Below are 56606 nucleotides of genomic sequence, written 5' to 3' on the forward strand. Positions count from 1 at the left end.
TACAGTTATCCAAATTATCTCCACTTATCAAATTTGTCAGAGGCACCAAAACTCAGGTTTTACCTTCGTTGGCTTCCTGTTGTTCTCGCGCAATCAGCTTGCGATTGGCTTTTTCCTCGATCCCTGACAAGCCCTCGCGGCGTGCCAGTTCATTCAGCACATCCTGCGGCGTCAAGTCGAACTGCGCCAGCAAGATCATCGAATGAAACCAGAGATCGGCGCATTCGTACAACACATGCGACTTGTCGCCGTCCACCCGCGCATCTTTGGCTGCCATCACGGTTTCCGTGGCTTCTTCGCCGATTTTTTTCAAAATCGCATCGTCGCCCTTGGAAAACAGGCGTGCGATATACGATTTTTCCGGATCCCCGCCATTCGCCAGCTTACGCGATTCAATGACCTCGGCCAGCCGCCGTAAGGTTTCACTCATGATGCAGACTCATTGTTCATTTATAAATCGTCTCAGGATTTTTCAGGACCGGCTCGACCGCACTCCAGGTGCCATCTTTCTCCGAACCTTCAAACTTTTGAAAGAAGCAGGAGTGGCGACCGGTGTGACAAGCGATACCATCCGCTTGCTCCACTTTCAGCAACACTACATCTTCGTCGCAATCGAGGCGGATTTCATGCACCTTTTGCACGTGACCCGACTCTTCTCCTTTATGCCACAGCTTCTTGCGCGAACGGCTCCAGTACACCGCCTCGCCAAGGGCCACGGTTTTTGCGAGTGCGTCGCGATTCATCCAGGCGAACATCAGCACGTCGCCAGAACCGACTTCCTGGGCGATGACCGGCACCAGGCCGTGCTCATCCCATCTCACCTTGTTTAACCAGGTCACGCTCATGCCAGCCTCATCGGAATCTGTTGTGCGGCCATGAAGCGCTTCGCCTCTTGCACCGTATGCTGCCCATAATGGAAAATGCTGGCCGCCAAAACTGCATCGGCACGACCGATCTTGATACCGTCTGCCAGATCCTGCAAACCACCAACGCCGCCGGACGCAATCACCGGGATCGTCACCGCATTCGAGACATTGCTGGTCAGCGCCAGATCGAAGCCGACCTTGGTGCCATCGCGATCCATGCTGGTCAGCAGGATTTCACCGGCGCCCAGTTGTTCCATTTTTTGCGCCCATTCGATCGCGTCCAGTCCGGTTGCCTTGCGGCCGCCGTGGGTAAATACTTCCCACTTGCCGGGTGCGGTCTGTTTCGCGTCGATTGCCACCACGATGCATTGCGAGCCGTACTTGCTGGCGGCATCCGCCACCAACTGCGGGTTGGTCACTGCCGACGTATTGATGCTGACCTTATCGGCACCGGCATTGAGCAAGCGGCGCACATCGGAAACCACGCGCACACCGCCGCCGACCGTCAACGGAATGAATACCTGCGAGGCCACTGCTTCGATGATGTCGAGAATCAGATCGCGATTGTCGGACGAGGCGGTAATGTCGAGAAAGGTAATCTCGTCCGCGCCCTGCTCATCATAGCGACGGGCAATTTCGACCGGGTCGCCGGCATCGCGCAGCTCAGTAAAGTTAACGCCCTTGACGACCCGCCCATTGGTCACATCGAGACAGGGGATGATGCGTTTAGCGAGAGTCATGGCTGCTCAGCGTCAGGCTGCTCCAACAAATTTTCTTCGATGTCGACGAACCCGGTCAGCTCATCGGCACGCTCCTGCGCACTGCGCAAATCGAGTGTGCCTTCATAGATCGAACGACCGCAGATGACCCCTTCGATGCCTTCGTCCTGCACTTCGCACAAGGCTTCGACGTCGTTAATGTCGTGCACGCCGCCCGAGGCAATCACAGGAATCGTCACGCTTTGCGCCAGTTTCACGGTTGCCTCGATATTCACGCCGCCCATCATGCCGTCACGGCCGATATCGGTGTAGATGATCGCGTTGCAGCCGTAATCTTCGAATTTCTTGGCGAGGTCGATGACTTCGTGGCCGGATAATTTACTCCAGCCATCGGTGGCCACTTTGCCATCCTTGGCATCCAGGCCAACGATGATCTGTCCCGGGAAAGCGCTACAGGCATCGTGCAAAAAGCCCGGATTCTTGACCGCAGCAGTACCGATGATGATGTAGCTAAGGCCGCCGTCAAGATAGCGTTCGATGGTATCCAGATCGCGAATGCCGCCACCCAGTTGCACCGGAATTTCGTCGATACCGTGGGCTATGGCGAATTCCCGCACCGACTTGATGATGGATTTTACGGCGGACTCGTTTTTCGGCTTTCCGGCGAAAGCACCGTTCAGGTCAACCAGATGCAGGCGGCGTGCACCCTGCTCCAGCCAATGCAGCGCCATTTGGCCCGGATCATCGGAAAATACAGTGGCTTGGTCCATATCGCCTTGTTTCAGGCGAACACAGTGACCGTCTTTCAGGTCGATGGCAGGTATCAGCAGCATGGCTACGGTATGAAGGGAAAGTTAGAGAAATAAATATGCGTATAAGCGGAACCGGTCCGCTCGGCGCGATCAGGGATTCCAGTAAACAAAGTTCTTGTATAGCTGCAAACCAGCGGAGGCACTTTTCTCCGGATGGAACTGCGTCGCAAAAATATTATCACGTGCAACCGCACAACTGAATGGTGCACCATAGTTAGTCTCGCCAACCGCGTGCGCCGGGTCTGCCGGCACCGCGTAATAACTATGGACAAAATAGAAATACGCGTCGTCAGCAACATCTGCCCACAACGGATGGGAGCGCGACTGATGAACCCGGTTCCAGCCCATTTGCGGTACCTTGAAACGCGAACCGTCTTCCTGTAGCTGGCCATCCAGGCGGAAACGCACTACCTTGCCTGGCAACAAGCCCAGACCGGGCGTATCGCCCTCTTCGCTCCAGTCAAACAACATTTGCTCGCCAATGCACACACCAAATAGCGGCTTGCTGCGCGCAGCTTCCAGCACCGCATCCTGTACGCCGGAGTCGCGCAAGCTGCGCATGCAATCCGGCATTGCCCCCTGGCCCGGCAAGACAATTCTGTCTGCCGCCTGAATATCTGCTACTTCACCGGAAATGCGGACGTCGGCTTCGGGCGCTACATGGCGTAGCGCTTGCGCCACCGAGCGCAAATTGCCCACGCCATAGTCAACCACAACAATTTTGTTCATGATAAAAAAGTAAGTCCGGAGATGGAATGCCGCTTGCTATTATTCAAAGGATACTGGTTCGACGGGCCAACCAGAATAATCAATATCAGACGAATTAACAACAGCCTGGCGGCCTACAGACTGCCTTTGGTCGAAGGAATCGTGCCAGCCGAGCGTGGGTCGAGTTCGGCCGCCATGCGCAGTGCGCGGCCAAAGGCCTTGAACACGGTTTCGCATTGATGGTGAGCGTTATCGCCGCGCAGATTGTCGATATGCAAAGAGACCAGGGCGTGATTCACAAAGCCCTGGAAAAATTCATGTATCAAATCAACATCGAGCGAACCTATCATCGCGCGCTTGAACGGCACGTGGAACTCCAGGCCGGGACGACCGGAAAAATCGATGACGACGCGCGACAGCGCTTCGTCCAGCGGTACATACGCATGACCGTAACGACGAATCCCCTTCTTGTCGCCGATCGCCTTGGCAACAGCCTGGCCCAGCGTAATGCCGACGTCCTCTACTGTGTGGTGCGCGTCAATATGCAAATCACCCACGGCTTCGACTTCGATATCAATCAGCCCGTGACGCACAATTTGATCCAGCATGTGGTCAAGGAAAGGCACACCGGTGTTCAGCTTTTGCTGGCCGGTACCGTCCAGATTGATGGCGACGCGGATTTGCGTCTCGTTGGTGTTGCGAGTGATCGCTGCGGTGCGGGGCGTAGACATGTTCAGATTGAGACCAAAGTTACGATGGAAGACGCTTGGAGGGCGTCCCGAATGAGTAATGCGAGTAGTTTGTTGCGCACCGCCCGGGTATGGGGGGCCCTATTCAGAATACCCCGCCATTTTACCGGGATTTTGGCGCAGGAATCGACTGCGGGCGGATTATCCTAGAAACGGCAGTTGACCGCTTGGAGCTACCTATAAGAGATTGAATAAATTGAATATTTCTTTAATCAATACATTCACCTTTTGGGTGACCACGCTACCAGCACGATTGCACATTTTTCCGGCTCCCTGGCGTCGTTGCTCCTCCTTGCAGAATGCAGTCTGCCGCGTCGTCGCGCCTAGCCAGAAAGCCGGAAAAACGCACACTCATGCCGGTCCAACTACCGTTCCTAGGATTGGAAACCCCGTTTTCATCAGCATTCCAACTATTCCCCACAGGAAACCCGGGGCAGCACCGGCTCAGCTGGCTTGTGGCCATCGAGTTGTGCCAAACGCTGTTCGATCAGGGCACAATATTCAGGATTTAATTCGAAGCCGACGAAGTTGCGTTTGCAACGCCGCGCCGCCACCGCCGTCGTGCCGCTTCCCATAAACGGGTCCAGCACCACGCCGCCCGGCGGACAGGAAGCCTTGATCATGCGCTCGACAATTTCCAGCGGCTTCTGGGTTGGATGATCAGCGCGCTCGCGATGTTCGCGATGCAGGCGCGACACGCTCCAGACATCCTTGGGGTTATAGCCAAGCTCCAGCCATTTGGCACCGACGAAAATGGAGCGCGAACGAGCTTTCTTGGTCTCGGCGTCGTAGGGAATCCGAATCGCATCCAGATCGAAATAATGGTCTTTGGCGCGCGCAAAAAATCCTATCGTGTCATGCACTGACGAGTAGCGCCGAACGCCGCCTCCCATGGAGGGTACCCGGCGGTCCCAGATAATCTCGTTGAGCATCGTCATGCGCTGCTTCAGCATCACGAAAATTTCCGGCGAGTAACGCCAGGTCAGGAAAATGTACAGGCTGCCGTTCGGCTTCAATTTGGGTAGCGCCGCGTCGATCCACTCTTCGGTCCAGCGCAGATAGGCAACGGTATCCAGCTTATCGGAATCGTTGCCGTAATCCTTACCCAGGCCATATGGCGGATCGGCGATCAGCAAGTCAACCGAGCCATCCGGAATCCGCGCCATGCCTTGCAGCGCGTCCTCACCATAAATCCGGTTCTGCCAACTCTGCATGTCAGCCACGCTGCGCGGTCATTTGGCGCCGTCTTGCAAGCGATACTCCGCTGAGCGCGCGTGCGCCTGCAGGCCTTCGCCATAGGCCAGTTCGGCAGCAATCCTGCCTAAGGTCTGCGCACCTGCTTCGCTGATATTCATCATGCTGGAACGCTTTTGAAAGTCATACACACCGAGCGGCGATGAAAAGCGTGCGGTACGCGACGTCGGCAACACGTGATTCGGGCCGGCGCAATAATCGCCCAACGACTCTGAGGAGAAACGGCCGAGGAACATGGCGCCGGCGTGACGAATACGATCGGCCCATTGCTGCGGTTCGGCGGCAGAGATTTCCAGATGTTCGGCCGCGATCAGATTGGCGATCTCGCACGCGTGATCCATGTCGCGTACGCAAATCAGCGCGCCGCGGTTGGTCAGCGAGGTGCGGATGACTGCATGCCTCGGCATGTCCGCCAATTGGCGGTTGATGCTGGCTTCGACCCTGGCAATGTAAGCGGGATCCGGGCACAACAAAATCGACTGCGCCAACTCGTCGTGTTCGGCTTGCGAAAACAGATCCATGGCGATCCAGTCGGGATCGGTAGTGCCGTCGCAAATGACTAGAATTTCCGATGGCCCGGCGATCATGTCAATGCCGACGGTGCCGAAGACGCGGCGCTTGGCAGCGGCGACGTAGGCATTCCCGGGACCGACGATCTTGTCGACCTGCGGAATAGTCGCCGTACCATAAGCCAGTGCGCCCACTGCCTGTGCGCCACCGATGGTGAATACCCGATCAACGCCGGCGATCGCAGCAGCTGCCAGCACCAGTGCGTTTTTAACGCCGTCCGGCGTCGGTACCACCATGATGATTTCCTGCACACCGGCAACCTTGGCCGGAATCGCATTCATCAGGACCGACGACGGATAGGCAGCCTTGCCGCCCGGCACATAGATGCCGACACGATCGAGTGGCGTGACTTTTTGACCGAGTACGGTGCCGTCCGCTTCGGTATAACTGAAGCCATCCGAACCGCACTCCTGCTTCTGACGCTGATGATAGGCACGCACCCGGTCGGCGGCAGCCTGCAACGCCGCCCGACGTGCCGGCGCCAGTTGCAGCAACGCCGCCTGCAATTCGTCCTGCCCGATTTCGAGCGCCGCGACGCTGTCGGCGTCGAGTCGGTCAAAACGGTTGGTGTACTCCAGCACCGCGGCATCGCCGCGCGCTTTGACATCTGCCAGGATCTGCGCGGCCGCCTGATCGATGGCAGCGTCTTCACTCGCATCGAATGCCAGCAGAGCCGAAAGCTGCGCCTGGAAATCGGCGTCAGTGGCATCCAGTTTTCTGATTTTTATAGCCATCATCGCGCTCGTTGTGTTTGTCTCGTCGAAGCTTTCTCAATCGCTTCCAGAATCGGTTGCAGCCGCTCGCGCTTCAATTTCAATGCTGCCTGATTGACTACCAGACGCGAAGAGATGTCCATGATGTGCTCAACTTCGACCAAATGGTTGGCGCGCAAAGTGCTGCCGGTGCTGACCAGATCGACAATCGCATCCGCCAGACCGACCAGCGGCGCCAGTTCCATCGAACCGTACAATTTGATCAGGTCGACGTGCACGCCTTTGGCGGCAAAATGCTCGCGTGCGGTCAGCAAATATTTGGTGGCGACGCGCAGACGCGCGCCCTGGCGCACGGCGTTCGCGTAATCGAAGCCGGCCGACACCGCGACCGACATGCGGCACTTGGCGATGTTCAAATCGATAGGCTGATACAAGCCTTCGCCACCATGCTCGAGCAACACATCCTTGCCCGCCACACCCAAATCGGCGGCACCGTACTGGACATAGGTCGGCACATCGGATGCGCGCACGATAATGACGTTGACCAGCGGATCATTGGTCGGCAGGATCAGCTTGCGCGACGTTTCCGGATTTTCGGTAACGACAATGCCGGCTGCCGCCAGCAACGGCAACGTCTCTTCAAAGATGCGGCCTTTGGACAACGCCAGGGTTAATTTCTGACTCATTTGCTTCTTTCAGTCACTTCAATCGAGTTACTTTATGCGTTCAATCTTGGCACCCACTGCCGACAACTTGCGCTCCATTTGATCGTAACCACGATCCAGATGGTAAATCCGTTCAATCAGCGTTTCGCCCTGTGCCACCAGGCCTGCGATGACCAGCGATGCCGACGCACGCAAGTCAGTCGCCATCACCGGTGCGCCAAACAGTTTGTCAACGCCTTTGATGATCGCGGTATTGCCCTGAATGTCAATCGCGGCGCCGAGTCGGTTCATTTCCTGTACATGCATGAAGCGGTTTTCAAAAATCGTTTCGGTCACATGACTGGTGCCGTCCGCAATCAGATTCATGGCCATGAATTGCGCCTGCATGTCGGTCGGGAAACCCGGATACTCGGTGGTACGGAAGCTGACTGCCTTTGGACGTGCCGCCATCTGTACCCGAATCCAGTCGTCGCCGGAGGTCAGGATGACACCGGCATCGCGCAATTTGTCGAGCGCCACGTCCAGCGTACGGCTGCGGGTATTTTTCAGCAGGACATCGCCGCCGGTCGCCGCCACGGCGCACAGGAAAGTGCCGGTTTCAATACGATCGGCAATCACCGCATGCGCTGCGCCGTGCAATTTGTCGACGCCTTGAATCACCAGACGGTCAGTACCGATGCCTTCAATCCTGGCACCCATCGCCACCAGCAAATTGGCGAGGTCACCCACTTCCGGCTCACGTGCGGCATTTTCGAGTATGGTTTGACCGTCCGCCAGCGTCGCTGCCATCAGCAAATTTTCGGTGCCGGTAACGGTAATCATGTCGGTAACGACACGCGCACCTTTCAGCTTCTTGGCTTTGGCGTGGATGTAACCGGCTTCGATGCTGATCTCGGCACCCATCGCTTGCAAGCCCTTGATGTGCTGATCGACCGGACGCGAGCCAATCGCGCAACCTCCTGGCAACGACACTTTGGCTTCGCCAAAACGCGCCAGCAATGGTCCCAACACCAGAATCGACGCGCGCATGGTTTTCACCATCTCGTAGGGCGCTTCCAGATTGCTGATGGCATCACCCTGCAACATCACCGCATGGTCTTCCTGCTTGGCCTTCAATCCCATCTGACGCAGCAACTTCAGCATGGTCGAGACATCGTGCAGATTCGGCACGTTGCTCAAATCCAGCTGATCCGAGGTCAGCAGACCGGCGCACAGTATCGGCAGCGCAGCATTCTTGGCGCCGGAAATAGTGATTTCACCGGACAGGCGGTTACCGCCTTGAATCAATAATTTATCCATAGTTTGTCTTCTTAACTTTGATCAGAGGCTAGCGGGCTCTATTTTTGAAATTCTTCAGGTGTCAGGGTCTTCATCGACAGCGCATGGATTTCTTCGCGCATGCGGTCACCCAACGCTGCATAGACTATCTGGTGACGCTGAATCAGCCGTTTGCCGGAAAACGCGTCCGACACAATCACCGCGGTGAAATGCTGTCCATCGCCATCGACTTCCAGATGCGAACAGGCGAGACCGGCTGCAATGTAACTTTTGACGAGTTCGGGTGTGGGAAACATAATTAAAACCTGACTGATTTAAAAACTGTATTGGATTAGTGGCGTAACTTGTAGCCGCGCTTCAACATCTGTACCGCCAGCGTCGCCAAAACCATCAGGAACACCGAAATGATGCCGAAACTAATGAGCGGATTAACGTCCGACTGACCGAAAAAGCCGTAACGGAAACCATCAATCATATAAAAGAACGGATTGAAATGGGAAACCACTTGCCAAAACGGCGGCAACGAATGAATCGAATAAAACACGCCGGCCAGAAATGTCGCTGGCATGATCAGGAAGTTCTGGAACGCCGCCAGTTGATCAAACTTGTCAGCCCAGATCCCCGCAATCAATCCCATGGTGCCGAGAAATGCCGCACCCAATATCGCAAAAATGACGATCCACCATGGCGCATCGAATGACAAATTAACGAAAAATCCAGTGATCAGCAACACACCGCCGCCGACCATGACCCCGCGCACAACCGACGCCAGCACGTAGCCGCCGAACAGCTCCCAGTGCGACAACGGCGGCAATAATACGAACACCAGATTGCCGGTCATTTTGGATTGCGCCAGTGAAGACGACGTATTTGCGAAGGCATTCTGCAACACACTCATCATTACCAGCCCTGGAACCAGAAACGCGGTGTACTGCACGCCGGGATACACCTCGACATGACCTTTCAGCGTGTGGCCGAAGATCAGCAGATACAGCATCGCGGTCAGAATCGGTGCAGCGACGGTCTGTGTGGCGACCTTCCAGAAGCGCAGGACCTCTTTATAAAACAGCGTTTGAAAACCGATCACTGAGCACCGCCCGCGTTTATTCCGTCCACGCTTGTACCGTCCATAATCTGCAAAAACACATCCTCCAGATCGGCCTGCTGCAAATGCATGTCGCCGATCACTACACCGGCTGTCCGCAAGGTCGCCAATATCGGTTCCACCTCGTGGTATTCGGTGACCCGCAACGCAAACTTGCCTGCCGCATCATTACTTCCGGCCGGCAGCACCAACGACCGCAACGGCTCCGGCAACAAGGTTCCGGGAGCCAGATGCAGCAGCAATTGCGAACCCGAAATCCGTTTCAGCAACGCCGCAGTCGTGTCCAGCGCAACCACTTTGCCCCGCTTCAGCATGGCGATCCGGTTGCATTGCTCCTGGGCTTCTTCGAGGTAGTGGGTGGTCAGGACCACGGTATGACCATCGCGATTGAGCTGCGAAATAAACTTCCACAAGGTCTGGCGCAATTCGACATCGACACCGGCAGTCGGCTCATCGAGCACAATCACCGGCGGCTTGTGGACCAGCGCTTGCGCTACCAGCACACGGCGTTTCATGCCGCCCGACAGCGCCCGCATGTTGACATCGGCCTTGTTGGTCAGATCGAGATTTTCCATTACCTCGTCGATCCATTTGTCATTGTTTTTGAGTCCGAAATATCCGGACTGCAAACGCAAAGTTTCACGTACCGTGAAAAATGGATCAAACACTAATTCTTGCGGCACCACGCCAAGCTTCCTGCGCGCGTTCCGGTAGTCGTTGACGACGTCGTGACCGTGAATGTTGACGCTGCCGGAATCCGGCCGATTCAAGCCGGCAATGATCGAAATCAAGGTGGTCTTGCCGGCGCCGTTAGGCCCAAGCAAACCAAAGAACTCGCCTTCTTCAATGTTCAGCGAAACCCCATCCAATGCCTGGAGCGACTGGTAGCGTTTCTTGACATTGGTAATTTGAATGGCCGCCATAGTGGCTCGATTAACTCTAAAAAGGATAGCGCGCAAGGTGGCTGCAACCACAAATGCATAGCGCGAAACCCTTGATTATATGGGATTTCCTGAACGGCAACCGGATAACGGAAACAAACGAGAATAGAGACGCAGGGACTGGAAGCGCTTTTAATCTTGGCAATGTAGCAAAAAAGCTACGATCTCAAGCACTACAGGCAATCAAGGTCAATGATGATGGGGATCAGTACCAACGCCGCCAGGGGCCGACTCTGTTGCCGGAGACAACAAGTCGGTCACACCATACAGGTCGATCAGGCTTTCCAGATTGGAAGGCAAACTGGAGAAATGCAGCGACAGCCCTTGATTGAGCGCCGCGCACTGCCATGCCAGCAAGGTGGCTACCGCAGCAGAATCGACCGCCACCACGTCACCCAGATCAATCTCGGTCTCACCGCCGGCAATCGCCCGCAAACCCGCTTCCAGAGCGAGTTTGGCGTTGCTGACAGTGAGCGAATGAGAAGGCCTGAACATGGTGGTCGATCAATAATGTTTAACTACTAAGCAAAGCCTGAATGATGCTATTACGACACTTATTTTACCGACTGCCTAGCCTGCAGTTTTAGCGGCACGGCTCTTGTTCTTGGCAGCCAATACCTTGATCAGGCCATCAATGCCTGAACGGCCGATTTCTGAAGCAAACGTACCCTTGTATGACTCAACGAGCCAGGCACCCAATACGTTGACATCATAAATCTTCCAACCGTTTGCGATCTTCTCCATGCGGTAGTTGAGCTGAATCGGCTCGCCGCGCGGCTGAATCACTTGCGAGCGCACTTCTACTTCGGTATCGGATGGGCTGCCACGCAGAGGTTTGAAGTCAATTTTCTGATCACGTACCTGCGACAATGCACCCGAATAGGTATACACCAACAAGCTACGGAATTCGTCAGTCAGTTGCTTTTTCTGCTCTGGAGTGGCATCGCGCCAATAACGACCGGCAGCCAGCGCAGTCATCCGCTCAAAATCGATGTAAGGAAGTATTTTTTCTTCGACCAGCGACAGAATCCGTTGCTGATTGCCGCCCTGGATGCTCTTGTCGGCTTTGGCATTGTCGAGTACCTCCTGGCTGATGCGCTTGACCAATGCGTCTGGCGCTTCCTGCGCCATCGCGGCACCGGCAAACAACAAGGTGCCGAAAGTTACCGCAACTGCGAGATATTTTTTAAGAATATTCATATTTTAATAACCCTACTCAAAGTATTAATGGTGTGTGGAAGTTGGACCGAACCCGAATTTGCAACACCCGTTATGACGCCAGATTTCACAACTGGTTCCAGCCCGGGGACTGTCCACTATGTAACGAAAGGTTATTTATCGTCTTTAGCGGGACCATCGATCTGACTTTGACGGCGCTGGGTGTAGGCATCCCGCACGAACTCATACTTGTCCAGCGCAGCATCTTCGAGCAGATTCGATGCATCCAGCAAGTTAGCACGCTTGTCGATCAGGCGCACCACTGAGCCGGTATTGCGCCAGCGCACTGGGTACTTGTAGGACCAGATATCGCCGTAGAAGTCCACCGGCATTGCCGCCGTATCACGCACATTTGACGGGCCAAACAGCGGCAACACGACATAAGGACCGGCTCCGACGCCCCATTTCCCCAGCGTTTGACCAAAATCCTTGTTCTTTTTTTGCAATCCCATTTCCGAGCCGAAATCGATCAGGCCACCTAGACCAAAGGTGGTATTCACGGCTACCCGCATGACGGCGGTTGTACCATCCACGCCACTGCCTTGCAAATAGCCGTTGGCCGCGCTCCAGACATCGCCAAGATTGCCGAAAAAATTATGGACACCGGTTTGCACGAATGATGGCAACCAGTTTCTATAGGCAGTCGCCACCGGCTTCAACGCAATTTGATCGAACTTGTCGTTAAATGTGAACATCGCACGGTTAAATCCTTCCAGCGGATCCTGCGGATTGCTGGCGCCACCGGTAGTCGCGCAACCGCTCAGGGCCGTGACCAAAGCTAATGCTGCCATTGCGACGCTAGCGCGCTTTGTGGTTATCATTGTGAACTATCCTTTCCGTCCGCCGCCTTGCTGTACAGAAGCTGACTGATCAGATTCTCCAGCACGATGGCCGATTGCGTCATTTTAATGCTGTCCCCAGCGACCAGATGCTTGTCGTCGCCGCCGGCCTCTATGCCGATATATTGTTCACCCAGCAAACCCGCCGTCAGAATCTTGGCCGAGCTGTCTTTAGGAAACTTGTAGCGCTGATCCATATTCAAGGTAACCACGGCCTGAAAATTCTTGTCGTCGAAATTGATCGCCCCGACCCGGCCGACCACAACGCCGGCACTTCTGACTGCCGCCCGCGGCTTCAAGCCGCCAATGTTATCAAACTTGGTAATCACAGGATAACTGGCCTGATATGATGTGGCCCCCAGATTGCCGGCCTTGAGCGCCAGAAACACCAGCGCCAGCGCGCCCAGCAGCACAAACAGGCCAACCCACACGTCTACAGATTTTTGTTGCATATTCATCACCTTAAAAATGCCAAGCGAAGCATTTATTCAGCCTCGACATACTGCCATAGGTACCGATAAAAAGCGTCACACCACACCGAAAATTGCCGAATAAGCAAATAGGCAGAAGCAACGCCCTGTGTCGGAAAATTTATTTAAACATTAATGCTGTCAACAAGAAGTCTAGCGCCAGCACGGCCAGCGACGAAATCACGACCGTTCTTGTAGTCGCACGTGCCACGCCTTCCGGGGTCGGCTTGGCTTCGTAACCTTGATACAGCGCCACAAAGGTTACCGCGACACCGAACACGAAGCTTTTCAGGACCCCGTTGGCAATATCCTGCCAAACGTCGACGCCAGCCTGCATTTGCGACCAGAACGCGCCTTCGTCGACGCCGATTAATTGCACCCCAACCACATATCCGCCCATGATGCCCAGCGCGCTAAATACGGCCGCCAACATCGGCATGGCAATAATCCCGGCCCAGAAGCGCGGTGCAATCACGCGCTGCAGCGGATCGACCGCCATCATTTCCATGGCCGACAATTGCTCGCCGGCCTTCATCAAACCGATCTCGGCGGTCAACGAAGTGCCGGCGCGACCCGCAAACAGCAAGGCCGTCACGACCGGCCCCAACTCGCGCACCAGCGACAAGGCCACCAGCAAACCCAGCGCCTGCTCCGAACCGTATTTATTCAGCGTGTAATAGCCCTGCAAACCCAGCACGAAACCGACAAACAGGCCTGACACGCCAATAATGATCATCGAATAATTACCGATGAAGTGGACTTGATCGGTAATCAAACGGGGGCGCTTTATCAAGCCGCCCGAAACACCCAAAATGGCAAAAAATGCCCGCGTCGCCCGGCCCGTGCCGGCAATGGTTTCACGTACGCTGGCGCCAAGCGCGCCCAATAACTTCGCAATCATCGGCGCGCCTCCAGGCCGAGATCGGCAGCCAGCGACTTGCCCGGATAATGGAAAGGCACCGGGCCGTCGGCTTCTGCATGCACGAATTGCTTCACGTAGGGATCGGTTGACGCCCGCATCTCCGCCGGCGTACCTTGCGCGACAATCTTTCCCTGCGACAGGAAATAAATATGATCCGCAATCGCAAACGACTCATCCACATCGTGCGACACCACGATGGAAGTCGAACCCAGCGCATCATTCAACTTGCGAATCAAATTCGCGGTCACGCCCATTGAAATAGGATCCAGCCCAGCGAACGGCTCGTCATACATAATCAGCAACGGGTCCAGAGCCACCGCGCGCGCCAGAGCGACGCGTCGCGCCATACCCCCGGAAATTTCGGATGGCTTGAGTTGCGCGGCATTGCGCAGACCAACAGCCTGCAATTTCATCAACACCAAGTTATTCAATAATTCGGGCGGCAAATCAGTGTGCTCACGCAATGGGAAAGCGACATTTTCAAATACCGTCAGATCGGTAAATAGCGCGCCATTCTGAAACAGCATGCCCATCTTGCGTCGCATCGCGTACAAATCTGGCGTCTTGAGCGTACCGACGACCTGGCCGTCAACGGCGACAGTACCGCCCTGCGGCTGCAATTGGCCGCCAATCAGGCGCAGAATCGTAGTTTTTCCCGAGCCGGAACCGCCCATGATCGCGATAACCTTTCCGCGTGGGAAGTCCATGCTAAGCGACGACAGAATCGCCCGCTTGCCATAGCCAAACTGCAAATCACGGATTTCGACAATATTACCCACTAAGCCCACCGGTTAGACCAAAGGCGACATTGTAGTGCAATTGCAACAGTTGTTCTTGGACCGGGGTCATAATCTGTTCCGTAGTTACAACAATGACTCGGCTGTTGCGCTAACTGGTGCAGGGAATGGCCCGGAAAGACATCAATAAGTGCCATGCACCTTACTGCTTTCTGCTGTGCGACGTCCAAATAAAAAGAGCAGCCTCGCATATCAAAACGCGAACCTGCTCTTTCCAGTAGCTTCTATTTTCGCAACCGCCTCAGCGATAAGGCTTACAAGCCTTGGCAGCGCGATACATTACCGCGGCAATACCGATGCGCCCATCAGGAACTCGTCGACTGCACGGGCGCATTGACGGCCTTCGCGGATCGCCCAAACCACCAGCGATTGACCGCGCCGCATATCGCCGGCGGCAAACACTTTATCAACAGAGGTTTTGTAACAACCGTCGCCATCGGTACTTGCCTTGGCGTTACCACGTGCATCTTTGTCAACGCCGAACGCTTCCAGCACTTGCGCCACCGGCGCCACAAAACCCATCGCCAGGAAGACCAGATCGGCCTTCATTTCGAACTCGGAATTCGGCACTTCCTGCATCTTGCCGTCTTTCCACTCGACCCGGGCGGCGACCAGCTTCTCAAGCTTGCCGTTTTTGCCTTCCAGACGCTTGGTTGCGACAGCCCAATCGCGCTCGCAACCTTCTTCATGCGACGAGGAAGTGCGCAATTTGGTTGGCCAGTACGGCCAGACCAGCGGCTTGTTTTCTTGTTCCGGCGGTTGCGGCATCAATTCAAACTGCGATACCGAGACTGCTCCCTGACGGTTCGAAGTACCCACGCAATCCGAGCCGGTATCACCGCCACCGATCACGATGACGTTTTTGCCACCGGCCAGGATTTGATCCTTGACCTTGTCGCCAGCGTTGATCTTGTTTTGTTGCGGCAGGAAATCCATGGCGAAATGCACGCCCTTCAATTCCCGGCCTGGCACCGGCAGGTCGCGTGGCAGCTCTGCACCGCCGGCCATGACGACCGCATCGAATTCCGCCTTCAACTCTTCTGGCGAAACGGTTTTCTTGGCCCAGTTATTCACATTCGCAGGGAAATCCTTGCCCACCAGCACGCCGGTACGGAAGACCACGCCCTCGGCTTCCATCTGCTCCACCCGACGGTCAATATGGCTTTTTTCCATTTTGAAATCAGGAATGCCGTAACGCAACAAGCCACCGACACGGTCGCTCTTTTCGAATACGGTGACGTCGTGGCCAATACGCGCCAGCTGTTGCGCTGCCGCCAGGCCGGCAGGGCCGGAGCCGACTACGGCGACCTTCTTGCCAGTCTTCACCAATGCCGGCTGCGGCACCACCCAACCGTTTTCCCAACCCTTGTCGATGATGAAATGCTCGATCGACTTGATGCCGACCGGATCGTCATTGATACCCAGCGTACACGCGCTCTCGCATGGCGCCGGGCAAATACGGCCGGTGAACTCAGGGAAGTTATTGGTCGAGTGCAGTGTGTCCAGCGCTTCCTGATACGCGCCGCGATATACCAGATCGTTCCAGTCAGGAATGATGTTGTTCACCGGACAGCCGTTATTGCAAAAAGGAATACCGCAATCCATGCAGCGTGCGCCCTGAACCTTGGCTTCTTTGTCGCCCAACTGCAGGATGAATTCTTTGTAATGCTTCTTGCGTGCCTGTGGTGCTTCATACGTTTCATGCAAGCGATCAAACTCCATAAAACCCGTTACTTTTCCCATTTTCCACTCACATTCTTGGCTACCCGATGCTCCGGTTACACGTCATCCTGATTCCTGAGACGTGATACCTGGCGCATCGCGTAGTACATCGATATCGTTAGGCTGGCTGATTCCTGACAACTTGAAAATCAGGCGACCGCTTTTTCCTTGACTGGCGCCGCGACCTGCGCGGCATTGAGCTCACCAAGTGCGCGCTTGTATTCGGTCGGGAATACCTTGACGAACTTGCTGCGTGAAGCGACCCAGTTATCCAGCAAGTAACGCGCACGGGTGCTGCCGGTGTACTTGAAATGGCGTTCGATCAAGCCCTTCAAAATCGCCTCGTCAGTTTGTACTTCGCCGGTGCGGGTTGTCGTATGCCAGATCGCACGGTCTATCGTCGCTTCCTGCTCACCCTGGCTCAGGACTGGTTCCAGCGTGACCATGGACATGTTGCACTGTGCCGCGAACTGCGCATCCGGATCGTAGACATATGCCAGACCACCCGACATACCGGCGGCAAAGTTACGGCCGGTTTCGCCCAGCACCACCACCGTACCGCCGGTCATGTATTCGCAACCATGATCGCCAGTGCCTTCGATCACCGCAATGGCGCCCGAGTTACGTACCGCAAAGCGCTCGCCGGCAACGCCGTTGAGGAAAGCTTCGCCGGCAATCGCGCCGTACAACACCGTGTTACCGGCGATGATATTGTCGACTGCACGCCCGCGGAACTCGGTGTTGGGACGGACGATGATGCGACCGCCGGACAAACCTTTACCGACATAATCGTTACCTTCGCCCACCAGATCCAGCGTAATGCCATGTGCCAGGAACGCACCGGCCGACTGACCCGCAGTGCCTTGCAACTGGATGTGGATAGTGTCGTCCGGCAGGCCTTCGTGGCCGTATTTCTTGGCCACTTCACCGGACAGCATCGCACCAACAGTACGGTTCAGGTTCTTGATCGGCGAAATGAATGACACCCGCTCACCCTTGTCGAGGGCAGCCTTGGCTTGTGCGATCAACTTGTGATCCAGCGCCTTGTGCAAGCCATGATCCTGCTCGGTGGTGTGGTAATACACTTCGCCTGCAGCCAATGCGGGCTGATAGAAAATCCGCGAGAAATCCAGGCCTTGCGCTTTCCAATGCGAAATCGCCTTGGCCTTGTCGAGGAAATCCGAGCGGCCGATCAGGTCGTCGAAGTTGCGGATACCCAGTTGCGCCATGATCTGGCGTACCTCTTCAGCGATAAAGAAGAAGAAGTTGACCACATGTTCCGGTTTGCCGGAGAACTTGGCGCGCAATGCAGGATCTTGCGTCGCCACGCCGACCGGGCAAGTGTTCAAGTGACACTTGCGCATCATGATGCAGCCTTCGACCACCAACGGCGCAGTCGCAAAACCGAACTCGTCGGCACCCAGCAACGCACCGATCACAACGTCGCGGCCAGTCTTCATCTGGCCATCGGCCTGGACCCGGATACGGCTGCGCAGACCGTTCAGCACCAGCGTCTGCTGGGTTTCTGCAAGGCCCAGTTCCCAAGGCGAACCGGCATGCTTGACTGACGACAATGGCGATGCGCCGGTACCGCCATCGTGGCCGGCGATCACAACATGGTCCGACTTCGCTTTGGCGACGCCGGCGGCAACCGTGCCGACACCGACTTCGGAAACCAGCTTGACCGAAATCGACGCTTGCGGATTGACGTTTTTCAGATCGTGAATCAGCTGCGCCAGGTCTTCGATCGAATAAATATCGTGGTGCGGCGGTGGCGAAATCAAGCCCACGCCCGGTACCGAGAAACGCAATTTGGCGATGTACTCGGACACTTTATGGCCCGGCAATTGACCGCCTTCGCCCGGCTTCGCGCCTTGCGCCATCTTGATCTGAATCTGATCGGCAGAAATCAGGTATTCAGCGGTGACGCCGAAACGACCCGATGCGACTTGCTTGATTTTAGAGCGCAGCGAATCACCGGCGAGTAGCGGCGTATCGACTTCAACATGCTCCTTGCCGATCACCGATGCCAGGGTCTCGCCCTTCTTGATCGGAATGCCTTTCAGTTCCTGGCGATAACGATTCACGTCTTCGCCGCCTTCACCGGTATTCGACTTGCCGCCGATACGATTCATGGCAACCGCCAACGTGGCATGCGCCTCTGTCGAGATCGACCCGAGCGACATCGCACCCGTCGCGAAACGCTTGACGATTTCCTTGGCGGGCTCGACTTCGTCCAGCGGAATGGCTTTGCTTGGATCGAGCTTGAATTCGAACAGGCCGCGCAAGGTCATGTGGCGCTTGGATTGATCATTGACGAGCTGGGCGTATTCCTTGTAGCTGTTGAAGTTGTTGGCGCGGGTCGAGTGCTGCAGCTTGGCAATCGCATCCGGCGTCCACATGTGCTCTTCGCCGCGAATGCGGTAGGCGTACTCGCCACCGGCATCGAGTGCGTTAGCCAGCACAGGATCATTGCTGAATGCGGCACGATGCAGGCGCAGCGCTTCTTCAGCGACTTCAAATACGCCGATCCCTTCGACGTTCGACGAGGTGCCTTTGAAGTACTTGTCGGTCATGCTCTTGTTGAGGCCGATGGCTTCAAAAATCTGTGCGCCGCAATACGACATGTAAGTCGAAATCCCCATCTTCGACATGACCTTCATCAAGCCTTTGCCGATCGCCTTCTGGAAGTTGTAAATCGCTTTTTCAGGCGACAATGCGCCAGGCAAACCGTGCGCCATTTCGCTCAGCGTATCCATCGCCAGGTACGGATGAATGGCTTCCGCGCCGTAACCGGCCAACAGCGCAAAGTGATGCGTCTCGCGCGCCGAACCGGTTTCTACCACCAGCCCGGTCGAGGTACGCAGACCCTTGGTCACCAGATGCTGGTGAATCGCCGAGGTTGCCAGCAAGGCAGGAATCGCGACTTGCTCGGCATCGACTTTGCGATCCGAGATGATCAGGATGTTGTGACCCGACTTGACCGCATCGACAGCCTTCGCGCACAGCGATGCCAGACGCGCCTCGATACCTTCTTTGCCCCAGGCGACCGGATAGCAAATATTCAGTTCATGCGACTTGAACTTGCCGCCGGTATGCGCGCTGATGTTGCGCAGCTTGGCGATATCGGAATAGTCCAGAATCGGCTGCGAGACTTCCAGACGCATCGGCGGATTGATGTTGTTCGTGTCAAGCACGTTCGGCTTTGGTCCGATGAAAGACACCAGCGACATCACCATCGCTTCGCGGATCGGATCGATAGGCGGGTTGGTAACTTGTGCGAACAGTTGCTTGAAATAGTTGTACAGCGTCTTGTTCTTGCTGGACATGACCGCCAGTGGCGAATCGTTGCCCATCGAACCAATCGCCTCTTCCGCATTGGCGGCCATCGGCGACATCAGGAACTTCAGATCTTCCTGCGTGTAACCGAACAATTGCTGGCGATCCAGCAGCGGGATGGTCGAACCGGATGCGGGCGGCTCTTCTTTCAGTGCATCCAGCTTGACGCGCACCGACTCGATCCATTGCTTGTATGGCTTGGCATTGGCATACGTATCTTTGAGTTCCTTGTCGTCGATGATGCGACCGGCATCGAGGTCGATCAGGAACATCTTGCCTGGTTGCAAGCGCCATTTCTGAATGATCTTCGATTCCGGAATCGGCAACACGCCAGACTCGGAAGCCATCACGACCAGATCATCGTCGGTGACGATGTAACGCGCCGGACGCAAACCATTGCGGTCCAGGGTGCCGCCGATATGACGACCGTCGGTAAACGCCATTGCGGCCGGACCGTCCCACGGTTCCATCATCGCGGCGTGATATTCATAGAACGCGCGACGGTTGTCATCCATGGTGGTGTGGTTTTCCCACGCCTCAGGAATCATCATCATCATCGCCTGGGCGATCGGATAACCTGCCATCAACAACAGCTCAAGCGCGTTATCGAAGCTGGCCGTATCGGATTGACCTTCGTAGATCAGCGGGAACAGTTTTTGCAGATCGTCGCCCAGCACTGCCGACTTCATCACGCCTTCGCGCGCGCGCATCCAGTTGAAGTTACCTTTGACGGTGTTGATCTCGCCGTTATGCGCAATCAGGCGATACGGGTGGGCCAGCGGCCATTCCGGGAATGTATTGGTGGAGAAACGCTGATGCACCAGGGCCAGCGCCGAAATACAGCGCGGGTCTTGCAAGTCCTTGTAATACACGCCAACCTGGTCAGCCAGCAACAAGCCCTTATAGACAACCGTGCGCGCCGACATCGACGGCACAAAAAATTCTTTACCGTGCAACAGATTCAGCGCCTGAATCGCGTGACCGGAAGATTTGCGGATCACGTACAGTTTGCGCTCAAGCGCATCGGTGACCATGATATCCGGGCCACGGCCGATGAAAATCTGACGGATCACCGGTTCTTTGTCGCGCACAGTCGGCGACATCGGCATCTCGATATCCACCGGCACATTACGCCAGCCCAACACAACCTGGCCTTCGATCAATACCGCGCGCTCGATTTCCTGTTCGCAAGCGATACGCGAGGCGTTTTCCTTAGGCAGGAACACCATACCCACGCCGTATTCGCCCGGTGGCGGCAGCGTCACGCCTTGCTTGGCCATTTCTTCGCGATAGTATTGGTCAGGCACCTGGATCAAAATACCGGCGCCGTCACCCATCAGCTCATCCGCGCCAACCGCACCCCGGTGGTCCAGATTCTTCAGAATGAGCAAGCCCTGCTCAACGATGGAGTGGCTCTTGTTGCCCTTGATATGAGCAATGAAACCGACACCACAGGCATCATGTTCATTTTTTGGGTCGTATAAACCTTGTGCGTGCATAACGTACTCCACCACTCTGACTGTAAGGGTATCAAGAATAGTGCAGAGCAGAACAGACTTCAACTAGAATAATTAGGGTCAGAGTCAAATTGGAATACTGGAATACTCCTTCATATTTAAATAGGGACAGAGTAAATGCGAAGAAAACTACCAATTCGTTATCTGTGCAGTGCCTGCGCACGAGCTTATGCTTCGGGTACGTTCACCACCGCTTTGAATGGTCGCCCGCGCTTGGCCGGACGAACACGCTGATTGCCTTGCTGCTCCAGCCTGAACTTAAATGCTTCCGAGCCAAGTACCCAACCCTTGCCAACCGCTTCGACAAGCGATGCCTCCCGCTCTGGAGTGAGCGCCTGCTCCGACAATTCCTTATACGTAGCCTCGCGATCGAAAGGCGTATTGCCCAATGCCCAATACAAACGATGATCGGTAATCAGCGAATCCGGCTTGATGCCGACATGATGCAAATAGCTGGACCATGGATATTCACCGGGGGTCACGACAACACCTTCATGCACCGGATTAGACTCAATCGCCAGGCTGCATTTGATCAAATACTGCTCGGGGTCGATCACGGCTGCCTTGTAACGTCCCTGCCAAAGCGTGCCGGCTCGGTCATATTTTTGATTAAAGTACGGCACATAGTAGCGCCCCACCCATTGCATCATGCGCGCCAATCCCTGCGCATCGGCCGGTGTCGCCAATAAATGAATCTGATTACCCATCAGAACGTAAGCATGAATCGCCACCTTGAACTGCCGGGCGGCATCACGCAGCCAGTTATAGAACGCCAGAAAGTCACTGGCATCACGAAAAATCGTTTGCTGATCAATACCGCGCTGGATCAGATAATGCGGCTGATGGGGGATGACGAGTCGTGCGAGGCGGGCCATAAGCTTATTTAGTTGGGTTCGGAGGCTTTATTTTAGCCAATAAATTGACTCCGACCCTAATTAAAGCTGCCACCCTCTGATCTGACGGTCAGCGTGAACTCCGCCTGACGTAATAGTCTCCGAGAGGGAATCTGAAAGGTCCCGCTTTCTTTGTTATTAAAAATATCCGGGCGTTCGGCCCGGCTGCAAACACACCTTTATGCCTTCAGCTTAATGTAAAGCGCCTCAACCTTCTCCCGCGCCCAAGGCGTTTTTCTCAGGAATGTCAGACTCGACTTGATGCTGGGGTCGCTCTGGAAACAGCGAATATCGATCAGTTGCCCCAGTTGCTCCCAGCCGTAGTGATCGACCAGTGCGATCAGGATGTTTTCCAGGGTGATGCCGTGCAGCGGGTTTTGCGGTTTTTCTTGACGCATGGTTGCCTGTGTATGGACTGTCTGAATGGTGTGCAGCGGGTTGAGCTATCGTCTATGACGGCCTTGCTGCGGATTGCCGCGCTATTTTACGGCAGATCAAACGCTCACTTTGCTTGGCACGTCTGCCGAGAATACCTCTGTCTGCAATATCCGGCGCAAGGCCTCGAAAGCGGGTGAATTATAGTCGTGTCGACGTATCAACAAGGTCGGCACTTGCCCGGCATCGCCCAGCGAATAAGTGGCCAGACTAGCGGCGCTACTGTGCAGCTCCAGCACCGAACGCGGGGCCACCGCAATGCCTGCACCGGCGGCAACACAGGCCAGCATCGCATGATAGGAGCCGAGTTCCAGCACCCGTTCCGGCCTGCATCCGGTGGCGCCGGCGAACCAGTTTTCTGCGAAGCGTCGATAAGCGCAACCATTTTCGAAAGCGATTAGGGTCTTTACCTGAACATCGTCGGGATGCCGAATCGGTGGATGGCTACGCGATGTCACTATGACCAATTCTTCGATGTACAGCGGCACGGCCTCAAACGTCGGATCGTCCATGGGCCCGGCAATCAACGCTGCATCCAATGCGTAAGTGCGCACCTGATCAATCAGGGCTTGCGTCGAACCGGTCGTCAGCTCCAGCTGCACTTCCGGCCATTGCTGGTGGAATTGTGCCAGCGGCAACGGCAGTCGGCTGGCAGCCGTGCTTTCCATCGAACCTATCCGCAAGCGCCCGCGTGGCGCTGTGGGTTGCATTGCATCGCGCGCTTCACCGGCCAGATTCAAAAGCCGCTCTGCGTAACCTAGCAGCGTCTCGCCCGCCGGCGTCAACGCCAGCCGCTTGTGGTCGCGCAAAAACAGCGTCACTCCGAGCGACGCTTCCAGTTGACGTATCCGCGTAGTCACATTCGATTGCACCCGATGCAACTGCTCGGCAGCGCGTGTGATGCTGCCTTCCCGAACCACCGTGCGAAAAATTTCCAGTGATGACAGATCCATATATGCATCTTAATTTATGATGATTGAGTCGCTAATTATTCATTTTTAAGAATGCCTTTGTCAATGTAAGATGATCCTCTTGATCCAAGCAGCATCACTTTTCCGGAGAATTGCCATGCCTTATGTGAATATCAAGATCACCCGCGAGGGTGCCAGCGCCGAACAAAAAGCCGCCCTGATCAGCGGCGTCACGCAGTTATTGGTCGATGTGCTGGGCAAGAATCCGCAAACCACGGTAGTCGTCATCGACGAGGTCGACACCGACAACTGGGGCATCGGAGGAGAAAGCGTGACGGTGCGGCGGCGGGACGGCAAGTAATGCCAGCCGCCACCATGCAACGCGAGGCCTGGCGCGTCGCCATCTGCGGCGCGCTGGCCCTGGCAGTCGCCATGGGCATCGGGCGCTTCGCCTTTACCCCGTTGTTGCCGATGATGCTGCATGACGGCGTGGTCGACCTGAATGCCGGCGGCTGGCTGGCCACGGCGAATTATCTCGGCTACTTTATTGGCGCCCTGCTCTGCATGGTGCTGCGTGGCAGCCCGGAGCGCTTCATCAGGATCGGCCTGGTCGCCACGATACTGCTGACGCTCGGCATGGGACTGTCGCATGCGCCGGCGCTGTGGCTGCTGATCCTGTTGCGCACGCTGGCCGGCATCGCCAGCGCTCTGGTATTCGTGTTTGCCTCGGGCTGGTGTTTGCAGCGCCTGGCGCAACTCCGTGCCCCCGCTCTGGGCGGCATCATTTACTGCGGTCCCGGGTTTGGCATTGTGCTGACGGGCCTGCCTACCGGCACGATGGTCGCGCACGCCTGGTCTGCGGCGCAGGGCTGGCTCCTGTTTGGCTTGCTGGCGCTGCTGCTCAGCGCGACTGTGTGGCGTACCATCTCAGGATCATCGAGTACGCCGGGTCCGCTTGTCGGCAGCGCGCATCAGCTGGAAGCTGCGCAAGTAACGCGCCAGACCAGGGGGTTGGTGTTCGGCTACGGGCTGGCCGGATTTGGTTACATCATCACGGCAACCTTCCTGCCGGTGATCGCGCGCCAGGCGCTGCCCGGCTCGCACTGGCCGGATTTGTTCTGGCCGCTGTTCGGCATCTGCATCGCATTAGGGGCGTTGCTGGCAACCAGAATCCCGACACGTTACGACAACCGTCTGTTGCTCGCCATTTGTTACCTGCTGCAAGCCGGCGGCGTATTGAGCAGCATAGCGTTGCCGAATGTGCTGGGATTTGCGCTGGGCAGTATCTTGCTCGGCATGCCATTCACTGCGATCACGCTGTTCGCGATGCGCGACGCGCGGCGCTTGCGCGGCGATCATGCACGCAGTCTGATGGGCTTGTTGACGGCGGCCTATGGCATAGGCCAGATTGTCGGACCGGCGCTAGCGACCCGACTGGTGCATCGCACCGGCTCGTTTACGGCATCGCTGAGCGTCGCTGCCGTCACGCTGTTGGCCGGAGCATGCTTGTTTGGCGCCATGTACTGGCAAGGGCGAAGAACACAACGGCAAGTCCTGGCATAGAAAAATCCCGGCGAGAAAATCCGGCCGGGATTTTTTTACCTCTGGATCGGCCGGCGGACGATCACGGCCGGCGTATTCCCCGCGCTATTTTTAACGTTCCTCTGCAATCGGTGCAAACCTCGGCACCATCTTGCCGTCGCATGCCACCTGCTCAAAAAATACGCTGCCGGGCCGGGTCCATATCGTGCCGTTGGCGGCGCGATAAACGATCATCGTCACCGCAGGATCCGACTCCAGCGTCGCCTCGCAAATAACATCGTAAATGCCGCCTTTAAAGTGCCGATACCGCATCTGCTGCCCTTCTCGACTATTGTTTGCGCGGGCTAGCGGAATGCCGGCTCGCTAAAGCTGCGCAGCTTGCGGCTGTGCAATTGCTCGACACCCTGATTGCGCAATAATTCCAGCGCCCTGATGCCGATCTTCAGATGCTGATTGACGCGCTGTTCATAAAACCGGTTCGCCATGCCCGGCAATTTTATTTCGCCATGCAAGGGTTTATCCGACACGCATAGCAAGGTCCCATACGGTACGCGGAAGCGGAAGCCGTTGGCGGCGACGGTGGCGCTTTCCATATCCAGCGCGATGGTGCGGCTCTGGTTGAAGCGCAACAGAGGCACCCTGTGATCGCGCAGTTCCCAGTTGCGGTCGTCGACCGAGGCCACGGTGCCGGTGCGCATGATGCGCTTCAGTTCATAGCCTTCCAGCTGAGTGATATGCGCCACCGCATCCTGCAAGGCCAGCTGGACTTCGGCCAGCGCCGGAATCGGCACCCACAAGGGCAAGTCATCGTCGAGTACATGATCGTCACGCACATACGCATGCGCCAGTACGTAATCGCCCATCCGCTGCGAGGCGGACAGCCCGGCACAATGCCCCAGCATGATCCAGCCATGCGGCCGCAATACGGCGACGTGATCGGTAATGGTTTTGGCGTTGGACGGACCGACGCCGATATTGATCAGCGTGATGCCGGTGCCATCGGTGCGTTGCAGATGATAGGCCGGCATTTGCGGCTGCCGTGCAGGTGCGATGCCGGTAATCGCGCGATCCACCGGCAAGTCATCCAGATTGGCATTCCAGGTAGTCAGATCGCCCGGCTCGACAAACGCGGTGTACTGCTGGCGATAATCGCGCTGCTCCGGATCGCTGGTCTCCTGCATCAACTCGCGTCCCATGCGAATGAATTCATCCACATAGAACGCATAGTTGGTAAACAACACGTAACGTTGAAAACGATCCGGCGAGGTTGCGGTGTAATGCTTCAGCCGATGCAGCGAGTAATCGATGCGCGGCGCCGTGAACAAGGCCAGCGGATGCGGCTCGCCCGCTGGTTCTTCGTGGGTGCCGTTGGCGATACGGTCATCCATCGTCGTCAGATCCGGCAAGTCGAATATATCCGGCAGATGGCGCAGATGTTCAGGGTCGAGATTGCCCTCGACATGGATCCCTTCGGAAAAGGCAAAATGCACCGGGATCGGCAACTCGCTGACGCCAATCTCCAGCGGTACGTCGTGATTGTCGCGCAACAGCTTGAACTGACTGATCAGGTAGTTGGTATATAAGATCGGCCGGGTTAAGGTCGCCTGGTAGACGCCGGGACCGGCGACAAAACCGAATGACTGCCGGGTGTCCGCACGGGTATTGAATTCGGTCGTAATCCGCACGAACGGATAACAGGCGCGTACCCGCCCAGGTAAAATTTCACCGTTGGAAAAACGCTTGAAAGCATCGCGCAACAACGCGGTGTTATGTTCGTAAATGGCGCATACCCGCTCAACGGCGGTTTGCGGATCGGTGAATTTTTCGGTTTGGAACATTGTGTCTCCGTAGATACTTGGACAGGCCAAACGATAGGCAAACAAAATCCGGCACTGCGGCTTGAGCGAACGGTGCATGCGCGATCAGGCTGGTTTTATTCTACTGGGATTGTGAAGAATCTGACAGCGTCAGTGTCAGGAATACGAAGAAAATCGGCATTCGGTGAGAACATTCATTTGACTCACGCACACAAGGTCGGGCAATGCAGCAAATACGCCATCGCTGCGAGCGTGAATTATTCAAGTGGCGCACAGTAGTCATAATCGCCAAGGAAACCTATAGCCTATCCTGATTAGGCCATTCGACCTTGCTTTCAAGAGACCGCTTGCTGCGACAATAGCAGGAAAAAGGAGAGCAACATGCTAATCGACGCCGAAAAATCAACCCTGGTTTTAGTAGATTTTCAGTCGCGCCTGATGCCCGCGATTTATCGGGGCGATAGCGTGACCGCGCAGGCGGTGCGGCTAGGTCGCATCGCCAGGTTGCTCGGTGTCCCGGTGATCGGCACCGAACAAAGTCCGGCCAAGCTCGGCGGCAATGAAGAGGCAGTCAGGCAGTTGTGCGAAAAAACCGTCAGCAAGATCCATTTCAACGCCTGTGTTGACGGCTTGCTCGATGCGCTGCCGCAAGAACGCCGACAAATCGTCGTGGCCGGTTGCGAAGCGCATATCTGCATGTTGCAGACGGCACTCGGATTGCTTGCGCGGGATTACGTGGTGCTGGTAGTGGTCGACGCGGTCGGCTCACGCCGGGAGAGTGAGCGTGACACCGCGCTTGCTCGCCTGCAGCAGGCAGGCGCCCAACTGGTGACCGTGGAAATGGTGGCTTACGAATGGGTGCGCAACAGCGAGCACCCGGCTTTCCGTGAGATATTGGGTTTGATCAAGTGACGGTAGCGACGTGCCGCATGACTGAAGCGCGCAGCGCTCAGGAGCCGCCAAAAAACTCACGCATCAAGAAGGCCTGCAACGCCGGGCCATCCGTTTCTCTGGCAGACAGTGGGACCAGCCGCCCCAAGCGGTGCGAATCCCACTTGAAGTCGCCTGGATAGCGCTTGCGGATCAGTTCGATCATGCTCTTCACAATGGCGACTTCGACATCGCCGTCCGGGCCGGCATCCACCTCAATCAGCTGACGTCGATTTTCACGCGTAGTAGAACCCCAGCCGCGAAACACGTACTGCGCCACCCGCGGTCCCTTGCTGATGATCTGAAACACGCCACCTCCGCCCTCGCCCCGGCGCGTCAAAAACTGGATATTCGCCTTGGCGACATCATTGTCCGAGGATGCGCCGCTATCGGCTTGCTCCTCCGGATTTGCACGCCCCTCGGCTTCGGCTGCAGCGCGCCGCCGCTCGCGTGCAGCATTGAGCATGGTGCTCATATCCATCTCTGGCGGCGCCGGCTTGATTTCTTCGCGCGCCTCAGGCTGCTGCACCGGCGCCGGAGCAGGCATGCCTTGCGCAATGGCGGCAGGAGGCCGCACTGCGGGCTTGGACGGCTTCGGTGTTTTAGGCGGGTTGGCGCGCTTGGCCGGCGGTCGCGGCGCAGGCTTGGGCGGCGGCAGCGATAGCCCTGCGGACGGCGTTGCAATCGTATTTTTCAAGAAAGATACGACCAGCGGCGCCGGGTCCGGCCGCACCGGCACAACGACATCCTTTATCCGATACCACAGCAGCGTGAACAAGCCCACATGGAGCAAGACCGACAAGGCAATACCGATCGCTGTCCTGCGTCGTGCACGTGCCTTCAGCGAACTGTTTAAACGTATTGTCTTTTTACCCATTTTACCGATGTAGTCAGCGACCTTGACTGGTATTAGCCGACACAATTAAATCATTCCGAAAAACGGATTTTAAACAATCCGCAAAAATTCTTCACACTAAATAGCAGAAGGTATGGCAACTGAGCATTTTAGTAGTTCAATTCGGCAGAAAAAACGCCTAATAACGATGTAAAAACTGCACCACAACGCTTGATTTGCATGGTATCTAGTGTGAATCGCACACTTTTCCGATCGGCACCTAGAATAACCCATGTCGTGTGCGCCGGCGCCATATTCACTATAAGGCTAGCTATATTGACGGCGTCATCGGGCCGTGAAAACATCGCGACGGCCTGTAAATTCTTTCCATATAGCGCCAACAACATTGCCGCAAAACAACATACTGAGACCTTACGATGACACTTAATATTGGCAACACAGCATTCATGCTCCTCTGTTCGAGTCTGGTGATGCTGATGACCCCCGGGCTCGCATTCTTTTACGGCGGGTTGGTGGGGCGCAAGAATGTGCTGGCCATCATGATGCAGAGCTTTATCTCGCTGGGCTGGACCACGGTACTCTGGTTTGCGTTCGGCTATTCGATGAGCTTCGGCCCTAGCTGGCACGGCATCATCGGCGACCCGACTTACTATGCCTTTCTGCGCGGCATCACGCTGGAGACCATGTATACCGGCAACGATGCCGGTATTCCCCTCATCGTGCATGTGGCTTACCAGATGATGTTCGCCATCATCACGCCCGCACTGATCACCGGCGCATTTGCCAATCGCGTGACCTTTAAATCCTACTTCCTGTTTTTGACCGGCTGGCTGATCTTCGTGTACTTCCCGTTTGTCCACATGGTGTGGAGTCCTGACGGCTTGTTTGCCAAGTGGGGCGTGCTGGACTATGCGGGCGGCATCGTCGTCCACAACACCGCGGGTTTTGCCGCGCTGGCTTCGGTGCTGTACGTCGGTCGCCGCAAAAAAGTCGAACTCAAGCCGCACAATGTACCGCTGATCGCACTGGGCTCGGGTCTGCTCTGGTTCGGCTGGTACGGCTTCAATGCCGGCTCCGAGTTCCGGGTGGATGCGGTCACTGCTTCGGCCTTCCTGAACACTGACATCGCCGCTTCCTTTGGCGCGATTACCTGGCTGTTTATCGAATGGTTCTATCATAAGAAACCTAAATTTGTCGGCCTGCTGACAGGTGGCGTGGCAGGTCTTGCCACCATCACCCCGGCGGCCGGTTATGTGTCGCTCGGTTCGGCCGCGTTGATCGGCATTTTAGCTGGCTTGATTTGCTTCTACGCGGTTGCGCTTAAAAACCGCCTGGGCTGGGATGACGCACTCGATGTCTGGGGTGTGCACGGGGTCGGCGGCCTTACCGGCACCATCCTGTTGGGCGTGTTTGCGTCCAAGGCCTGGAACGCCGGCGGGGCCGACGGACTGTTGCTGGGGAATAGCTCCTTCTTCTTCACGCAATGTGCCGCCGTGATCATTTCCGGTATCTGGGCGTTTGCCTTCACCTACGGCATGCTGTGGCTGATCAATCTGTTTACGCCGGTGCGCGTCGATCCCGCGCTGGAAGATCGCATGGACGAAGAGCTGCATGGCGAAGATGCTTACGAATCCATGCTCGGTTAGCGTTCAAGCAGGTTGGATGAAAGCGCGGGGTTATAGCTGAAGATTAAACGTGTGCGGATTACTGCTGAACTGCCCGATCGGGAAGTTCAGCACACACCTCAGCCATCGATCAGCGCGGCATTCCACGCATGCACTTTCTGGTTCAGTTCACCCAAACCGGTAATCCCAAGCCGGATATGATCGCCAGCTTGCAGATACACCGGGTTGGGTTTTTGTCCCATGCCGACGCCCGCTGGTGTGCCGGTGCTGATGATGTCGCCGGGATACAGCGTCATGAAACCACTGATGTAGGAAATCAGATGGGCCACGCTAAAGATCATGTTGCGGGTGTGGCCGCTCTGGAAGCGCCGCCCGTTTACCTCAAGCCATAACTCCAGCTGTTGCGGATCAGGCACTTCGTCCGCAGTGACCAGCCATGGGCCGATCGGACCGAACGTATCGCAGCCCTTGCCCTTGTCCCACTGCCCGCCGCGCTCTAGCTGGAATGCGCGTTCAGACAGGTCATTGCACACACAGTAACCGGCAACATGCTGCAACGCTTCCGCTACGCCGACATATCTGGCCTTGCTGCCAATCACGACGCCCAGCTCGACCTCCCAATCGGCTTTTTGGGAATCACGCGGCAACACGATCGGATCATTGGCACCGGCCACGGCACTGGTGGCTTTCAGGAATAATATCGGTTCCTTCGGTACCGGCAAGCCTGCTTCCAGTGCATGATCGACATAGTTCAGCCCGACACAAATGAACTTGCCGATGCCATCGTATGGCGGCGCAATTCGCCCGGCTTCCGCCACCGCCGGCAATCCGGCCACATCGATGTTCTGCAGCCATGCCAACTTATCCGGTGACAGCCAGTCAGCGCTGATATCCGGCAGTAGCCCCGACAAGTCACGGATGCGGCCAGCGGCATCGACCAGTCCCGGCCTTTCCTTTCCTTTGGCGCCATAACGTAGCAATTTCATGTTTCATCACCTTTCCCGGCACAGTCATTCGTTGTTTTTAGCATGCCCTTATTTTATGAAATGCTGGGCATGCGCGTTAAATAATAGACGGCGTTCCGCAAGGCAGGAAATGGCCGCTGCCCGCTGCGCCGACGAAGGCCTGGTCTTTGCTGACCACCTTGCCGCGCGCCAGCGTCAGCACCGGCCAGCCTTGCACCGTGCTGCCTTCATACGGCGTGTAATCGACCTCATGGTGCAGCAGCGCATTCTCGATCACCACCTTGCGCGTGGTGTCCCACAGGACGATATCGGCATCGGCGCCGATCATGATCGACCCCTTGCGCGGATACAGTCCGTATATCTTGGCCGGATTGGTCGAGGTCAACGCGACGAACTGATGCACGTCGATGCGCCCCGCCATCACACCGCCCGAAAACAACAAGGGCAGACGGGTTTCCAGGCCGGGTATGCCGTTCGGAATGTATTGGAAGGGCTGTTCCTTGCCGCCCAGTTTTTTACCCTGCGCGTCGTCATAGCGGAACGGCGCATGATCGGATGAAAAGATGCTGAACGCGCCGTTGCTCAGACCGTCCCAGACCGCCTTCTGATTTTCAAAGTCGCGTGGCGGCGGGCTGCAGACGCACTTGGCGCCGTGATAGCCTTCGCCGCCGAGATCGTGTTCGGTCAGGAAAAGATATTGCGGACAGGTTTCCGCATAAATGCGCAGCCCGCGCCCATGCGCCCAGCGGATCTGCTCAATGGCTTCGCGGCCCGAAACATGCACGATCAAAATCGGCACATCGACCAGTTCTGAAAATGTGATGGCGCGATGCGTCGCTTCCCGCTCGACTGCCATCGGCCGCGAGTTGGCGTGATATTTCGGTGCGGTGTGACCGGCGTTGCTGAGCTGTTCGGTGAGCCAGCCGATGCAATCGGAACTCTCCGCGTGGATCATCACCAGCGCCTTATGTTCGCGCGCGACCGCCAGCACTTCCAGAATCTGGCGATCGTTCAGCTTCAGGTCGTCGTACGTCATGTAGATCTTGAACGAGGTATAGCCCTGCCGGATCAGGCTCGGCAGTTCCTCTTGCAGAACGTGCGGCGTCGGGTCGGCCACGATCAGATGGAAGGCATAATCGATGACGGCCTTATCCGCCGCACGGGCGTGGTAATCCTCGACCGCGGCAAGCAACGAACCGCCCTTGGCCTGCGCCGCGAACGGAATCACGGTGGTGGTGCCGCCGCAAGCGGCCGAACGGGTGCCGGTAAAGAAATCGTCGGCCATCCGCATTCCATCCGGCATCGGCTGATCCAGGTGGCAGTGGGCATCGACGCCACCCGGCAGTACCAGTAAACCGGTCGCATCAATTTCCTCAGCGCCAGCCGCAAGCTTATGCCCAAGTGCTTCGATCTTTCCGTCGCGAATTCCGATATCGCATTGAAATCGATCAGACGCCGTCGCCACGTCGGCATTCCGAATAACCAGGTCGAACGCTGTTGTCATGATGCGCCTTTCTTTATAGGACTTCTTGGAACAAACGGCCCCAGCCGGTCAGCCTGGTTGTATCGTAGCCGGCCATGCGCAGGGATTTCCAGACCACGGTCGAGATCGTGTCGTAGATCGGGATGCCGGTTTCGGCCTCGAGTTCCGGTACCAGATGCGCAGCCTTCAGGTTGGTACAGAAGGTCGAAATCGCTTTCGGGTCCTTGCTGGCCACCTCACGCACCATGCTGCGGATCTGATCTTCGGTGACTTCCGAAAAAGAGAAATTCACATGCAGATTCAGGTGACGCTCGGCCATGCAGTTGAAGCCGGAGCGGCCGTAATTCTCGATTATTTTTTCCATCACGTTGTCCAGATAGGGCGTGACCATCCCGAAATCCCTGGCATTGGTCTTTTCCAGAATTTCATTCAATGCCAACACCGAAGTGGTGGCCGGGATGCCGGTCGCTTCGGTAATGCGTTGACACAGGCGCTGGTCGGCCTCGAACCCGAGCCATCCCGACGACGTCCCGTTCCAGCCGATCACATCGACCTTGGCGTCCGCCAGCAGCTTGGCTGCCTCGATGATTTTGCTGTCGTCGAATTGGCCGAGCGCCTGATCGCGCAACGAAATTTCAGTCACGGTAAACCGCGAAAAATGGGCCGAGACGCCAGGCAGGCCGCTGATCATGGCACTGGTAATAGGCTCCAGCGAAGTATTGGAAGAAGGGGTCAACATGCCGAGAAGAGTGCGTTTAGTCATTTCAATTGCTCCAGAAAATAAGGATGGTGTTGCGCTTCTTTATGAAGATTTGCGCTGATTCAGATTGGAATTTTTTTCTCGTAATCGATGCTGGTCGAGCAGACGAACAATCCGGCACCGGCCGCCGCGAAGAACATCAATGCCAGAAAGTAAGAGCCGGTGATTTGCACGATCGCGCCGACAATGATCGGTACGCAAATGCCGCCGATGTTGCCGCCCAGATTCATCAGTCCGCCGAGAAAGCCGACTTTGTCGCGGGTACCGAGAATGGAAGGAATGCACCAGTACAGACCACACCAGCGAATGAAGAACAAGGTGCAGGACAGCAGCACGACGACCGCCGTGGGGCTCGTGGTATAGGCCACCGAGAAGATGGAAAGCGTCGCGATCACGGCGGCGATCCCAAACAAGGTGCGAAAGACTGTATTTGGCTTGCCGCCGGCAGCTTTCCATTTATCCGCAATGTAACCGCCGACCAACTCGCCGACAAAGCCGGAGAAGAAGATGATGAAGCTGGCGCCGCCCATTTGCTTGATATCGAAGCCGTGGACCTTGTTCAGGTAATTCGGCATCCAGGTCAGCAAACCGTAGAACACCGAGTTAAAGCACATCCAGCCGAAGAACATGAACAATACGGAACGGTGCTTGAAAAAATCCAGCGAACGGCCGCTCAGGTTAGCCGGCTCCTGCTTGAACTCGTGCGCCTGCGCTGCTTCGATATAGCTGGCTTCAGCGTCGTTGACACCCGCGTGATCACGCGGGTTGTTACGAATGTAATACCAGGCTAGCAAGCCGGCCATGACGGTGCCGACACCAGCCACCACGAAGGCCATGCGCCAGGTACCGAGTACAGTGATGAGCCAGGTGATCAGGATTGCACCGAGCGCAGCGCCCAGCGGCGCCCCGCCGTCCAGCAAGGTAGCGCCCCGGCCGCGCTCGTTTTGCGTCATCCAGATGGCGTTCAACTTGCCGCCGGCCGGATAGATCGGGGCCTCTGCCATCCCCAGGCCAAGCCGTGTCAGCAGCAATGCGGTCGAGCTGCTGCAGATCGCGGCGAGTGCCTGGAAGCCGCCCCAGAAAATGGTGGCGATCGCGATCACGATGCGTGGCTTAAAGCGGTCGGCCAGCATGCCGCCGGGAATTTGCATGACGGCATAAGTCCAAAAAAACGAACTCAGGATCAAACCCTGCATGGCAGGACCGAGATCGAACTCCTTCGCGATCAACGGCATGGCGACCGACAGCGATGCCCGGTCGACGTAATTGATCGTAATCAACAACAACATCATGAAGAAAATCTTCCAGCGTACGGTGGTTTTTCCTACGGCTTCTATCGCTACGGCATCTGTTGAGGTGCGCATTTTGTCTCCAGTTGTAGTGGTACTTCAGCTTGCCCATGCAGAGTATTCTCTCTGTAGCCGAAAGCATATAATACTTAATCTATAATTACAAGCATTGTAAATCATTGATTTTTAACGTTATTAAATTTACTTTATGCTTTGTGTTAAGATTTTTCATCAAAACCGATGTGAAATGCCATGCTGATTGCCGCCGAAGTAAAAACAAAATCGAAAGCGAAACCCGTTGCCGGCAATGGCAGCGGCGTGCGCCGTAACGGGCTCTACACTGCCATCGCAGATCGCCTGCGCGAAATGATTCAGGAGGGCGAGTTGGCGCCCGGCAGCCGCATCATGGAAAAAGAGCAGTGCGAATATTTCGAGATTTCCAAAACACCGTTGCGCGAAGCGCTAAAAGTTCTGGTAGCGGAAGGTCTGATCACGCATCGCCAGCATTTGGGTTATCACATCGCCGAAATCGATATCGATGAGATCGCATCGATATTCGAAGTGCTGCATGGTCTGGAAGACATTACGGGGAAGCATCTTGGCACGCGGCTGGATGCCGCTGCATTGTCGGCCATCGAGCATAAACACAATGCGATGATCGCGGCGCACCAGAATGGCAAGCGGACAGCCTATTACCGGCTGAATCAGGAAATCCATCAGATGATTGTGGACGCTGCCGACAATCCGGTACTGTCAAGCATCTATGCCGGCCTCATGACAAAAATTCACCGCGCACGCGGCGTTGCCAATGCGGATACCTTGCGCTGGAAAGAATCGTTGACCGAACACGATGCCATCATCGAGACCCTGCGCTCGGCGGACAGGCAAGCGCTCCCGCGCTTGCTGCGCGAGCATTCCGAACATACTGCGCGGGAAGTGATGAAGGCCTTGCATCAACTTCCGCGCCGATGATCTAGCAGAGGCTTACCGGATTGACCGGGCCTGGCGGTAATAGTGTGCCCAGAAGACGAGACCGACCGATGCCAGAATAATCAGCATCGCGAACAGGGTCTGCGACGTGACGCGCTCCCGCAACAACAACGCTCCCAGCATCAGCGCAACCACCGGATTGACATACGCATAACTGACGGCAATCGCAGGCGAAGCATGCCGCACCAAATACATGTAGGCGCAGGTAGTCAACAGTGACGCGCATACGCACAGATAGCTGAATGCAAGCCAGGGACCGGCACCGATAACACCTTCGATACGTGCGCCCGTCAGCCACCCGAAAGCTCCCACGATTGCGCCGCCAAACATGATTTGCATGGCGGTCGCCATCATCAGGTTCGCGGGCAAGCGCACGCGTGTCGAGAGGTGTGTGCCAAGCGCCCAGCACAATGCGCCAACCAGGATGGCGGCGTTGCCGGCATTGACAGCCGCCATCCCGCTTTGCCAGTTCAACAAACCGACGCCGAATAAACCCAGCGCAATCCCCAGCCACTCCGGCCAGCGCACCCGCAGCCCGGTTGCCGCCGCAATCAACGAGGCAAACAGCGGCACCGTCGCCACCATGATGGCCGCCACACCGGTCGCAACACTCTGCATGCCGATCGTTATCATGCCATTGCTCATGGCGATCAATGCGCCGACCACGGCTGCACCGCGATATTCAACACCGACCGGCAGCGGCACACCGCGTAGCCGCAACATCACCAACAGGATGCTGCCGGCCAGGAAATTTCTCATCCCCGATAACAGCAATGGCGGGAACGCCTGTAACGCTACATGCGTCACCAGATACGCAGAACCCCAGATAAAATAAATAGCCGCTAATGCGACGGGAAACAGAATTCTGTGGTTCATACAACGCCATGTGAGCGCAGCAGATCAGGCCGTGAGGCGACGTGGCATCAACCGGGCGTGCCGGTTGTGCCGCTCAAAATAAAATGTTGCGCATGACCCGGCTGTCGAACCGCGTCAATGAAAGTCGGCCAGTATCGCTTCCGCACCTTTTTCCGCCACCATCATCACCGCCGCATTAATATTGCCGGACGTAATGTTCGGGAAAATCGAAGCATCGACGACCCGAAGAGCATGCACGCCATGCACCTTCAGCTGGTGCGATACGACAGACGTTTCCGGATCCGGGCCCATGGCGCAGGAGCCGCACAGGTGATAAATCGATCCGGCCTGCTCTCTGAAGAAGCGCAACATGCTCGCTTCGTCGGTCACCTCCCCCGCCGGTTTTACCTCTTCGACAGTAATGCGTTGCAGCGCAGGTGCCTGCATCAGTTTGCGAATCAACTGACAGCCTTGAATAGCCTCGTCGATATCCTTCCGGGTGGTCAGGTAATTTGGTTTGATCCTGGCCGCAACAGTCGGGTCGGTTGTAGCAATTTCAATGGAACCGCGGCTGCTTGGGCGACAAGGATTGAAGAACAGCAGGAAACCCGAATAGGGATCCGGCTTCAATTTTGCCTTGGCATCGTTGGGTATCTCGTATGACAAGGGATTGAAATACAGCTGCAGATTCGGATGCGCTTCCTTGCCGCTGCCTTTAAAGAATCCGCCCGCCTGATTCACGCTCATTGCCAGCGGACCGGTGCGCTTGAGCATGTATTCAATGCCCGCCTTTACCTGGCCGGTGATGGATCCCAGTTCATCGTTCAGCGTCTTTTTGTTGGCCCGGAAATAAAACGACACGCACAGATGATCCTGCAGGTTCTGGCCGACCGCCGGCAAATGCTGCACCAGCGGTATCCCATGTCTGGCCAGTAACGACGCATCGGCAATACCGGATAACTGCAGCAGCTTTGGCGAATCGACCGCACCGGCGGCCAGGATCACTTCCTTGTTCGCGTTGAAGATTCGGCTAACGCCATTCTGGCGCACCGAGACGCCTGTCGCGCGCTTGTTGCCGTCAAAGATGATCCGTTCGGCATAGGCATTGTGCTCGACCTTGAGGTTCTGCCGGGTCAGTGCGGGATGCAGATACGCGAAACTGCTTGAGTCACGTTTTCCCTTGCGGATATTTGCCTCATAAATGCCCGCACCTTCGAAGCTGGCGCCATTGAAGTCGTCATTGAGCGGGTATCCCAGTTCTTCGCAAGCCTTCAGATAGTCGTCGCAAATCGGGTGCGCGCCCTGTTTCATCTGGGTGATGCCAATCAGGCCTTGCGAACTGTGATACTTGGTATCGCCGAGCGGATGCGCTTCCAGTTTTTTAAAATACGGCAGTACGTCCTGGTATCCCCATCCCGGATTGCCGGCCGCTTCCCAATCGTCGAAATCGCAAGGCTGGCCGCGCACATAGATCATGGCATTGATATTGCCTGAGCCGCCCAGGCCTTTTCCGCGTGGCGCGTACAGCCTGCGGCCCGCCATTTGCGGTTCCGGATCGGTGCTGTACATCCAGTTATATTGCGGGTTGTAATAGGTTTTGGCAAAACCGACCGGCAGCTTGAGCCACCAGGAACTGTCCTTGCCGCCCGCCTCCAGCAACAGGACGCTGTGCTTGCCGGATGCGCTCAGGCGATTCGCCAGAATGCATCCGGCCGAACCGGCGCCGACGATGATGAAATCAAACGTCATTCCGACTCCCCCGCACTCCAGCGTTTTTTCCAACTCTCCGACGACTGCTCCTTCACGTCAAACGGCTTCGGATCCATCGAAATATGCAGCTTGTCGCCGGTGTAGGGCGAGTGCGCTGCGACCACGTCCATGTTGAGTTCAACGCCCAGCCCAGGCTCCTTGGATGGAATGATGAAGCCGTCTTCCCACTGGATAGGTTTCTTCAGGATCTCGGAATGAAAGCCCTCCCAGGTCAGGATGCTTTCCTGGATCAGGAAGTTTGGCGTGGCGGTGGCGAGCTGGATACTGGCCGCCGCACCGATCGGTCCGTTGTAGAGATGCGGTGCAATCTGCGCGTAATACGCTTCGGCCATGGAGGCAATCTTCTTGGCTTCCAGGATGCCGCCGACACGGCCCAGATTCATTTGCAGTATCGAAGCAGCGCCGCGGTTAAGCAAGTCAAAGAACTCGTATTTGGTCGTCAGGCGTTCGCCCGCCGCAATCGGAATGCTGGTCTTGCCCGCAACCACGGCCATGGCGTCGGACTGCCCTGGCGGGACCGGTTCTTCAAACCACAATGGATCGTATTTTTCAAGGCGCTTGGCCAGCCGCACCGCCGATGCCGGCGTCATTTGTCCATGCGTGCCGAACAGCAAATCGCACTTGCTTCCCACCCCGGCGCGAATCTTGCGGCAAAACTCTTCCGATTTGTCGAGTACTTCCAAAGAAATATGATGGCCGGAATAACTGGTATAGGGACCGGCCGGATCGAACTTGAGGGCGGTAAATCCCTTTTCCATCAACTCGACCGCACACGCCACCGAAAGATCGACATCATCATAGTCATACTCACCCTTGCTGTTTTTCGGGTACAGGTACGTGTAGGAGCGCAGGCGTTCGTGGACCCTGCCGCCAATCAGTTCGTACACCGGCTTGTTGGCCGCCTTGCCGATAATGTCCCAGCAGGCCATCTCCAGACCGCTGACAATCCCCATCATGGTCAAATCCGGACGCTGGGTAAAGCCGCTCGAATACGCCTGACGGAAGAATCTCTCGATATGGTGCGGATCATGGTTCAGCAGATAACGCTCGAACACATCGTCAATCGCCGGGACCATCACCTTCGGATGAAAGGTCGAGGCGTACACTTCGCCAATGCCTTCAATCCCGCAATCGGTTTTGATGGTCACGAATATCCAGTACATGCCGCCGAAATAGGGCGGCGGCACGGCAACCACATGCGACTTCATCGAAACAATTTTCATGCTTTCCACCCACTATTTATAATTGCATGCTCTTCTGATAGACGATAAGCAAAGCGTCATTTCAGTACTTCATTACCACCAGGCGCGTCTGGGTAAATTCCAGCATGCCATGTTTGCCATCGTCGCCGCCCAGGCCGGAACGCTTCCATCCCGCGTGATAACCCTGATAGGGATCCGCCGGGGTTCGATTGATGTACAGTTCGCCAGCCTCAATATTGTTCGCCACCAGCATCACCGAGCGGTAATCTTCCGTATACAGGACCGAGGACAAGCCGAACTGGTGATCATTGGCCAGCGCCAGGGCTTCTTCGATGGTGTCGTATGCCAGCACGCACAGCACCGGGCCGAAAATTTCTTCCTGGACGATTTCCATGTCCTGACGACAGTCGGTCAGCAGCGTCGGCGGGTAGAAAAATCCTTTGCCTTCAGGAATGAACCCGCCCAACTCCAGCGTCGCACCGGCGGCAACCGCGCGCTTCACCATCTGATGAATATGCCGGCGTGCATCCTGATTGATCAGTGGGCCCATATCATCCGGATTGTGCGCTCTGTTTCCGTACGGACGGCAGCCCAATTTTTCTTTGAGCAATGCGATGAATTTTCCATAGACATTGCGGTTGACATACACCCGCTCGACTGCCGTGCACAGCTGGCCGCAATTGGTGGTTTTCGACACGACAATTTCACCGGCAGCCTTTTCAAGGTCGGCATCGGCCGCAATGATGGCCGGCGTTTTCCCACCCAACTCCAGCGAAGATTTGGCAATATTGGCTTGCGAATATTCCAGCACCTTGCGCCCTGCGGCGACGCTTCCGGTCAGCGTAATCATGCCGACGCTGGGATGGGTGCAGACGCTTGCGGCGGTCGAGTGGCGCATGGTCAGGATGTTGATCACGCCGCTTGGCATCTGTGCATCAAGAACGGCTCTGGCAATCTCGAACGCGGAGCACGGCGTGTGGTTACTCGGGCGCACCACCACGGTATTGCCGGCAATCAGCGCCGGAGCGATCTTGCGCAGCAGCGTATACACCGGGTAATTGAACGGGATCAGACAGGCCACAACCCCGATTGGCTCGCGCTGCAACAGCAGGTTTTCCGAGGGACTGTCGCTGGGGATGATTTCGCCCTCGATGCGGCGTCCCCATTCTGCGTGGTAACGGGTTATTTCGGCGGCATAGATGGCCTCGCTGGTCGCATCGGCCAGGCTTTTTCCTGATTCCAGCGCCAGCGCCCGACCGATCTCACTGCCCCGCGCGACCAAGGCGTCGGCCAGGCGATGCAAGTATTTGCCGCGTTCAACGCCCGGCAATTTGCGCCAGGCTTTTTGCGCGGCAGCGGCAACCTCTGCGGCATGCATCGCTTCTATCGATGTCGCCGCCGACACCTGTCCAATCAGTTCCTCGGTGGCAGGGTCGACCACGTGTATGGTGTCGTCACTTTGCGGCGCAACAAATTGATTGTTGATGAAATTTTTATAGATTTGCATGTCCATCTTCTCTACATGGTTGGGCGCGGCCTTGCGTTTGTTTCCCTATTTTTTTGGCGTGTAGAACGGATTCGAAATACTCGTCAGCGCTGCGGCCAGTTCGGTACGGCTAGGCCAGCCGGTGGACAATGCGCGTTGCGCCGCAAGATAGGTCGCCTCGCAATTGTTCTTGTAGACTTCATCGGCATCGTCGGCAACCGGATTGACCCACACCGCCGCCACTGCGATCCACTCGTCTTCCGCTTCCGGCGGCAATACGCCGTCCAGCAAGGCACGGGTCATGCCGTAGGCAACGCCGGCCTGGGCCGGGCCCCAGGTCATATTTTCGTGATTCGGCGTGGTCAATACCGCCTTCGCGATAAACAGCGTCGTCGGCTTGACCGGCAGGTTGGGTTTCAATACCGTTTGAAATGGAATATGGCCCGGACCCGGCATGCTGGCGGCAGTGACTACTGCGCCGCCCATCGGACCGTTTTTCGGACCTACGAAAAGATTGATATGTGCGGCGTTGGGACCGCTCCCGCAAAAACCTTCTCCGACCTTGATCATGTGAATGCCTTGTCTCGTTATAAGTGAATAAAATATTACTGATTGACCGACTGATGTACCGCGCGTGGACGCCGTACTGCGTTGTAATCGTTAATCATGTCGCGCGGACGATACGGTGCTTCCAGATAGCTGCGCTCGTCAGCGCTCAATACGATGTCGCCGGCCGCTACCGCCAGCTGCAATTGTTCCGGACTGTCGGCGCCAATCATCGGGACGCTTGAGTGGCTGTTTTGCGCAACCCACGCCATCGCAATCTGGCTTGGCTGCACGGCGTGCCCGTTGGCGATCCTGACCACGCGATTGGCGATCTCGACGTCAATCTCATCGCCGAAGAATTGCGACAGAAACGGATCGTGTTCAGTGCGGGCGCTTTTTTGTATCCCGGTCAGATAACCGCGCGCCAAAGGGCTGAAGGTGGAAACGGCGATGCCCTTGTGCTGGCAGTACGGCATCATTTCACGCTCTTCTTCGCGGTATAACAAGCTGTACTGGCACTGCATGTTGACGAATTCGGTCCAGTTGTTTTCACGGGCGATCGCATTCATTTCCGCAAATTGCCATGCATACATGGTCGACGCGCCGATATACCGCGCCTTGCCGGATTTGACGATATCGTGCAACGCTTCCATGGTTTCGGTCAGCGGCGTGTGCGGATCGAAGGCGTGCAACATGTAAATGTCGACATAATCGCTGCCGATCCGCTTCAGCGACCGGTCGATGGATGCCATCAGATGCTTGCGCGAAGAACCCTGATCGTTAGGGTCATCGCTCATTGCGTAGAACGCTTTGGTCGCCAGCACCAGACTATCGCGCGCCTGCAGCTTGAGCAGGGTGCGGCCGACGACTTCTTCGTTGGCGCCATTCGAATACCAATCGGCCATGTCGAAGAAATTGATACCGAGGTCCAGCGCGCTTTTCAGAATTGGCGCAGATTTGTCTTCGTCCAGGACCCAGCCCTTCCATGCCGATGATCCCATCGACATGGTGCCGAGACAAAAGCGCGAAACCTTAAGACCGGTACGGCCGAAGCGAACAGTTTGCATGAAGTGCTTCCTCAAATCGAATTGGTGAGTAAGCATCGTAGGAGCAAGCAGCGCCGCACCACAAACACAAAATACAGATCGCATTATCTAAAAAACGCATAGCTGATCTGGACAAGAACCGGCAAAGCGTCTGAATGATGTTTTATGCAATTATTCGCGCATCACAAATTTCGATAGGACTATCTAATTATTCTGCTGGCCCGGATCAGCGATTGCGCCGAATATATTTGCAAACCCATCGAAGGAACGCCATGCAATTGAATAACCCAGATCTTCTCAGACAACATGCCTTGATTGGCGATGAATGGATTAGTGCAGACAGTCATCAACGTTTTTCGGTAACCGACCCCGCCACCGGCGCAGTGATTGGCGAGGTCCCTGACATGGGCGCGGCCGAAACGCAGCGGGCGATTGCTGCGGCCAATGCCGCGTGGCCGGCCTGGCGCAACAAGACCGGCAAAGAGCGCGGCGCCATCTTGCGCAAATGGTTCGATCTCGTCATGCAGCATCAGGATGACCTGGCGCTGCTAATGACCACCGAACAAGGCAAGCCGCTGGCCGAAGCCAAAGGGGAAGTCGTCTACGCCGCGTCGTTCATCGAATGGTTTGCCGAAGAAGCGCGCCGCACCTATGGCGACGTGGTGCCTTCGCCGGGCAACGACCGACGCATTCTTGTCATCAAACAGCCGGTCGGCGTGACGGCCGCGATTACCCCGTGGAATTTTCCATTGGCGATGATCACGCGCAAGGCGGCACCGGCGCTGGCGGCCGGTTGCACCATGATTCTCAAGCCGGCTGAACAAACTCCGCTGTCGGCGCTGGCACTGGCCTATCTGGCGCAACTGGCGGGCGTTCCTGGCGGCGTACTGAATGTTGTCACCGGCGACGCGGCCGCGATCGGACGCGAGCTGACATCCAGCCCGATCGTGCGCAAACTGTCGTTTACCGGGTCAACCGCGGTGGGACGCCTGTTGGCATCTCAGTCGGCGGGGACACTAAAAAAATTGTCGCTGGAGCTGGGCGGGAATGCGCCATTCATCGTGTTCGATGACGCCGACCTGGATGCGGCAGCCGATGGCGCGATGGCTTCGAAATTTCGCAACACCGGACAAACCTGCGTCTGCGCCAACCGGATCCTGGTGCAAGATAGCGTCTACGACGCTTTTGCAGAAAAATTGACTGCGCGCGTGCGTGCCCTGAAGGTGGCCGCCGGCACCGAAGCCGGCGCCACGCAGGGGCCGCTGATTGACAGCGATGCGCTGGACAAAGTCGAACAGCATGTCGCCGACGCGCTTGCCAAAGGCGCCAGGCTCGCCACCGGCGGCGAACGCCATACCTTGGGCGGCACCTTTTACCAGCCGACGGTACTGCTGAATGCGACCACCGACATGCAACTGGCGCAGGAAGAAACCTTTGGGCCGGTGGCGGGACTGTTCCGCTTCAGCAGCGACGAGCAGGCCGTCGCACTGGCGAACGATACCGAATTCGGTCTTTCGGCGTATTTTTACAGCCGCGACATGGCCCGCATCTGGCGTGTCGCAGAGGCGCTTGAAGTCGGCATGGTCGGCATCAACACCGGCGTCATCTCGCATGCCGAAGCGCCGTTCGGCGGGATCAAGCAATCCGGCCTCGGGCGCGAAGGCGGCAAGTACGGGATCGACGAATATCTGGAAATGAAGTATTTGTGCATGGGAGGACTTTAATAACCGGCGATCTGATTTTCGGCAGGCAAAGCGCTATGACAACGATTTCAATATAAGCGCTGCATCAACACATTCCGCGCAAGAAGTCGGACGCGCTGAAGAATAAAATAATCAAAGGAGATGACATGAAATTGAAGCAAATGATCGCCATGTCGGGCATGGCTGCACTGTTTACATTCACTGCCAGCGCCGCACAGGCAACGGCGCTGCCGCAATGGTGCGCTGAAGGCAAACCGGTGAAGTTCGCCGGCGTCACCTGGGAAAGCGCGCAATTCTTTACTGAAATTGCCAATTTCATCGTGACCAACGGCTACGGCTGCAAGACCGAAAGCGTCACCGGCAGCACCGCGGTGACGGAAACCGCACTGGTGTCCAACGACCTGCAAGTCTGGGTTGAGCAATGGGACCGCACCAACGTGATCAAAAAAGGCCGTACCGACGGCAAGATCGACCTGGTCGGGAATATCCTGATCGGCGGTACGCGGGAAGGTTGGTTCGTCCCCGATTATGTCATCCACGGTGACCCGAAACGCGGGATCAAAGCGGTCGCGCCCGATCTGAAATCGGTGGCGGATCTGGCCAAATACAAGAACTTGTTTACAGACGACGAAGAGCCTGGCAAAGGACGCTTCCTGAACTGCCCTACCGGCTGGGATTGCGAACGCATCAACAACCAGAAATTCAAAGCCTACAAGATGGCGGCAAACTACACCAACTTCCGCCCGGGTACCGGCGGCACGCTGGATGCCACGATTTCCTCGGCCTATGAACGCGGCAAACCTGTTCTGTTCTATTACTGGTCCCCTGCCGGCTTGATGGGCAAGTACAAATTTGTCCAGTTACAAGAGCCGGAATTCACCGAAAAATGCTGGAAGACCGTACAAAACAACACCACTGACGACGTGTGCGGTACCGGCACCCCATCCTTCAAACTGACAATCGGTGTCTCCACGCCGTTTATCAAGGGTGCGCCTGACATCATCACCTTCTTTAACAAGTTCTCCGTGCCGGGCGATATCGTGAATCATGCGATTGTCGAGATGGGTGAACGCAAAGTCGGCGGCGCAGTGGTCGCCAAGGAATTCCTGCAAAAGAACAAGACGCTATGGAAACAGTGGGTTCCTGCCGATGTGGCGCAAAAAGTGGAAATGAAGCTGTAGTATCCATCCTGAAGGAACTCAGTATGTCTTTCGAATTTTTTATTCCCGTTTCATTTTCCGACGCTCTGAATGCCGGCATCACCGGCATCGTGCAACACTACGGCGATGCGCTGCATGATATTTCCACCGTGATGCTGCGCTATCTGCTGGTCCCGCTGGAAAGTTTTCTGCAGTCGATACCGCCGTGGCTGATACTGGCGGCGGTTGGCCTGATCAGCTATCACGCGTTGCGACGCATTGGCCTGAGCCTGATCTTTGTGCTCGCACTCTACTTTATCGGCTGCCTCGGTCTGTGGGAAAAAACCATCCAGACCCTGAATATCATGCTGGTGTCGATCATCATTTCCTTGGTCATCGGGGTGCCGATCGGGATCCTGATGGCCAGATATAAATTGCTGTCGCGGATATTGTTGCCATTGCTTGACGTGATGCAAACCTTCCCGATGTTTGTGTATATGCTGCCTGCGGTGATGCTGTTTTCCATCGGCAAAGTGCCGGCGGTGCTGGCGACCGTGATTTATGCGCTGCCGCCGCTGATCCGCCTGACCGAACTGGGGATCCGGCAAGTGGATGAAGAAACGCGCGAAGCCGCCTGGTCGTTCGGCACCACCAAGTTCCAGTTGCTGATGTGGGTGCAACTGCCGCTGGCCCGTCCCAGCATCATGGCCGGCATCAATCAGACCACCATGCTGGCACTCGCCATGGTGGTGGTCGCCTCGATGATTGGCGCCCGTGGTCTGGGTGAAGATATTTTGCAGGGACTGACTAATCTCGACTTTGGCAAGGGCGCACATGCCGGGATCGCCGTCGTCATTCTGGCCATCGTGATCGACCGCATTACGCAAGCCTATGGCATGAATCGCCGCCAACGCTCACAACTGACCAAGCCGGAGTAAATCGTCATGACCGCCACCATTACAAATTCACTTTCCAGCAAAATTTCCGTACGGAATATTTATAAGGTATTCGGCGCCCACACCGAACCTGCTTTGTCCTTGCTGCGGCAGGACAAGAGCAAGGCGGAAGTGTTGCAGCAAACCGGCTGCAATGTCGGACTGCGGAATATTTCACTGGAAATCCCGGAAGGAAAAATCTCCGTGATCATGGGTTTGTCCGGATCCGGAAAATCGACGCTGGTGCGACATTTCAATCGCCTGATCGAACCGACGCAAGGTGAAATCCTGATCGATGGAAAAAACATCCTGGCGCTGGATGCGGACGGCCTGCGGCAATTGCGCCGCGACAAAATCAGCATGGTGTTTCAGAGCTTTGGCCTGTTGCCGCATTGGTCGGTGCTGGACAACACCGCCTTTGCATTGCTGACGCGCGGCGTCAAAAAGAAGGAGGCGCATGAAAAGGCCCAGGAATGGCTGGAGCGGGTTGGCTTGAAAGGCTATTCAAAAGCCTATCCCGATCAACTCTCCGGCGGCATGCGGCAGCGGGTCGGATTGGCGCGTGCACTGGCGGCGGATACCGACATTATCCTGATGGACGAGGCTTTCAGCGCACTGGATCCGCTGATCCGCGCCGAAATGCAGGATCAGCTGCTGGTGTTGCAAGAGCGTTTCCACAAAACCATCGTCTTCATTACCCACGATCTGGATGAAGCGATTCATATCGGCGCGCAAATTGCCATCCTGCGCGATGGCGTGCTGGTGCAAGTCGGCAGCGCCGACGACATTCTGAACCGGCCCGCCGATGATTATGTGAAGCGCTTTGTCGAAAAACGCTCCAGCGGCAGCAGCAACCATTCATAGCGCTTGCCCGCAGCTTGGACTACGATCTGTTTAATTCAAGGGGGATGCGGCAAGGTTCGGCGGTGCCTGCCCCACCAGCACACTCTTGAGTTCCAGCGAGGAGTTGGCAAAGCGCTGGATCATCCATGAGCGCAGCGAGGCGATCGCTTCGTCCAGCAAATCGTCGGAATGGGTCAGCAGATAGTAGCCATAGCCATCGTCGACCCAGACATCAAATGGCTGCACCAGGGTGCCGTTACGCAGTTCCAGCTGAAACAGCAGCGGATCGAGGATGGCGATGCCGGTACCGCTCATCACATATTGCGCAGCCAGATTGGCTGTTTCAAACAGCAGGCCGCGGTCCACCGAGACGTTGGACAATTCGGCCTGCCGCACAAACCGTTCCCACAATCGATGGCGCGGCTGACCTTCCAGAATCACATGCACGATCTCGTTTTGCGTGATGAAACCGGTCAGGTCACCGGGCACCACCCGTTCCAGCAGCGCCGGATGGCAGAGCGGCGTCAGACGCACATGCCATAACAGGTCCGCGATCAGATCGTTCACCTCGGGCTTGGAGTACACCACCGCAACGTCGCAATTGAACTCCGGCATGCCTACCTTGTTGGGGATCATCAAATCCAGCATGACATCCGGGAAGGCGTTTTTGAACTCGCGCAAGATCGGTATCGCCAGATTGTGCGCAAAGGTCGACGGCATCTGCATGTGCAGCACCCGGCGCGCGGCTGCGCCGTCTTTCAGAACGTCTTTTAAAGCGCTCTCAATGCGGTCAAACGATTTACTCACGACCGGCAGCAAGGCGCGGCCCGCTTCGGTCAGTTCCAGATGCTGGTGTTTGCGCTCAAACAGCTTCACCCCCAGCAGAGCTTCCAGCATCAGAATATGGCGGCTCACCGCGCTTTGCGAAACGAACAGGCTGTTAGCCGCGGCGGTCACGCTCAGATGCTTGCCGGTGGCCTCGAAGGCGCGCAACGCGTTTAATGGTAACGAGCGGCGGTCCATGTGGATCTCCTCCAATTGGATTGATGTTAATACCGCCGGAATTATAAAAATTTGATGTGCGGAGTTGTACGCATTCTACTAGCAAACCAGGGCAATTCCTGCCCTTCGCATTCAGCCTCCGACATGCAGTAAGGCGCACCTTCGTGATCAGCTTTGGGTGAGGCCATGGCTTCCCGGATTGCCCTTAAGTCAACACTTCAAATGACGGCCATTTCGCGCGCGAAAGCGCCGGATGCACATTTTTCCATTTGTTCTACCTATACGAACTGATAGTTTCGATGCGGCAATGTTACTGCCAGAATTTGTCCTCGGATTCGCATAGTGGAGGCCAGAATCCACTTTAAAAAACGGGGTTTGGTTGAAAGCTGAACTGTCAGGAACGAGGGAGATATATTATGGCTGCAGATTTAATATTAAAAGCAAGTTCCCAGCAAATTAATGTACTCGTGGTGATTGATACCGAATATGTTAAGAAAATCAACCCAAACCCAAGCAAAGACCCAAATCATCCGACTGGCATCAACCACGCCGGTCAGTTCATGCTCGTCACCGGCTCAAGAGGCGTTATCAGCGGTCAAGGGAGTGCCGACCTGAATTTCAGGGCGAATCCCGGCGACGAAGTATCGTTCACAGGTGTTTCGATCTATGACAATTCGGACGATGCAGTGATTGTGTACGGTATTCAATACTGGCAAAGAGATCACGTATTCAATCAATTTGTAGCGGATCTGGTCACCAGGAAAGGGGCGGTGATGCCAAACGCGGACTCACCATCGGGCAATGGCTTGCCGGCACTGCAGACAAAGCTGAATTTCTCCAGCTACGATTCAAAAGTGAGAAATAGCGGAACCGAAGATTTCTATGTTTTCTTTGCACTCTATACACTTGCTGACGACGGCGAGACCCAGAATTTGTTCGGATACTTCTACTGGGATCCCACCATCACGGTGACCTGATAGAAGATAGCCGGTTGCCAATCAACCTGACTGGCGAATAGCAAGCAGCCTGGACAACGCTTAGCGGAGTCCAGGCTTTTTCTATTGATGCACACCGGCGCTAATCACTCCTGAGGCAGCAGCGCCAACGCAGCAGTCAGATCGCCCATCGGTTGGCCGCCGTTGGCCACCAGCGCCTTGTCGCGCGCAGCGATCCCGTCCAGCACCGGCAGCGCGTAGCGACGCGTGATGAAGCGCAAGATAGAGGCGGTGTCGTACTGCGTGTGATCGACAAAGCCCTTCTTCACATACGGCGACACCAGGATCGCCGGCAAGCGCGTACCCGGCCCCCAGCGATCGCCTTTCGGCGGGGCTACGTGGTCCCAGAAGCCGCCGTTTTCATCGTAGGTCACCACGATCAGCATGTGCTTCCACTGCGGACTGGCCTGCAGCCGGGCGATCACTGCGGCGATATGCGCATCGCCGTCGGCGATGTTGGCATAACCCGCATGCTGGTTCAGATTACCCTGCGGTTTGTAGAACGCCACCGGCGGCAGCTTGCCGGCCGCGGCATCCTGCACAAACGACGCATCGTAGTCCTTCAGATGGCTGGCCCGCTCGGCTGCGCCGGCGGTCGTGGCCGGGTCGAAGCGGCGGTAATAGTTGAATGGCTGGTGATGCGGCTGGAACTGGATCTTGCCGGCGTAGATTACGCTGCGCTTCGCATTCGGCGCATCCGCCAGCGCGGCGTTCCATGCACCGGCATACCAGGCCCAGTCGACGCCCTTGGCGCTCAGTTGATCGCCGATCGTGGTCTGGGTTTGCGGCGGCAAGGTGGTGGCCTTGCCCGGGTCGGCATACGCTGCAAGCGCGCCGCCGGCATTTCCGCTCGGCTGATAGGCGGGCTGCATGGTGTTGACCGCATGGAACATGCCGGAGGCATCCTTCGGCGTGAGCGTGCTATCCCGCAGGTAGACCGGCGCGCCGCTCAACACCGAAGCCGGATGGCCGGTGCCCGGGGTCAGACGCACTACACGGCCATTCGGATCGACGTCGACGGCCGAGATACTGTTCCTGGCCGGCGACGTCGCCGCATCGGCATCCGGGTAGGTCGGCGCGCAGGCGCAGATCAGGTATTGGTGCGACAGGAAAGATCCGCCAAACGCGCCCATGAAAAAATGATCGGCCAGTGTGTAATGCCTGGCGATATCCCACAGTTTCATTTTGCTGCCGTCGTAGTAGCCCATGCTGAGACCGCCGGCATCCGAGTAGGCCGCAAATTGATCGTTCTTGCCGCCGTTGATCTGCATCTGGTTATTGTAGAAACGATGCACCAGATCGCGCGTGATCACCGATTCGGCCATATAAATCGGGCTATTCACGTCGTCGATCCGGAACGGCCGGTTCGGCAGATTGGCTGACTGCGCCTGCGTGATCACCCTGCTCTGACCGGCCAGCGTCATGCCGCCCCAGGTCGGCGGCAAGACCGGCAAGCTGCTGCCATCGTAGTCTTTTTGCGGCACGTAAGCGGAGCGCGAGGTCGGATTCACGCCCGGGATGCCGTCGGCGCCCGGGAACAGACCGTACAGATTGTCGAAGCCGCGGTTTTCAGCGAAGATCACGACCACGTTCCGGATGTTGCTCAGCGCCAGAGCACTGTTGAGCGTTTGACCCATATCGCCGCTTGGACCTTGCGCGATGGCAGTTGCGATCACCGCGCTGACGGCTGCGCTCTCTGCTGTCAGTTTTACCGCATCGGCGCCGGAAAGCTGGTTGATATCGGCGTTCAGACTGGCTTCGCCGGTACCGATTTTGGCGGCCAGCTGTTTGCTGGCGTCGGCAAAATTCCCGCCGTTGGCGTCCATCGCAGCAGCCAGTTCGGTGGAAATGGCGCTGACGAAACGGGTGTGTCCGGCGGGCGCGCGGAAAATCAGCTTCTGCGCGACGTGGCTGCCACTATCACCGAGTGCCGCATGCCGGATTGCGCCGGTATCGATCGTTGCCACTACCGCCCCTTGCCCCGGCAACGTAAACGAACCATCTGCAGCGGTCTTGACGACTGCGGAAACGGCGTTACATGTCGCTTTCCTGAGCTTGTCCTCAAAACAGACCTGCGCATTTTCGACATAGCTACCGATCACCTGGCCGCTGGTTGTGCCGCCGGGATTGCCGAACGAACCGCCCCCGCAAGCACTTACCCCCGCCGATAACATCACCGCCACCAGCCACAATTTCAACGTATGCTTCATAAGCCCCCCGGGGCGGTAAAAGCCGCCATCCTATGCTCGGAATATTTCAACGGTATGAATTTGGTGTGTCAAAGTACCATTTATCCGATCTGAGTGCGTCATCGCTCCGTCACACATAGGCGCTAACCTTGTCCTCCTTTGAAATTGCCCGGACAGCGCGCCTGCATCCGGCTGTGCCATCTATTGCGACAATGTTCCTATGAAATCACTGGCAATCGCGCTTCTGAGCGGAATCATCGGACTCATCCCGAGCGCTTGCGAGCCGACATCCTTAGCTGCGAACGCCGTGGCCACGACCGGCGCCCCTGCGTCAGCGCCTGCCTATCTCGGCGCGGCGTATGCGCCAACGCTTAAACAACAGCCCTCAGTCGCCGCCATGACGGCACTCGGCCGGCGCATGTTTTCCGATCCGTCGCTATCCGCGTCAGGCAAGATGTCTTGCGCCACCTGCCACAGCCCCGATCATGCGTTCGGGCCGCCGAACAATCTGGCGGTGCAACTCGGCGGCAAGGAGTTGAAGAGCGCCGGCACGCGCGCCGTGCCATCCTTACGTTATCTCCAGAACGTACCGGCTTTTACCGAACATTTTCACGAAAACGATGGCGACGACAGTATCGACGCCGGTCCCACCGGCGGCCGCAACTGGGATGGACGCGCGTCCTCCGCCCACGAGCAGGCGCGCATTCCGCTGCTGGCGGCGCACGAAATGGGCAACGCCAGTCCGGCCGCTGTGGTCGAAAAACTGAAAAAAGCACCGTATGCGGCACAGTTCCGCCAGACCTTCGGCGCAGAGATTTTCGAGAATCGGGAAATCGCGTTCAAATGGGCGCTGATGGCACTCGAAGTGTTCCAGGAAAGCCCGGCTGACTTTTATCCTTACAACAGCAAATACGACGCCTTCCTACGTCATCAAACCCGGCTCAGCAAACAGGAATTACATGGCTTGCGCCTGTTTAACGATCCTGCCAAGGGCAATTGTGCTGCTTGCCATATCAGCACAATCGCCCCGAGCGGCGCTTTCCCCCAATTTACCGACTATGGCTTGATTGCGATCGGGGTGCCGCGCAACAGGAAAATTCCGGCCAATGCCGATCCGGCATTTTTCGACATGGGCCTGTGCGGTCCCGATCGCATCGACCTGAAGGACAGGACAGAATATTGCGGCCTGTTCAAAACGCCGTCCTTACGCAATGTCGCAACGCGACAGGTGTTTTTTCACAACGGCGCATTCAACAGCCTGGAACAAGTGATGAAATTCTATGTGCAGCGCGATACCCAGCCACAGAAATGGTACCCGCGTGCGGCAGATGGCGGCGTGCACAAATTCGACGACCTGCCGCCGGCATATCACGACAATGTGAATGTCGAAGCACCGTTTAACCGCAAACCCGGAGACAAGCCGGCGCTGACGGCTGCGGAGATCGACGATGTCATCACCTTTCTGAAAACGCTGAATGATGGTTATAAGCCTTGAAAAGGCTCTGCCGGCAAATTGGGAATACTTATTTCCTGTTTTTGAAATATCTTGGCGTAGCCGTGAAAATCCAGCCTTAACGATTGGATACCATTCGTTTCGTTACAATGGCGTGCCTCCAATGATCTTGAAGTCCCTTGGCACTTGCCAAATTAGAAAAGATACGTTTCCTTATAAGTGAGTTTCGCAATGATAACGAAGAGCAGCGCAACGCCGATCAGCCCGGCAGCCGACAGCGTTGTGCCAGCGTGGATGATCATCCTTCTGGCAACCGCCTGCGGCCTGATAGTCGCCAATCTTTATTATGCACAACCGCTCATCAGCCTGATCGCTCCTGAAATAGGGCTCGGCAAGTCGGCCGCCAGCCTGATCGTCACCCTCACGCAAAGCGGGTACTGCGCGGGTCTCGTGCTGCTGGTTCCGCTGGGTGATTTGGCGGAGAATCGGCGGCTGATCAGCTGGACCATGAGCGGTGTCGTTCTCGCCCTTCTGGTAGCGACCATCGCCCCCTCGGCACCCTTGTACCTGGCCGCGTCTCTGCTCATCGGTTTCGGTTCGGTCGCCGTCCAGATGCTGGTACCGATTGCCGCCCACATGGCCCCCGATGCCAGTCGCGGCCGGGTGGTCGGCAATGTCATGAGCGGCCTCCTGCTGGGGATCATGCTGGCGCGACCGGTCTCCAGCCTGGTAGCCAGCGCTTTTGGATGGCGTGCCGTGTTCGGGACATCCGCCGCACTCATGGTAGCGCTGCTCCTCATCTTGCGGTCTTTGCTGCCGCAACGGCGTCCGGCCGCCAATCATAGCTACCATACGCTGATACTTTCGCTGTGGGCGCTGCTGCGCGACACGCCTGTCTTGCGTCGACGTGCGGCGTATCAAGCAGCGTTATTCGCCGCATTCAGCCTGTATTGGACCGCCGTTCCACTGATTCTCGCCGGACCGACATTTGGTCTGACGCAACGTGGCATTGCGTTATTCGCGTTAGCCGGCGCGGCCGGTGCACTGTCTGCGCCGATCGCAGGACGGATGGCCGATCGCGGCTGGAGCCGCATCGCGACCGGAATTTCCCTGGCGATCGTAGCGATCGCGTTCCTATTCTCCAGGCTCGGGGGTTCGGGATCGATGGCGGCACTTTTGGCCGCCGGAATTCTGCTGGATCTGGGGGTGCAGAGCAATCTGGTGCTGGGTCAGCGCGCCATTTATGCCCTTGGCGCCAGTACCCGCAGCCGCTTGAACGGGCTCTACATGGCGCTCTTCTTCGCCGGCGGCGCAGTTGGCTCGGCCATCGCCAGCTTGACCTATACGTTCGGTGGATGGGAACTGGTGAGTTGGGTCGGCTTCGCCTTTCCCTGTGCGGCATTGATCTTCTATGCTACCGAATTCGCCCGCCCGTCGCGCGTCTTGGCCGGGTGAGCGGCGCTACGCATTTCAACCGTTAGGAGAAAGAAATGCATCGACCAACTCTATCGTCGCGAAGCTGAGGCAAGGTCATGGCGCCCTTCGAGCCGTAAGTAACGCAAATATTCTTTGACGTCCGCAAAATACCGTTCTATTATTTCTGTAATGACAGAAATAAAGGAAATGCCATGTTACTCGCTCCCACCATGCAAAAGTACATCCTTCACTGGGGTGAAATGGGTACCCGCTGGGGCGTCAACCGTACCGTGGCGCAAATACATGCGCTGCTGTTTCTGTCTAATCAACCGTTGCCGGCCGAAGATATCGCCGAGACATTGAACGTCGCCCGTTCCAACGTCAGCAACAGCCTCAAAGAGCTGCAGAGCTGGGGCCTGGTCCGCATCACGCACGTCATTGACGACCGTCGCGACCATTTCGTCGCCCTTCAGGATGTCTGGGAAATTTTCCGCGTCATCATCGAAGAGCGCAAACGTCGGGAGATAGACCCCACCCTGACGGTATTGCGCGAGTGCGCAGTCGAGGCAGAACAGGATGCGGGACTGGAGCCTGCTACCCGGGTCAAGATGGACCAGGTCCTGGCGTTTCTGGAAATGCTGACGGCGACTTACGGCGACTACAAACACCTGCCACCAGCCACCCTGCAACGCTTTCTCAAGATGGGCGGCAAAGTCGCCCGCTTGCTCAGCAGCGATGAAAAGGAGTCGCCATAATGCGTCATCCGGAACTGACACTGTTCTTCGATGGGAATTGCCCATTTTGCGCAGCCGAGATGCGACGCCTGGGCCAGTGGGACACAGCGGGAAATCTGGCCTTTGTCGATACCGCCAGCCCCGGCTTTTCCCTCGATATGCCTGGCGTCGATATGCAGGATCTTGATCGAGAATTGCACAGCCTGACGGCCACGGGACGCGTATTGGTCGGTATCGACAGCATGCTGGCCGCTTACACGCTGGTTGGCCGTGGCTGGTTGGTGGCCCCTTTGCGCATCTGGATGCTCAGGCCATTGTTGTCCGGTTTATATCGCCGCTTCGCCCGCAATCGCTACCGTATTTCATCCTGGCTCGGTTATAGGCAAAAACCTGCTTGTTCCGCTGGCGTTTGCCGCAGAGACAATCCTTTTCTCTGACAGTGTTTTTTTACTCACATATTTCTGTTTATACTGAAATTACAGACAAAAATGACTTCAAAAACAAAAAGATATTGGCTGGTGAGATGGATCTACGTGCCTATCGCGGCGCATTTGATCGTTGGCGCACTGCTTCCACTGATCGCGAATGCCGCCTTGTTCGACACCTACCATCACCACATTGAAGCGTTCTTCTGGGGCGATGTCGCACCACCGGCGGCACGGATGCAACAGGTATGGTGGATATCCCTTTTCGGTCCGACGGTCCAGGCGGCAGCGATATGGATGGGAGCGCTGGCGCGAATTGCGGATAAGCAAAAGAGCGTCTTTGCATGGGCAGCGCTGATCGTCGGCGTCGTGCTTTGGGCGCCTCAAGACATACTGATTTCGTTACAAGCGGATTGCTGGACGCATGTCTGGACCGATATTTTTGCTGTTGCCGCCATGCTGCCGCCACTGATCTGGCTGTTGAAAACCGATCTGAAGGCAAAAAGGGAAACGCCATGATTGCTGTTCTTTGGGTACTCGTCGTACAAGGAATACTGGGGGCGCTGGATGTGTTGCTCAACCACGAATGGCGGGAAGGCCTGCCGCAACGCGAAAGTGCATCGTTAGAAGAAGCCATTCATGGATTGCGCGAGATTTTATATGCGCTGGTATTCGCGGGTCTCGCCTGGTTTGAATGGCATGGCATCTGCGTCTGGGCATTTGCCGGCGTGCTGTTGATAGAAGTTTTATTGACAGGCTGGGACTTCGTGGAAGAAGACCGGACCCGCATGCTGTCGGCAACCGAACGACTCATGCACTTAGCGCTCAGCATGGGCGGCGGCGCCTACTGCGCCATGCTGATTCCGACACTGTACGCATGGGCAAGAATGCCAACGGCGTTCATCGGCGTCGATTACGGCCTCGTTTCGCGCTTGCTTTGCCTGATGAGCATTGGCGTGTTTCTCTGGGGGCTGCGTGATCTGCAGGCGGCATGGAGAACGCGCCCCAGACATGCAAAAGCGCTCGCCCAGGAGGCAACATGAAAGTCCTTATACTCGGCGCTACCGGCCTGATCGGCAGCCATGCGATGCGTGCATTGCGCGACGCCGGATGCATCGTCATTGGGGCAAGTCGTCACAAGCCTGTCGATGTTCTGCATGCGGAGTG

57 protein-coding genes (2 of these 57 cut by a window edge) are annotated in these 56606 nt (G+C 56.5%); 17 read left to right on the forward strand and 40 right to left on the reverse strand.

The genetic code is table 11. The annotated features are described in order from the left end of the window. From AC3CHX_RS24895 to AC3CHX_RS25015, 25 genes are all read right to left on the reverse strand, one after another. Positions 1 to 13, reverse strand: partial view of a histidine triad nucleotide-binding protein gene (locus tag AC3CHX_RS24895; RefSeq protein ID WP_488630643.1) — the beginning only. Its footprint begins 359 nt before the window's first position; 13 of the gene's 372 nt are visible here — the first part of the coding sequence; it begins with the start codon at positions 11 to 13; its stop codon lies off the left edge, out of view. Positions 14 to 52: 39 nt separating this feature from the next. Continuing rightward, positions 53 to 430, reverse strand: a complete 378-nt coding sequence (locus tag AC3CHX_RS24900; protein ID WP_488630644.1) for a phosphoribosyl-ATP diphosphatase — start codon at positions 428 to 430, stop codon at positions 53 to 55. A gap of 16 nt (positions 431 to 446) precedes the next feature. Further along, positions 447 to 845, reverse strand: coding sequence for a phosphoribosyl-AMP cyclohydrolase (gene hisI, locus AC3CHX_RS24905; RefSeq protein WP_488630645.1), 399 nt, complete (start codon positions 843 to 845; stop codon positions 447 to 449). Continuing rightward, complete coding sequence (gene hisF, locus AC3CHX_RS24910; protein ID WP_488630646.1) at positions 842 to 1606, reverse strand: imidazole glycerol phosphate synthase subunit HisF; 765 nt, start codon at positions 1604 to 1606, stop codon at positions 842 to 844. Before hisF ends, hisI begins: the two co-directional genes overlap by 4 nt. Beyond that, entirely contained in the window at positions 1603 to 2418 is an 816-nt protein-coding gene (gene hisA, locus AC3CHX_RS24915; RefSeq protein ID WP_488630647.1) for a 1-(5-phosphoribosyl)-5-[(5-phosphoribosylamino)methylideneamino]imidazole-4-carboxamide isomerase, read from the reverse strand. Before hisA ends, hisF begins: the two co-directional genes overlap by 4 nt. 69 nt (positions 2419 to 2487) lie before the next feature. Further along, complete coding sequence (gene hisH / locus AC3CHX_RS24920) at positions 2488 to 3126, reverse strand: imidazole glycerol phosphate synthase subunit HisH (RefSeq protein WP_488630648.1); 639 nt, start codon at positions 3124 to 3126, stop codon at positions 2488 to 2490. 113 nt (positions 3127 to 3239) lie between these two features. Continuing rightward, positions 3240 to 3836 (reverse strand): imidazoleglycerol-phosphate dehydratase HisB, encoded by a 597-nt coding sequence (gene hisB / locus AC3CHX_RS24925; protein WP_488630649.1) that lies wholly within the window; start codon positions 3834 to 3836, stop codon positions 3240 to 3242. A gap of 428 nt (positions 3837 to 4264) precedes the next feature. Then, complete coding sequence (locus AC3CHX_RS24930; protein ID WP_488630650.1) at positions 4265 to 5068, reverse strand: DNA-methyltransferase; 804 nt, start codon at positions 5066 to 5068, stop codon at positions 4265 to 4267. An 18-nt stretch (positions 5069 to 5086) separates the two neighbouring features. Then, positions 5087 to 6412, reverse strand: a complete 1326-nt coding sequence (gene hisD, locus AC3CHX_RS24935; RefSeq protein WP_488644927.1) for a histidinol dehydrogenase — start codon at positions 6410 to 6412, stop codon at positions 5087 to 5089. After that, positions 6412 to 7077 carry an ATP phosphoribosyltransferase gene (gene hisG / locus AC3CHX_RS24940; RefSeq protein WP_488630651.1) on the reverse strand — a complete coding sequence of 222 codons (666 nt, stop codon included), beginning with the start codon at positions 7075 to 7077 and terminating at the stop codon, positions 6412 to 6414. The genes hisD and hisG overlap by 1 nt, the downstream gene beginning before the upstream one ends. Before the next feature lie 27 nt (positions 7078 to 7104). Further along, positions 7105 to 8355 carry a UDP-N-acetylglucosamine 1-carboxyvinyltransferase gene (gene murA, locus AC3CHX_RS24945; protein WP_488630652.1) on the reverse strand — a complete coding sequence of 417 codons (1251 nt, stop codon included), beginning with the start codon at positions 8353 to 8355 and terminating at the stop codon, positions 7105 to 7107. 38 nt (positions 8356 to 8393) lie between these two features. Further along, positions 8394 to 8630, reverse strand: a complete 237-nt coding sequence (locus AC3CHX_RS24950) for a BolA family protein (RefSeq protein WP_488630653.1) — start codon at positions 8628 to 8630, stop codon at positions 8394 to 8396. Between the two features lie 35 nt (positions 8631 to 8665). Next, positions 8666 to 9421 carry an ABC transporter permease gene (locus tag AC3CHX_RS24955; protein ID WP_488630654.1) on the reverse strand — a complete coding sequence of 252 codons (756 nt, stop codon included), beginning with the start codon at positions 9419 to 9421 and terminating at the stop codon, positions 8666 to 8668. Then, positions 9418 to 10362: an ABC transporter ATP-binding protein gene (locus tag AC3CHX_RS24960; RefSeq protein ID WP_488630655.1), complete on the reverse strand. Its 945-nt coding sequence runs from the start codon at positions 10360 to 10362 to the stop codon at positions 9418 to 9420. The genes AC3CHX_RS24955 and AC3CHX_RS24960 overlap by 4 nt, the downstream gene beginning before the upstream one ends. A gap of 207 nt (positions 10363 to 10569) precedes the next feature. Further along, positions 10570 to 10875 (reverse strand): STAS domain-containing protein, encoded by a 306-nt coding sequence (locus AC3CHX_RS24965; RefSeq protein ID WP_488630656.1) that lies wholly within the window; start codon positions 10873 to 10875, stop codon positions 10570 to 10572. A gap of 75 nt (positions 10876 to 10950) precedes the next feature. Continuing rightward, on the reverse strand, positions 10951 to 11580 hold the full coding sequence (locus AC3CHX_RS24970) for an MlaC/ttg2D family ABC transporter substrate-binding protein (protein ID WP_488630657.1): 630 nt from the start codon (positions 11578 to 11580) through the stop codon (positions 10951 to 10953). A gap of 131 nt (positions 11581 to 11711) precedes the next feature. Next, positions 11712 to 12419: an MlaA family lipoprotein gene (locus AC3CHX_RS24975; RefSeq protein ID WP_488630658.1), complete on the reverse strand. Its 708-nt coding sequence runs from the start codon at positions 12417 to 12419 to the stop codon at positions 11712 to 11714. Next, positions 12416 to 12889 carry an outer membrane lipid asymmetry maintenance protein MlaD gene (gene mlaD / locus AC3CHX_RS24980; protein WP_488630659.1) on the reverse strand — a complete coding sequence of 158 codons (474 nt, stop codon included), beginning with the start codon at positions 12887 to 12889 and terminating at the stop codon, positions 12416 to 12418. Before mlaD ends, AC3CHX_RS24975 begins: the two co-directional genes overlap by 4 nt. 139 nt (positions 12890 to 13028) lie before the next feature. Then, on the reverse strand, positions 13029 to 13808 hold the full coding sequence (mlaE, locus tag AC3CHX_RS24985; RefSeq protein ID WP_488630660.1) for a lipid asymmetry maintenance ABC transporter permease subunit MlaE: 780 nt from the start codon (positions 13806 to 13808) through the stop codon (positions 13029 to 13031). Then, positions 13805 to 14608, reverse strand: coding sequence for an ABC transporter ATP-binding protein (locus AC3CHX_RS24990; protein WP_488630661.1), 804 nt, complete (start codon positions 14606 to 14608; stop codon positions 13805 to 13807). The genes mlaE and AC3CHX_RS24990 overlap by 4 nt, the downstream gene beginning before the upstream one ends. Positions 14609 to 14905: 297 nt before the next feature. Beyond that, positions 14906 to 16369, reverse strand: a complete 1464-nt coding sequence (locus AC3CHX_RS24995; protein WP_488630662.1) for a glutamate synthase subunit beta — start codon at positions 16367 to 16369, stop codon at positions 14906 to 14908. Positions 16370 to 16497: 128 nt separating this feature from the next. Further along, complete coding sequence (locus tag AC3CHX_RS25000) at positions 16498 to 21186, reverse strand: glutamate synthase-related protein (protein ID WP_488630663.1); 4689 nt, start codon at positions 21184 to 21186, stop codon at positions 16498 to 16500. 185 nt (positions 21187 to 21371) lie between these two features. Continuing rightward, on the reverse strand, positions 21372 to 22079 hold the full coding sequence (locus tag AC3CHX_RS25005) for a transposase (protein ID WP_488630664.1): 708 nt from the start codon (positions 22077 to 22079) through the stop codon (positions 21372 to 21374). Positions 22080 to 22276: 197 nt separating this feature from the next. Continuing rightward, the gene (locus AC3CHX_RS25010) at positions 22277 to 22495 is read right to left on the reverse strand and encodes a VF530 family protein (protein WP_488630665.1); all 219 of its coding nucleotides are present in this window, start codon (positions 22493 to 22495) and stop codon (positions 22277 to 22279) included. A gap of 96 nt (positions 22496 to 22591) precedes the next feature. Next, positions 22592 to 23485, reverse strand: a complete 894-nt coding sequence (locus tag AC3CHX_RS25015; RefSeq protein ID WP_488630666.1) for a LysR substrate-binding domain-containing protein — start codon at positions 23483 to 23485, stop codon at positions 22592 to 22594. 115 nt (positions 23486 to 23600) lie between these two features. On the opposite strand from AC3CHX_RS25015, the gene AC3CHX_RS25020 reads away from it, so the two are divergent. After that, positions 23601 to 23804: a tautomerase family protein gene (locus AC3CHX_RS25020; protein ID WP_488630667.1), complete on the forward strand. Its 204-nt coding sequence runs from the start codon at positions 23601 to 23603 to the stop codon at positions 23802 to 23804. Further along, positions 23804 to 25006 (forward strand): YbfB/YjiJ family MFS transporter, encoded by a 1203-nt coding sequence (locus tag AC3CHX_RS25025; RefSeq protein ID WP_488630668.1) that lies wholly within the window; start codon positions 23804 to 23806, stop codon positions 25004 to 25006. The genes AC3CHX_RS25020 and AC3CHX_RS25025 overlap by 1 nt, the downstream gene beginning before the upstream one ends. Positions 25007 to 25096: 90 nt before the next feature. Here the strand turns inward: AC3CHX_RS25025 and AC3CHX_RS25030 are convergent, their stop codons facing one another. Continuing rightward, positions 25097 to 25297 carry a DUF1653 domain-containing protein gene (locus AC3CHX_RS25030; RefSeq protein WP_488630669.1) on the reverse strand — a complete coding sequence of 67 codons (201 nt, stop codon included), beginning with the start codon at positions 25295 to 25297 and terminating at the stop codon, positions 25097 to 25099. 32 nt (positions 25298 to 25329) lie between these two features. Continuing rightward, positions 25330 to 26823, reverse strand: a complete 1494-nt coding sequence (locus AC3CHX_RS25035; RefSeq protein ID WP_488630670.1) for an AMP nucleosidase — start codon at positions 26821 to 26823, stop codon at positions 25330 to 25332. Between the two features lie 360 nt (positions 26824 to 27183). On the opposite strand from AC3CHX_RS25035, the gene AC3CHX_RS25040 reads away from it, so the two are divergent. Further along, positions 27184 to 27714 carry an isochorismatase family protein gene (locus AC3CHX_RS25040; protein ID WP_488630671.1) on the forward strand — a complete coding sequence of 177 codons (531 nt, stop codon included), beginning with the start codon at positions 27184 to 27186 and terminating at the stop codon, positions 27712 to 27714. A 37-nt stretch (positions 27715 to 27751) separates the two neighbouring features. Here the strand turns inward: AC3CHX_RS25040 and AC3CHX_RS25045 are convergent, their stop codons facing one another. Then, positions 27752 to 28609, reverse strand: coding sequence for a hypothetical protein (locus AC3CHX_RS25045; protein WP_488630672.1), 858 nt, complete (start codon positions 28607 to 28609; stop codon positions 27752 to 27754). A gap of 395 nt (positions 28610 to 29004) precedes the next feature. Here AC3CHX_RS25045 and AC3CHX_RS25050 point away from each other — a divergent pair, with 395 nt between their 5' ends. Further along, positions 29005 to 30234, forward strand: coding sequence for an ammonium transporter (locus AC3CHX_RS25050; RefSeq protein ID WP_488630673.1), 1230 nt, complete (start codon positions 29005 to 29007; stop codon positions 30232 to 30234). A gap of 98 nt (positions 30235 to 30332) precedes the next feature. Here AC3CHX_RS25050 and AC3CHX_RS25055 read toward each other — a convergent pair whose 3' ends face one another. From AC3CHX_RS25055 to AC3CHX_RS25070, 4 genes are all read right to left on the reverse strand, one after another. Next, positions 30333 to 31199 carry a fumarylacetoacetate hydrolase family protein gene (locus tag AC3CHX_RS25055; RefSeq protein WP_488630674.1) on the reverse strand — a complete coding sequence of 289 codons (867 nt, stop codon included), beginning with the start codon at positions 31197 to 31199 and terminating at the stop codon, positions 30333 to 30335. Positions 31200 to 31275: 76 nt separating this feature from the next. Further along, complete coding sequence (gene hydA / locus AC3CHX_RS25060) at positions 31276 to 32682, reverse strand: dihydropyrimidinase (protein WP_488630675.1); 1407 nt, start codon at positions 32680 to 32682, stop codon at positions 31276 to 31278. 13 nt (positions 32683 to 32695) lie between these two features. Then, entirely contained in the window at positions 32696 to 33424 is a 729-nt protein-coding gene (locus tag AC3CHX_RS25065) for a maleate cis-trans isomerase family protein (protein ID WP_488630676.1), read from the reverse strand. A gap of 59 nt (positions 33425 to 33483) precedes the next feature. After that, the gene (locus AC3CHX_RS25070; protein ID WP_488630677.1) at positions 33484 to 34785 is read right to left on the reverse strand and encodes an MFS transporter; all 1302 of its coding nucleotides are present in this window, start codon (positions 34783 to 34785) and stop codon (positions 33484 to 33486) included. Between the two features lie 177 nt (positions 34786 to 34962). Between AC3CHX_RS25070 and AC3CHX_RS25075 the strand changes: the two genes are divergently transcribed. After that, on the forward strand, positions 34963 to 35682 hold the full coding sequence (locus tag AC3CHX_RS25075) for a GntR family transcriptional regulator (protein ID WP_488630678.1): 720 nt from the start codon (positions 34963 to 34965) through the stop codon (positions 35680 to 35682). Between the two features lie 12 nt (positions 35683 to 35694). On the opposite strand, the gene AC3CHX_RS25080 is transcribed toward AC3CHX_RS25075, so the two are convergent. The 6 genes from AC3CHX_RS25080 to AC3CHX_RS25105 form a co-directional block, all read right to left on the reverse strand. Next, on the reverse strand, positions 35695 to 36576 hold the full coding sequence (locus AC3CHX_RS25080) for an EamA family transporter (protein WP_488630679.1): 882 nt from the start codon (positions 36574 to 36576) through the stop codon (positions 35695 to 35697). Positions 36577 to 36690: 114 nt separating this feature from the next. Beyond that, entirely contained in the window at positions 36691 to 38304 is a 1614-nt protein-coding gene (locus tag AC3CHX_RS25085; protein ID WP_488630680.1) for a GMC family oxidoreductase, read from the reverse strand. Further along, complete coding sequence (locus AC3CHX_RS25090; protein WP_488630681.1) at positions 38301 to 39548, reverse strand: mandelate racemase/muconate lactonizing enzyme family protein; 1248 nt, start codon at positions 39546 to 39548, stop codon at positions 38301 to 38303. Before AC3CHX_RS25090 ends, AC3CHX_RS25085 begins: the two co-directional genes overlap by 4 nt. A gap of 61 nt (positions 39549 to 39609) precedes the next feature. Further along, entirely contained in the window at positions 39610 to 41034 is a 1425-nt protein-coding gene (gene aldA / locus AC3CHX_RS25095) for an aldehyde dehydrogenase (protein ID WP_488630682.1), read from the reverse strand. A 45-nt stretch (positions 41035 to 41079) separates the two neighbouring features. Beyond that, positions 41080 to 41583 carry a formaldehyde-activating enzyme gene (gene fae, locus AC3CHX_RS25100; protein ID WP_488630683.1) on the reverse strand — a complete coding sequence of 168 codons (504 nt, stop codon included), beginning with the start codon at positions 41581 to 41583 and terminating at the stop codon, positions 41080 to 41082. Positions 41584 to 41618: 35 nt separating this feature from the next. Further along, positions 41619 to 42626: an aldo/keto reductase gene (locus AC3CHX_RS25105; protein ID WP_488630684.1), complete on the reverse strand. Its 1008-nt coding sequence runs from the start codon at positions 42624 to 42626 to the stop codon at positions 41619 to 41621. 251 nt (positions 42627 to 42877) lie between these two features. Here AC3CHX_RS25105 and AC3CHX_RS25110 point away from each other — a divergent pair, with 251 nt between their 5' ends. The 4 genes from AC3CHX_RS25110 to AC3CHX_RS25125 all read left to right on the forward strand — a co-directional run bounded on the left by AC3CHX_RS25110 (position 42878) and on the right by AC3CHX_RS25125 (position 47246). Further along, on the forward strand, positions 42878 to 44329 hold the full coding sequence (locus AC3CHX_RS25110; RefSeq protein ID WP_488630685.1) for an NAD-dependent succinate-semialdehyde dehydrogenase: 1452 nt from the start codon (positions 42878 to 42880) through the stop codon (positions 44327 to 44329). 125 nt (positions 44330 to 44454) lie between these two features. Then, a complete protein-coding gene (locus AC3CHX_RS25115) occupies positions 44455 to 45489 on the forward strand; it encodes an ABC transporter substrate-binding protein (protein WP_488630686.1) in 1035 nt (344 codons plus the stop codon). Positions 45490 to 45512: 23 nt separating this feature from the next. Continuing rightward, positions 45513 to 46385: an ABC transporter permease gene (locus AC3CHX_RS25120; protein WP_488630687.1), complete on the forward strand. Its 873-nt coding sequence runs from the start codon at positions 45513 to 45515 to the stop codon at positions 46383 to 46385. Positions 46386 to 46391: 6 nt separating this feature from the next. Then, positions 46392 to 47246 (forward strand): quaternary amine ABC transporter ATP-binding protein, encoded by an 855-nt coding sequence (locus AC3CHX_RS25125; RefSeq protein WP_488630688.1) that lies wholly within the window; start codon positions 46392 to 46394, stop codon positions 47244 to 47246. Between the two features lie 30 nt (positions 47247 to 47276). On the opposite strand, the gene AC3CHX_RS25130 is transcribed toward AC3CHX_RS25125, so the two are convergent. Next, entirely contained in the window at positions 47277 to 48248 is a 972-nt protein-coding gene (locus AC3CHX_RS25130) for a LysR substrate-binding domain-containing protein (protein ID WP_488630689.1), read from the reverse strand. A gap of 395 nt (positions 48249 to 48643) precedes the next feature. On the opposite strand from AC3CHX_RS25130, the gene AC3CHX_RS25135 reads away from it, so the two are divergent. Beyond that, positions 48644 to 49204, forward strand: a complete 561-nt coding sequence (locus AC3CHX_RS25135; RefSeq protein ID WP_488630690.1) for an inclusion body family protein — start codon at positions 48644 to 48646, stop codon at positions 49202 to 49204. Positions 49205 to 49308: 104 nt separating this feature from the next. Here AC3CHX_RS25135 and acpA read toward each other — a convergent pair whose 3' ends face one another. Further along, on the reverse strand, positions 49309 to 51432 hold the full coding sequence (gene acpA / locus AC3CHX_RS25140; RefSeq protein WP_488630691.1) for an acid phosphatase: 2124 nt from the start codon (positions 51430 to 51432) through the stop codon (positions 49309 to 49311). Between the two features lie 199 nt (positions 51433 to 51631). Between acpA and AC3CHX_RS25145 the strand changes: the two genes are divergently transcribed. The 7 genes from AC3CHX_RS25145 to AC3CHX_RS25175 form a co-directional block, all read left to right on the forward strand. Further along, a complete protein-coding gene (locus tag AC3CHX_RS25145) occupies positions 51632 to 52906 on the forward strand; it encodes a cytochrome-c peroxidase (RefSeq protein ID WP_488630692.1) in 1275 nt (424 codons plus the stop codon). A 189-nt stretch (positions 52907 to 53095) separates the two neighbouring features. Then, entirely contained in the window at positions 53096 to 54319 is a 1224-nt protein-coding gene (locus tag AC3CHX_RS25150; protein WP_488630693.1) for an MFS transporter, read from the forward strand. Positions 54320 to 54492: 173 nt separating this feature from the next. Then, positions 54493 to 55035: a GbsR/MarR family transcriptional regulator gene (locus AC3CHX_RS25155; RefSeq protein WP_488630694.1), complete on the forward strand. Its 543-nt coding sequence runs from the start codon at positions 54493 to 54495 to the stop codon at positions 55033 to 55035. Next, positions 55035 to 55451, forward strand: coding sequence for a thiol-disulfide oxidoreductase DCC family protein (locus AC3CHX_RS25160; RefSeq protein ID WP_488630695.1), 417 nt, complete (start codon positions 55035 to 55037; stop codon positions 55449 to 55451). The genes AC3CHX_RS25155 and AC3CHX_RS25160 overlap by 1 nt, the downstream gene beginning before the upstream one ends. Positions 55452 to 55502: 51 nt before the next feature. Beyond that, positions 55503 to 55958, forward strand: coding sequence for a cell division protein (locus tag AC3CHX_RS25165; RefSeq protein ID WP_488630696.1), 456 nt, complete (start codon positions 55503 to 55505; stop codon positions 55956 to 55958). Further along, positions 55955 to 56482, forward strand: a complete 528-nt coding sequence (locus tag AC3CHX_RS25170; RefSeq protein ID WP_488630697.1) for a hypothetical protein — start codon at positions 55955 to 55957, stop codon at positions 56480 to 56482. Before AC3CHX_RS25165 ends, AC3CHX_RS25170 begins: the two co-directional genes overlap by 4 nt. Then, positions 56479 to 56606, forward strand: the 5' end (the start) of a protein-coding gene (locus AC3CHX_RS25175) for an SDR family oxidoreductase (protein WP_488630698.1). Its footprint extends 1147 nt past the window's final position; only the first 128 of its 1275 coding nucleotides appear in the window; the start codon lies at positions 56479 to 56481; the stop codon falls past the right edge of the window. Before AC3CHX_RS25170 ends, AC3CHX_RS25175 begins: the two co-directional genes overlap by 4 nt.

The organism is Glaciimonas sp. OK215, from assembly GCF_057787885.1.

Bases quoted from the DNA above. Each gene is read 5' to 3' on its own strand.
- AC3CHX_RS24900 (WP_488630644.1), bottom strand. From the start codon at position 430: ATGAGTGAAACCTTACGGCGGCTGGCCGAGGTCATTGAATCGCGTAAG.
- hisI (WP_488630645.1), bottom strand. From the start codon at position 845: ATGAGCGTGACCTGGTTAAACAAGGTGAGATGGGATGAGCACGGCCTG.
- hisF (WP_488630646.1), bottom strand. From the start codon at position 1,606: ATGACTCTCGCTAAACGCATCATCCCCTGTCTCGATGTGACCAATGGG.
- hisA (WP_488630647.1), bottom strand. From the start codon at position 2,418: ATGCTGCTGATACCTGCCATCGACCTGAAAGACGGTCACTGTGTTCGC.
- hisH (WP_488630648.1), bottom strand. From the start codon at position 3,126: ATGAACAAAATTGTTGTGGTTGACTATGGCGTGGGCAATTTGCGCTCG.
- hisB (WP_488630649.1), bottom strand. From the start codon at position 3,836: ATGTCTACGCCCCGCACCGCAGCGATCACTCGCAACACCAACGAGACG.
- AC3CHX_RS24930 (WP_488630650.1), bottom strand. From the start codon at position 5,068: ATGCAGAGTTGGCAGAACCGGATTTATGGTGAGGACGCGCTGCAAGGC.
- hisD (WP_488644927.1), bottom strand. From the start codon at position 6,412: ATGGCTATAAAAATCAGAAAACTGGATGCCACTGACGCCGATTTCCAG.
- hisG (WP_488630651.1), bottom strand. From the start codon at position 7,077: ATGAGTCAGAAATTAACCCTGGCGTTGTCCAAAGGCCGCATCTTTGAA.
- murA (WP_488630652.1), bottom strand. From the start codon at position 8,355: ATGGATAAATTATTGATTCAAGGCGGTAACCGCCTGTCCGGTGAAATC.
- AC3CHX_RS24950 (WP_488630653.1), bottom strand. From the start codon at position 8,630: ATGTTTCCCACACCCGAACTCGTCAAAAGTTACATTGCAGCCGGTCTC.
- AC3CHX_RS24960 (WP_488630655.1), bottom strand. From the start codon at position 10,362: ATGGCGGCCATTCAAATTACCAATGTCAAGAAACGCTACCAGTCGCTC.
- AC3CHX_RS24965 (WP_488630656.1), bottom strand. From the start codon at position 10,875: ATGTTCAGGCCTTCTCATTCGCTCACTGTCAGCAACGCCAAACTCGCT.
- AC3CHX_RS24970 (WP_488630657.1), bottom strand. From the start codon at position 11,580: ATGAATATTCTTAAAAAATATCTCGCAGTTGCGGTAACTTTCGGCACC.
- AC3CHX_RS24975 (WP_488630658.1), bottom strand. From the start codon at position 12,419: ATGATAACCACAAAGCGCGCTAGCGTCGCAATGGCAGCATTAGCTTTG.
- mlaD (WP_488630659.1), bottom strand. From the start codon at position 12,889: ATGCAACAAAAATCTGTAGACGTGTGGGTTGGCCTGTTTGTGCTGCTG.
- mlaE (WP_488630660.1), bottom strand. From the start codon at position 13,808: ATGATTGCGAAGTTATTGGGCGCGCTTGGCGCCAGCGTACGTGAAACC.
- AC3CHX_RS24995 (WP_488630662.1), bottom strand. From the start codon at position 16,369: ATGGGAAAAGTAACGGGTTTTATGGAGTTTGATCGCTTGCATGAAACG.
- AC3CHX_RS25000 (WP_488630663.1), bottom strand. From the start codon at position 21,186: ATGCACGCACAAGGTTTATACGACCCAAAAAATGAACATGATGCCTGT.
- AC3CHX_RS25005 (WP_488630664.1), bottom strand. From the start codon at position 22,079: ATGGCCCGCCTCGCACGACTCGTCATCCCCCATCAGCCGCATTATCTG.
- AC3CHX_RS25010 (WP_488630665.1), bottom strand. From the start codon at position 22,495: ATGCGTCAAGAAAAACCGCAAAACCCGCTGCACGGCATCACCCTGGAA.
- AC3CHX_RS25015 (WP_488630666.1), bottom strand. From the start codon at position 23,485: ATGGATCTGTCATCACTGGAAATTTTTCGCACGGTGGTTCGGGAAGGC.
- AC3CHX_RS25020 (WP_488630667.1), top strand. From the start codon at position 23,601: ATGCCTTATGTGAATATCAAGATCACCCGCGAGGGTGCCAGCGCCGAA.
- AC3CHX_RS25025 (WP_488630668.1), top strand. From the start codon at position 23,804: ATGCCAGCCGCCACCATGCAACGCGAGGCCTGGCGCGTCGCCATCTGC.
- AC3CHX_RS25030 (WP_488630669.1), bottom strand. From the start codon at position 25,297: ATGCGGTATCGGCACTTTAAAGGCGGCATTTACGATGTTATTTGCGAG.
- AC3CHX_RS25035 (WP_488630670.1), bottom strand. From the start codon at position 26,823: ATGTTCCAAACCGAAAAATTCACCGATCCGCAAACCGCCGTTGAGCGG.
- AC3CHX_RS25040 (WP_488630671.1), top strand. From the start codon at position 27,184: ATGCTAATCGACGCCGAAAAATCAACCCTGGTTTTAGTAGATTTTCAG.
- AC3CHX_RS25045 (WP_488630672.1), bottom strand. From the start codon at position 28,609: ATGGGTAAAAAGACAATACGTTTAAACAGTTCGCTGAAGGCACGTGCA.
- AC3CHX_RS25050 (WP_488630673.1), top strand. From the start codon at position 29,005: ATGACACTTAATATTGGCAACACAGCATTCATGCTCCTCTGTTCGAGT.
- AC3CHX_RS25055 (WP_488630674.1), bottom strand. From the start codon at position 31,199: ATGAAATTGCTACGTTATGGCGCCAAAGGAAAGGAAAGGCCGGGACTG.
- hydA (WP_488630675.1), bottom strand. From the start codon at position 32,682: ATGACAACAGCGTTCGACCTGGTTATTCGGAATGCCGACGTGGCGACG.
- AC3CHX_RS25065 (WP_488630676.1), bottom strand. From the start codon at position 33,424: ATGACTAAACGCACTCTTCTCGGCATGTTGACCCCTTCTTCCAATACT.
- AC3CHX_RS25070 (WP_488630677.1), bottom strand. From the start codon at position 34,785: ATGCGCACCTCAACAGATGCCGTAGCGATAGAAGCCGTAGGAAAAACC.
- AC3CHX_RS25075 (WP_488630678.1), top strand. From the start codon at position 34,963: ATGCTGATTGCCGCCGAAGTAAAAACAAAATCGAAAGCGAAACCCGTT.
- AC3CHX_RS25080 (WP_488630679.1), bottom strand. From the start codon at position 36,576: ATGAACCACAGAATTCTGTTTCCCGTCGCATTAGCGGCTATTTATTTT.
- AC3CHX_RS25085 (WP_488630680.1), bottom strand. From the start codon at position 38,304: ATGACGTTTGATTTCATCATCGTCGGCGCCGGTTCGGCCGGATGCATT.
- AC3CHX_RS25090 (WP_488630681.1), bottom strand. From the start codon at position 39,548: ATGAAAATTGTTTCGATGAAGTCGCATGTGGTTGCCGTGCCGCCGCCC.
- aldA (WP_488630682.1), bottom strand. From the start codon at position 41,034: ATGCAAATCTATAAAAATTTCATCAACAATCAATTTGTTGCGCCGCAA.
- fae (WP_488630683.1), bottom strand. From the start codon at position 41,583: ATGATCAAGGTCGGAGAAGGTTTTTGCGGGAGCGGTCCCAACGCCGCA.
- AC3CHX_RS25105 (WP_488630684.1), bottom strand. From the start codon at position 42,626: ATGCAAACTGTTCGCTTCGGCCGTACCGGTCTTAAGGTTTCGCGCTTT.
- AC3CHX_RS25110 (WP_488630685.1), top strand. From the start codon at position 42,878: ATGCAATTGAATAACCCAGATCTTCTCAGACAACATGCCTTGATTGGC.
- AC3CHX_RS25115 (WP_488630686.1), top strand. From the start codon at position 44,455: ATGAAATTGAAGCAAATGATCGCCATGTCGGGCATGGCTGCACTGTTT.
- AC3CHX_RS25120 (WP_488630687.1), top strand. From the start codon at position 45,513: ATGTCTTTCGAATTTTTTATTCCCGTTTCATTTTCCGACGCTCTGAAT.
- AC3CHX_RS25125 (WP_488630688.1), top strand. From the start codon at position 46,392: ATGACCGCCACCATTACAAATTCACTTTCCAGCAAAATTTCCGTACGG.
- AC3CHX_RS25130 (WP_488630689.1), bottom strand. From the start codon at position 48,248: ATGGACCGCCGCTCGTTACCATTAAACGCGTTGCGCGCCTTCGAGGCC.
- AC3CHX_RS25135 (WP_488630690.1), top strand. From the start codon at position 48,644: ATGGCTGCAGATTTAATATTAAAAGCAAGTTCCCAGCAAATTAATGTA.
- acpA (WP_488630691.1), bottom strand. From the start codon at position 51,432: ATGAAGCATACGTTGAAATTGTGGCTGGTGGCGGTGATGTTATCGGCG.
- AC3CHX_RS25145 (WP_488630692.1), top strand. From the start codon at position 51,632: ATGAAATCACTGGCAATCGCGCTTCTGAGCGGAATCATCGGACTCATC.
- AC3CHX_RS25150 (WP_488630693.1), top strand. From the start codon at position 53,096: ATGATAACGAAGAGCAGCGCAACGCCGATCAGCCCGGCAGCCGACAGC.
- AC3CHX_RS25155 (WP_488630694.1), top strand. From the start codon at position 54,493: ATGTTACTCGCTCCCACCATGCAAAAGTACATCCTTCACTGGGGTGAA.
- AC3CHX_RS25160 (WP_488630695.1), top strand. From the start codon at position 55,035: ATGCGTCATCCGGAACTGACACTGTTCTTCGATGGGAATTGCCCATTT.
- AC3CHX_RS25165 (WP_488630696.1), top strand. From the start codon at position 55,503: ATGACTTCAAAAACAAAAAGATATTGGCTGGTGAGATGGATCTACGTG.
- AC3CHX_RS25170 (WP_488630697.1), top strand. From the start codon at position 55,955: ATGATTGCTGTTCTTTGGGTACTCGTCGTACAAGGAATACTGGGGGCG.